48 protein-coding genes, 9 tRNA genes and 1 pseudogene (1 of these 58 running past the window's edge) are annotated in these 57,671 nt (G+C 40.1%); 45 read left to right on the plus strand and 13 right to left on the minus strand.

All coding sequences use genetic code 11. The features are described 5' to 3' along the window. Positions 1-296, plus strand: a 296-nt coding sequence (locus L1266_RS00005; RefSeq protein WP_328259381.1) for a transposase, incomplete at its 5' end; no start/stop codon positions are given. 1 nt (position 297) lies between these two features. Here the strand turns inward: L1266_RS00005 and drt3b are convergent. From drt3b to L1266_RS00025, 4 genes are all read right to left on the minus strand, one after another. After that, positions 298-2,067 (minus strand): antiviral reverse transcriptase Drt3b, encoded by a 1,770-nt coding sequence (drt3b, locus tag L1266_RS00010; protein WP_235376517.1) that lies wholly within the window; start codon positions 2,065-2,067, stop codon positions 298-300. Next, complete coding sequence (gene drt3a, locus L1266_RS00015; protein WP_235376518.1) at positions 2,055-3,344, minus strand: antiviral reverse transcriptase Drt3a; 1,290 nt, start codon at positions 3,342-3,344, stop codon at positions 2,055-2,057. The genes drt3b and drt3a overlap by 13 nt, the downstream gene beginning before the upstream one ends. Positions 3,345-3,703: 359 nt before the next feature. Then, positions 3,704-3,780: transfer RNA gene (locus L1266_RS00020), tRNA-Pro, on the minus strand. Between the two features lie 105 nt (positions 3,781-3,885). Continuing rightward, entirely contained in the window at positions 3,886-4,503 is a 618-nt protein-coding gene (locus tag L1266_RS00025; RefSeq protein ID WP_235376519.1) for an arylesterase, read from the minus strand. Between L1266_RS00025 and L1266_RS00030 the strand changes: the two genes are divergently transcribed. The 21 genes from L1266_RS00030 to L1266_RS00130 all read left to right on the plus strand — a co-directional run bounded on the left by L1266_RS00030 (position 4,504) and on the right by L1266_RS00130 (position 20,889). Beyond that, entirely contained in the window at positions 4,504-5,223 is a 720-nt protein-coding gene (locus L1266_RS00030; RefSeq protein WP_054553007.1) for an ABC transporter ATP-binding protein, read from the plus strand. Beyond that, the gene (locus L1266_RS00035; RefSeq protein ID WP_235376520.1) at positions 5,213-7,714 is read left to right on the plus strand and encodes an ABC transporter permease; all 2,502 of its coding nucleotides are present in this window, start codon (positions 5,213-5,215) and stop codon (positions 7,712-7,714) included. Before L1266_RS00030 ends, L1266_RS00035 begins: the two co-directional genes overlap by 11 nt. A gap of 138 nt (positions 7,715-7,852) precedes the next feature. Continuing rightward, entirely contained in the window at positions 7,853-8,377 is a 525-nt protein-coding gene (gene ruvC / locus L1266_RS00040; protein ID WP_054553009.1) for a crossover junction endodeoxyribonuclease RuvC, read from the plus strand. 1 nt (position 8,378) lies between these two features. Next, positions 8,379-8,999: a Holliday junction branch migration protein RuvA gene (ruvA, locus tag L1266_RS00045; protein ID WP_235376521.1), complete on the plus strand. Its 621-nt coding sequence runs from the start codon at positions 8,379-8,381 to the stop codon at positions 8,997-8,999. A 7-nt stretch (positions 9,000-9,006) separates the two neighbouring features. Then, entirely contained in the window at positions 9,007-10,011 is a 1,005-nt protein-coding gene (gene ruvB, locus L1266_RS00050) for a Holliday junction branch migration DNA helicase RuvB (protein WP_054553011.1), read from the plus strand. Positions 10,012-10,973: 962 nt separating this feature from the next. Beyond that, complete coding sequence (gene tolQ, locus L1266_RS00055) at positions 10,974-11,678, plus strand: protein TolQ (RefSeq protein WP_054553012.1); 705 nt, start codon at positions 10,974-10,976, stop codon at positions 11,676-11,678. Further along, complete coding sequence (gene tolR / locus L1266_RS00060) at positions 11,665-12,090, plus strand: protein TolR (protein ID WP_054553013.1); 426 nt, start codon at positions 11,665-11,667, stop codon at positions 12,088-12,090. The genes tolQ and tolR overlap by 14 nt, the downstream gene beginning before the upstream one ends. 1 nt (position 12,091) lies before the next feature. Next, positions 12,092-13,030 (plus strand): cell envelope integrity protein TolA, encoded by a 939-nt coding sequence (gene tolA, locus L1266_RS00065; protein ID WP_235376522.1) that lies wholly within the window; start codon positions 12,092-12,094, stop codon positions 13,028-13,030. 9 nt (positions 13,031-13,039) lie between these two features. Next, complete coding sequence (tolB, locus tag L1266_RS00070) at positions 13,040-14,398, plus strand: Tol-Pal system beta propeller repeat protein TolB (RefSeq protein WP_054553015.1); 1,359 nt, start codon at positions 13,040-13,042, stop codon at positions 14,396-14,398. 34 nt (positions 14,399-14,432) lie between these two features. After that, entirely contained in the window at positions 14,433-14,975 is a 543-nt protein-coding gene (gene pal, locus L1266_RS00075; protein WP_235376523.1) for a peptidoglycan-associated lipoprotein Pal, read from the plus strand. Between the two features lie 12 nt (positions 14,976-14,987). Next, positions 14,988-15,749, plus strand: a complete 762-nt coding sequence (gene ybgF / locus L1266_RS00080; protein WP_054553017.1) for a tol-pal system protein YbgF — start codon at positions 14,988-14,990, stop codon at positions 15,747-15,749. Positions 15,750-15,917: 168 nt separating this feature from the next. After that, a tRNA-Lys gene (locus tag L1266_RS00085) sits at positions 15,918-15,993 on the plus strand. A gap of 63 nt (positions 15,994-16,056) precedes the next feature. Next, positions 16,057-16,132 (plus strand) — tRNA-Lys (locus L1266_RS00090). A gap of 55 nt (positions 16,133-16,187) precedes the next feature. Then, positions 16,188-16,263, plus strand: a tRNA-Lys gene (locus tag L1266_RS00095). A gap of 55 nt (positions 16,264-16,318) precedes the next feature. Beyond that, positions 16,319-16,394 (plus strand) — tRNA-Lys (locus L1266_RS00100). Between the two features lie 57 nt (positions 16,395-16,451). Beyond that, positions 16,452-16,527, plus strand: a tRNA-Lys gene (locus L1266_RS00105). A gap of 51 nt (positions 16,528-16,578) precedes the next feature. Then, positions 16,579-16,654: transfer RNA gene (locus L1266_RS00110), tRNA-Lys, on the plus strand. 51 nt (positions 16,655-16,705) lie between these two features. After that, a tRNA-Lys gene (locus L1266_RS00115) sits at positions 16,706-16,781 on the plus strand. 129 nt (positions 16,782-16,910) lie between these two features. Further along, positions 16,911-17,951: a quinolinate synthase NadA gene (gene nadA, locus L1266_RS00120; protein ID WP_054553018.1), complete on the plus strand. Its 1,041-nt coding sequence runs from the start codon at positions 16,911-16,913 to the stop codon at positions 17,949-17,951. A gap of 152 nt (positions 17,952-18,103) precedes the next feature. Then, positions 18,104-18,191: transfer RNA gene (locus L1266_RS00125), tRNA-Ser, on the plus strand. A 988-nt stretch (positions 18,192-19,179) separates the two neighbouring features. After that, complete coding sequence (locus L1266_RS00130; protein ID WP_054553019.1) at positions 19,180-20,889, plus strand: hypothetical protein; 1,710 nt, start codon at positions 19,180-19,182, stop codon at positions 20,887-20,889. Positions 20,890-21,004: 115 nt separating this feature from the next. On the opposite strand, the gene L1266_RS00135 is transcribed toward L1266_RS00130, so the two are convergent. Beyond that, entirely contained in the window at positions 21,005-21,529 is a 525-nt protein-coding gene (locus L1266_RS00135) for a carboxymuconolactone decarboxylase family protein (RefSeq protein WP_235376524.1), read from the minus strand. A gap of 229 nt (positions 21,530-21,758) precedes the next feature. Here L1266_RS00135 and L1266_RS00140 point away from each other — a divergent pair, with 229 nt between their 5' ends. After that, positions 21,759-22,643 (plus strand): AraC family transcriptional regulator, encoded by an 885-nt coding sequence (locus L1266_RS00140; protein ID WP_235376525.1) that lies wholly within the window; start codon positions 21,759-21,761, stop codon positions 22,641-22,643. A gap of 27 nt (positions 22,644-22,670) precedes the next feature. Here L1266_RS00140 and L1266_RS00145 read toward each other — a convergent pair whose 3' ends face one another. Together L1266_RS00145 and L1266_RS00150 are read right to left on the minus strand one after the other, a co-directional pair. After that, on the minus strand, positions 22,671-23,069 hold the full coding sequence (locus L1266_RS00145) for a DUF2750 domain-containing protein (RefSeq protein WP_138618128.1): 399 nt from the start codon (positions 23,067-23,069) through the stop codon (positions 22,671-22,673). A gap of 85 nt (positions 23,070-23,154) precedes the next feature. Then, positions 23,155-23,736: a TetR/AcrR family transcriptional regulator gene (locus tag L1266_RS00150; protein WP_235376526.1), complete on the minus strand. Its 582-nt coding sequence runs from the start codon at positions 23,734-23,736 to the stop codon at positions 23,155-23,157. 121 nt (positions 23,737-23,857) lie between these two features. Between L1266_RS00150 and L1266_RS00155 the strand changes: the two genes are divergently transcribed. From L1266_RS00155 to L1266_RS00190, 8 genes are all read left to right on the plus strand, one after another. Further along, positions 23,858-24,901 carry an alkene reductase gene (locus tag L1266_RS00155; protein ID WP_235376527.1) on the plus strand — a complete coding sequence of 348 codons (1,044 nt, stop codon included), beginning with the start codon at positions 23,858-23,860 and terminating at the stop codon, positions 24,899-24,901. A 212-nt stretch (positions 24,902-25,113) separates the two neighbouring features. Then, complete coding sequence (locus L1266_RS00160; protein WP_235376528.1) at positions 25,114-27,471, plus strand: TonB-dependent receptor domain-containing protein; 2,358 nt, start codon at positions 25,114-25,116, stop codon at positions 27,469-27,471. A gap of 57 nt (positions 27,472-27,528) precedes the next feature. Further along, on the plus strand, positions 27,529-28,656 hold the full coding sequence (locus L1266_RS00165; protein ID WP_235376529.1) for a sulfatase-like hydrolase/transferase: 1,128 nt from the start codon (positions 27,529-27,531) through the stop codon (positions 28,654-28,656). Continuing rightward, on the plus strand, positions 28,653-29,714 hold the full coding sequence (locus L1266_RS00170; protein ID WP_442960586.1) for an alkaline phosphatase D family protein: 1,062 nt from the start codon (positions 28,653-28,655) through the stop codon (positions 29,712-29,714). The genes L1266_RS00165 and L1266_RS00170 overlap by 4 nt, the downstream gene beginning before the upstream one ends. A gap of 153 nt (positions 29,715-29,867) precedes the next feature. Then, positions 29,868-33,212 carry an exodeoxyribonuclease V subunit gamma gene (gene recC / locus L1266_RS00175; protein ID WP_235376530.1) on the plus strand — a complete coding sequence of 1,115 codons (3,345 nt, stop codon included), beginning with the start codon at positions 29,868-29,870 and terminating at the stop codon, positions 33,210-33,212. Then, a complete protein-coding gene (gene recB, locus L1266_RS00180; RefSeq protein ID WP_235376531.1) occupies positions 33,199-36,774 on the plus strand; it encodes an exodeoxyribonuclease V subunit beta in 3,576 nt (1,191 codons plus the stop codon). Before recC ends, recB begins: the two co-directional genes overlap by 14 nt. Before the next feature lie 44 nt (positions 36,775-36,818). Next, the gene (gene recD, locus L1266_RS00185; RefSeq protein ID WP_442960590.1) at positions 36,819-38,846 is read left to right on the plus strand and encodes an exodeoxyribonuclease V subunit alpha; all 2,028 of its coding nucleotides are present in this window, start codon (positions 36,819-36,821) and stop codon (positions 38,844-38,846) included. Beyond that, positions 38,833-39,288 (plus strand): GNAT family N-acetyltransferase, encoded by a 456-nt coding sequence (locus L1266_RS00190; RefSeq protein ID WP_235376533.1) that lies wholly within the window; start codon positions 38,833-38,835, stop codon positions 39,286-39,288. Before recD ends, L1266_RS00190 begins: the two co-directional genes overlap by 14 nt. Here the strand turns inward: L1266_RS00190 and L1266_RS00195 are convergent. Both L1266_RS00195 and L1266_RS00200 read right to left on the minus strand, forming a co-directional pair. Continuing rightward, positions 39,285-39,914 (minus strand): trimeric intracellular cation channel family protein, encoded by a 630-nt coding sequence (locus tag L1266_RS00195; protein WP_054553032.1) that lies wholly within the window; start codon positions 39,912-39,914, stop codon positions 39,285-39,287. The genes L1266_RS00190 and L1266_RS00195 overlap by 4 nt on opposite strands. 116 nt (positions 39,915-40,030) lie before the next feature. Continuing rightward, complete coding sequence (locus tag L1266_RS00200; protein WP_235376534.1) at positions 40,031-41,320, minus strand: amidohydrolase; 1,290 nt, start codon at positions 41,318-41,320, stop codon at positions 40,031-40,033. Positions 41,321-41,429: 109 nt separating this feature from the next. On the opposite strand from L1266_RS00200, the gene L1266_RS00205 reads away from it, so the two are divergent. From L1266_RS00205 to L1266_RS00230, 6 genes and pseudogenes are all read left to right on the plus strand, one after another. Continuing rightward, the gene (locus tag L1266_RS00205; RefSeq protein ID WP_235376535.1) at positions 41,430-42,092 is read left to right on the plus strand and encodes a Crp/Fnr family transcriptional regulator; all 663 of its coding nucleotides are present in this window, start codon (positions 41,430-41,432) and stop codon (positions 42,090-42,092) included. 54 nt (positions 42,093-42,146) lie between these two features. Further along, on the plus strand, positions 42,147-42,551 hold the full coding sequence (locus L1266_RS00210; protein WP_054553035.1) for a hypothetical protein: 405 nt from the start codon (positions 42,147-42,149) through the stop codon (positions 42,549-42,551). Positions 42,552-42,655: 104 nt separating this feature from the next. Continuing rightward, positions 42,656-43,159 (plus strand): Mpo1 family 2-hydroxy fatty acid dioxygenase, encoded by a 504-nt coding sequence (locus L1266_RS00215; protein WP_187490432.1) that lies wholly within the window; start codon positions 42,656-42,658, stop codon positions 43,157-43,159. Between the two features lie 21 nt (positions 43,160-43,180). Next, positions 43,181-43,969: an SDR family oxidoreductase gene (locus L1266_RS00220; RefSeq protein ID WP_187490433.1), complete on the plus strand. Its 789-nt coding sequence runs from the start codon at positions 43,181-43,183 to the stop codon at positions 43,967-43,969. Between the two features lie 178 nt (positions 43,970-44,147). Continuing rightward, positions 44,148-45,149, plus strand: a pseudogene (locus L1266_RS00225) (branched-chain amino acid aminotransferase); the annotation flags it as partial. 161 nt (positions 45,150-45,310) lie between these two features. Then, complete coding sequence (locus L1266_RS00230) at positions 45,311-47,464, plus strand: prolyl oligopeptidase family serine peptidase (RefSeq protein ID WP_235376536.1); 2,154 nt, start codon at positions 45,311-45,313, stop codon at positions 47,462-47,464. A gap of 80 nt (positions 47,465-47,544) precedes the next feature. Here L1266_RS00230 and L1266_RS00235 read toward each other — a convergent pair whose 3' ends face one another. Then, positions 47,545-48,636: a DUF481 domain-containing protein gene (locus tag L1266_RS00235; RefSeq protein WP_054553040.1), complete on the minus strand. Its 1,092-nt coding sequence runs from the start codon at positions 48,634-48,636 to the stop codon at positions 47,545-47,547. A 101-nt stretch (positions 48,637-48,737) separates the two neighbouring features. After that, entirely contained in the window at positions 48,738-50,033 is a 1,296-nt protein-coding gene (locus L1266_RS00240) for an anti-phage deoxyguanosine triphosphatase (RefSeq protein WP_235376537.1), read from the minus strand. Positions 50,034-50,247: 214 nt separating this feature from the next. On the opposite strand from L1266_RS00240, the gene L1266_RS00245 reads away from it, so the two are divergent. From L1266_RS00245 to ttcA, 8 genes are all read left to right on the plus strand, one after another. Then, entirely contained in the window at positions 50,248-51,066 is an 819-nt protein-coding gene (locus L1266_RS00245) for a glucosaminidase domain-containing protein (RefSeq protein ID WP_054553042.1), read from the plus strand. Continuing rightward, positions 51,059-51,727 carry a DUF2987 domain-containing protein gene (locus L1266_RS00250; protein WP_235376538.1) on the plus strand — a complete coding sequence of 223 codons (669 nt, stop codon included), beginning with the start codon at positions 51,059-51,061 and terminating at the stop codon, positions 51,725-51,727. Before L1266_RS00245 ends, L1266_RS00250 begins: the two co-directional genes overlap by 8 nt. Positions 51,728-52,224: 497 nt before the next feature. Continuing rightward, a complete protein-coding gene (gene ppk2 / locus L1266_RS00255; protein ID WP_235376539.1) occupies positions 52,225-53,118 on the plus strand; it encodes a polyphosphate kinase 2 in 894 nt (297 codons plus the stop codon). An 11-nt stretch (positions 53,119-53,129) separates the two neighbouring features. After that, the gene (locus L1266_RS00260; RefSeq protein ID WP_054553044.1) at positions 53,130-53,444 is read left to right on the plus strand and encodes a hypothetical protein; all 315 of its coding nucleotides are present in this window, start codon (positions 53,130-53,132) and stop codon (positions 53,442-53,444) included. 117 nt (positions 53,445-53,561) lie between these two features. After that, positions 53,562-53,984, plus strand: coding sequence for a hypothetical protein (locus L1266_RS00265; protein WP_138618174.1), 423 nt, complete (start codon positions 53,562-53,564; stop codon positions 53,982-53,984). Between the two features lies 1 nt (position 53,985). Further along, on the plus strand, positions 53,986-54,501 hold the full coding sequence (locus tag L1266_RS00270) for a demethoxyubiquinone hydroxylase family protein (protein ID WP_054553046.1): 516 nt from the start codon (positions 53,986-53,988) through the stop codon (positions 54,499-54,501). A 131-nt stretch (positions 54,502-54,632) separates the two neighbouring features. Beyond that, a complete protein-coding gene (locus L1266_RS00275; RefSeq protein WP_235376540.1) occupies positions 54,633-54,938 on the plus strand; it encodes a hypothetical protein in 306 nt (101 codons plus the stop codon). A 242-nt stretch (positions 54,939-55,180) separates the two neighbouring features. After that, a complete protein-coding gene (gene ttcA / locus L1266_RS00280; protein WP_235376541.1) occupies positions 55,181-56,074 on the plus strand; it encodes a tRNA 2-thiocytidine(32) synthetase TtcA in 894 nt (297 codons plus the stop codon). Between the two features lie 64 nt (positions 56,075-56,138). On the opposite strand, the gene uspE is transcribed toward ttcA, so the two are convergent. Further along, positions 56,139-57,062 (minus strand): universal stress protein UspE, encoded by a 924-nt coding sequence (gene uspE, locus L1266_RS00285; RefSeq protein ID WP_235376542.1) that lies wholly within the window; start codon positions 57,060-57,062, stop codon positions 56,139-56,141. A 102-nt stretch (positions 57,063-57,164) separates the two neighbouring features. Beyond that, positions 57,165-57,671, minus strand: partial view of an FNR family transcription factor gene (locus L1266_RS00290; RefSeq protein ID WP_054553050.1) — the 3' portion only. 228 nt of this gene lie beyond the right edge of the window; only the last 507 of its 735 coding nucleotides appear in the window; its start codon lies off the right edge, out of view — the gene reads right to left on this strand; its stop codon occupies positions 57,165-57,167.

The following is a 57,671-nucleotide window of genomic DNA, read 5'->3' on the forward strand; positions in this document are numbered from 1 at the left end:
TTACTGAAAAAGGCGCGATACCTGTTATCCCGCCGAGAGAGAATGCACGCCTGTGGACTGATAAGCATCCACGCAATGAGGCTGTCATGTTGTGCAATAAGTTAGGAATCGCACAATGGAAAAAGCTAAGTGGATATCATGTGCGCTCATTAGCAGAAACAGCGATGTACCGTTTTAAACAGTTGATGGGGGCTAAGCTAAATGCGCGTGATTACAATCGCCAACTGGTTGAAGCGATGATCAAAGTGAAGGCGCTAAATAAGATCAACACCCTTGGTCTGCCTAAATATCAGTAAGTTAAGTGAGTTTATTAGAGAGCTGCATTTGATCAACAAGGCCCTTCACGATATCCGATTTTATTTGACCGTAAATCGAATGTTCTCCTATGTAGTATAATGCACATATAATTCGAAAATAATCACTACAAGTCTCTTTATCTTCATACTTATTTGACGAATTTAATATTGCATCAATATCAAATACAGTTTTAACTTCTTTTGGTGGCAGCAAGAAGCTATCTCCCATATTACAAGCTGAGATCAAAAGATTTGCAAGCTCTATTGGAAAGTAATTGTTGCTTTCTACTAACTCAACATAACTACCAGATTCAAAAAAAGTTTTTATAGACTTAGATATTTCTAGTTTTACTGATTTTACATCATCAGGGATATTTTTTTCAGAAAAGTTGACAAGGATAAAACACAGCTTAGATAACTTTGAGCTGTTTAATGTATTTGGGGAGATGCCAAAAAAATGAAAACCAATTTGAATTAGTAGAATTATAATTTCTCTTGCTTTGAAGTGGTCATCCTCTTTTATCTCTACATTAGAGTCTGACAACTCAGTTGCAACTCTTAAAAGATAGCCTACTATGTAACCCGCGGTATGTTCGTATGTCTTACTACTTTTCCCACAAGCAGCTTTTACTTTATTAATCCATGAAGTTAATAGTTTTTCAGAGTCTTTTATTCTCGTTAAAGTATTTACTGTTAGTTCTTTAGGTGATGGTTTGGTGAATAAAGTAGCGGAAAGTTCATTCAGTAATGCAGATATGGTTATTTTACTATTCGACATTTCAGTTAAAAAAGGCCTTCCTTGCTTAGAAGTCTTGCTGGAATTTAAATGTAATTTATACCTGTGTAGCTTGTTCATTAAATTTTCAAAAATTCTTTCATTAACATATTCTGTTTTGCCAAATACAAAATAATCATCAATATATCGACGAATTTCATAATCTCTTTTATTTATTAACCCTTCTTCTTTTAAAGAGCTCTCAAGCTCTAAGTCAATTTTTTGCAAGATAATCTCAGCAAATATTCGACTAATTTCGTTACCAACGAGAATGCCATTTGTTTCATTATAGTTTGATGATTGCATTAATTTATCAAAAATTGCACCAAATGTATCTTTATGAGATGTAGTATCTTTTGCATGCTTTTTATCTTTTATTGCCCAAGATATTGAGTGTGTATATATACTGTCAAAGCATTTTGATACGTCAAATGACCATAAGTGAGAGTACTTTGTTTCAAGGATTCTATAGTCAGAGGAATCATAAAACTCGTGAAGTCTTTGATGACCGCCATATGAAAAGTATGAAGCAGAATGTTTAAACTTTGATTCATCTTGGCTATTTCGGTTATCTTTCAGGTTGGGATAAGATGTCTTAACTCTAAATTTTGACGCTACATTCGAAGGGTATCTAATAGAGAATGGACTTAGGTTGGTATAGTGAATAATTGTTTTAGTAAACTCTTTATAAAAATCTATGTATTTAAACTGTTCGGCAGGGTGCATGATACCGATGTACCTAAATTCGCGGTCATTTTTCCTGATTCTAAATTTCATGGGCACAGAATATTGATGTAGCTTTTTGTTTTTAAAAATTTTATCAACAATAATTGCTTTTTTAGTATCTCGATTATTATCATCATTTAAATGGTTATAAAACCAAATGTTTGAGAAAATAAGAGGCACATCAAATGCAGGTGTTTCAGAGAGTACAATTCTATTAAAGTCTTTAGATGAAATTTCTTTTTGAAAACTATTCTTTTTTATTTTCGCCATGCTTCTTTAATCTTATCTAATTCTTCGGTAGTAAACTTACAATGTTTTTTTAGATTGTAGCCTGATGAAAAGCTGAAATGTGCTAAATCTCTTACATTATCAATCCCCAAAACATTTCTTAACTTGCGAGAAGTCTTGCTATTTTTACTAAACAATAACATGGAAAGGTAACGGTCTAGCTCTTTTAAAGATTTATCAGAAGTTATGAAACGATAGTTATATCGAATACCAGATTTAATCGTTTTCCCTTTGTTTGGTATTGGTAAATCATAGTTACTTGTCAAAAACTTAAGCCTTAGAATCATTTTTTGATATTCGCTACCCATTGGAAAGTGACTCTTCAGAAAGTGGATTAGAGTTAACCGAGTTCTTTCTTTGATCTTATCTATTTTGTTCTCAGATATATCTATATCAATTTTTCGCCTAGGAAGGCTAAAACAATTTTTATCTATTTCCGTTGTATCTGAGATAGTGAATTCATAACCCAAAAAGCTGAACTTAAGAACAATGTTTTTGTTATTACTGTCTTCCGAACTTTTTGGAATATTAAGCGCTGCTTGTTTATTGCTAGTGTTATGGAACTTTAGAGGCTTGGGTATTAAATTTTTAATTTCATTTTGAAATTCTTTAGCTTTCTTACCCGACTTGGCTATAATAATAATGTCGTCAACATACCTAGCATAATAAAAAACGTCTTTGTTTTCTAATATTTTTTTATCGAAGTCTTGAAACATTATTTCTGAAAGAGTAGCACTGATATTCAAGCCCCTTGGCAGTCCTTTAAACTCTATTTTTGGGTCACCTTTTTGCTTCTTTTGAAACTCTAAAAACAATAGCTCTAAAACTTTTATAGTTTCATTTGAAAGTAAGCCATCATCTTTAATTTTCTTTAAAACACTTGGCCTTTCGAATGATTCATAAAAAGATATGATATCAAATCGAAAAATAGAGTATGGAGCCGTCTCTTTTAAGTAATTGATCACTACTGGTAAAATGCTTTCCCGACTCTTAGGTTTGATGGAGTAAGCTCTCTGGAGATTTTCATTCAATAAATTTATAACAGGTAAAGAAACGACATCCTTTACCAAATGAATTGGTTTTTTGTTCGAGTACTCGATACCAATAGAGTTGATGAAAATTTCACGGGATTTGAGCTGTTCCAGAGAGTTTTGAATAATTTCTTCACGTTTACTTTCAGAGTCAAGTTCAGCATAATTACTAATATTCTTGTAAGATATGCTCCTTCTAAGATTCCTTTTTTCGAAACTTAATTCCATTTCAATCCATTAAGCTATTGTTATATTTTGATTTGTCTAGAAACTTAAAGAAAGTAAATATTATCTTTTTCCATAGTCCAGTGCAAATAAATAGATTCTACTTACCTGTGTAAGAGCTCTTTGGCTAAAGCTACTTATAGTTAGAAGCTGATAAGTGTTTTTTCGTGTTGAGAATTTAAATGCTTCATACGAATTCACAATATGGGATCAAATAAGGCATTTTGTATTGCTTGTAGGATGTTATATATTATTTTTCTTATGAAGCTAAGAATAATATTTTACTTGAGATAAATATGGGATGGCTGTTTTTAAGCCTAAAAGAATGAAGCTTTTAAGTCGTTGAATAGGGTGAGAAAAAATGGTCGGCATAGCAGGATTTGAACCTGCGACCCCTGACACCCCATGACAGTGCGCTACCAAGCTGCGCTATATGCCGACGTTGCAAGCCATAGTACGGCTTTTTTTATAAAAATCAATATCCCCGCAGTTTGATTGCTTGTTTATTGTTCAGGTAATCCACATTAAATCAATGGGCTAGAGGTTAATCTAGCCAATCGTTGATCGTATTGTACATAAAGTCGCGTATTAATGGTTGAGCATCGGCATTAGGGTGCAAGTTATCGTTTTGCATAAGCTCTGGACGGCCTGCAATGCTAAGCATGAAAAAGGGCATGAGCTCAGAATCTGTTTCATCGGCAATGGTTTTAAAGCTATCGGTGAAAATTTTTGTGTAACGCGGGCCATAGTTTGGTGGAATTTGTACTTCCATTACGGCGGTTTTCGCCCCAATTTTTTGGCTTTTTGCAATTAAATCACGTAAGTTAGCTTGCAGGCGTTTAATAGGGAAACCTCGTAAACCATCGTTTCCGCCAAGCTCAATGAGTACGTGAGTGGGTTCAAATTCGCTCAGTAACGCGTCGAGTCGCCTTAGAGCACCGCCTGTGGTTTCACCGCTAATACTGGCGTTTACTAGGTATACAGATTGGTCTTTTTCATCGTACTTATCTTGTAACAATTTAACCCAGCCTTGCTCTTGTTTAAGTCCGTAAGCGGCGCTTAAACTGTCACCTAGAATTAAAATTGTGTTGTCAGCTGCTGCCGTAAGTGGTTTGATTACTAACAGTAAAACGAATATAAAACGTAGGATTGGATGCATCATATGTCAGCGCTTTCTCAATTAAACATCATTCAAGTTAAAGGACTTTCTAAAACGGTCACCACGGTTGAGGGCGACCTGACCATCCTCAGTGACATCAGCTTTAATGTCAAGTCGGGTGACTCAGTTGCCGTGGTGGGCACCTCTGGTTCGGGTAAGTCTACTTTATTAAGTTTATTGGCGGGCCTTGACCAATCAACTGGCGGCAGTATTCATTTAGACGGAGCCGCATTACACGAATTAGATGAAGAAGCACGCGCAGCACTTCGCGCTGAAAAAGTAGGTTTTGTATTTCAGTCTTTCATGCTTGTACAAAGCTTAACAGCCCTTGAAAACGTAATGCTTCCCGCTGAACTTGCAGGAAGCAAAGACGCTAAACAACAAGCCCTAGAGCTACTTGAAAAAGTAGGCTTAAGCCATCGTGTGGGTCATTACCCATCGCAATTATCTGGTGGTGAGCAGCAACGTGTAGCAATTGCGCGTGCATTTATAGGCACACCGAAAATCTTATTTGCCGATGAACCATCAGCAAACCTTGATAGCAAAAACGGTAAATTAATTGAGTCTCTATTATTTGAACTAAATAAAGAGCACGGCACGACACTCATTTTAGTAACCCATGATGAGCAGCTTGCACAAAAGTGCCAGCAAATTTTACATATTGAAGCAGGGCAGCTAGTAACTGTTAAAGAAAACGAAGGAGTGCAAGCGAATGTGGGCTAAATTAGCACTAAAACTGTTTTCACGTGAGTTTAAGCGTGGCGAATTAACAGTGATCAGTGCAGCAATAGCCTTAGCTGTTCTCACTGTTTTAACACTGTCTATGGTTACCGACCGCATTGGTCAAAGTATTGAAGAAAAAAGCAGTGCTTTTATTGCGGCTGATCGCGTTTTAGCGAGTAACCATGCTTTGCCTGCTGAGTTTTTAGATAAAGCCAACCAAGAAAACTTACGCACCGCTAAAATAACCTACTTCGATACCATGTTATTTGCCGGTGACGAAATGCAACTTGGCTCGGTTAAAGCGGTATCAAACACCTATCCGTTAAAAGGCGAGTTAAAAGTAAAAACTAGCCTGACTGGTCAACCACAAGTAACTTCTGATATCCCAAGTCGTGGTGAAGTGTGGTTAAGTGAATCTGTGTTTTATGCGCTAAACATTAAAGTGGGCGATAAAGTAGAACTTGGTGCTGCTACGTTTACGGCTAGTCATGTTGTAGCCGAAGAGCCTGATGCACCCTTTAATGTGTTCTCGAGCAGCCAGCGAATCTTAATCAATGAAGCAGACATTGCTGTGACTGAGGTAATTCAGCCCGGCAGCCGAGTGTTTTACCGCCAACTTTATGCTGGCGACAAAGACAACTTAGATACCTTTTATGCGTGGTTAAAACCACAGATGAAAGAAAACCAGCGTTGGTATGGAGTTAAAGACCGCCAGTCACCTATTTCTAATAGTTTAAATCGTGCCGAAAGCTATTTATTGCTAGCTGGTTTACTTGGCATTATTTTAGCTGCCGTTGCTATTGCGGTATCGGCAAAACGTTATTGTGAGCGTCAGTACGACCCAGTTGCAATGATGAAAACGCTTGGCGGTAGCCGCGCTATGATCCGTAAAATCTATTTATTACATTTGAGTCTTGTATGTTCAATGTCGGTGATTGTCGGTTTACTGATTGGTTATGGTTTACAAGCGATTGCCACTGATTATTTAGCACAAACCATGGGTTCTGCACTGCCAAGTGCATCGGCAAAACCTTGGATCATTGCGATTAGCACGGGTGTGATTTGTGCGGTTATGTTTTCAATTAAACCGCTACTCGATTTATTTGATATTCCGCCGCTGCGTGTGCTTCGCCGTAACTTAGGCGACCGTTTATTAGTAAGTAAAGTGCACCTTACTATGTCGGCGCTTACTGTGTTTTTATTGATGTGGTTATTTAGTAACAACATCAAAATTAGTGCAATTTTGTTCCTTTCGACGGCATTTTTAATTGCGGTGTTATTTGGCTTATCAAAGGTTATTTTTGGTGGTGGCCGCAAACTTGGCTTGAGTCCTGGCAACAGTTGGTCATTGGCGATTGCGTCAATTCAAAAGCGTGCCAATGTGAATGCTGTGCAATTAATTAGCTTTGCTTTGGCAATCAAGTTATTACTGTTTTTAATTGTACTTAAGAACGACATGATTTCGGACTGGCAGTCGCAGCTTCCTGAAAATGCCCCTAATTCATTTTTAGTGAACATTACTGAGCAAGAGTTAGAGCCTATTACTAGCTTCTTAGCGCAAAACGATATGCCAACGTCTGATTTCTATCCGGTTGTTCGTGGCCGTGTAAATGCCGTAAATGGTGAGTTGGTTGCCCGCGAAGTATCGCAAGAAGACAACGAAAAGAAAGACGAAGAAGCCCGCTCTGGTATTGGCCGTGAGTTAAACCTAACTTGGCGTAAAGACTTGCCTAATCAAAACGAGCTTATCGACGGTACATGGTTTAGTGAAGACTCAGTAGCCGAGGCATCGGTCGAAGAGTCGATGCTTGAGCGCCTTGATGTAAAAATAGGCGATACGCTTACTTTCTTAATTGGCGCGCAGTCGTTTGACGCAAAAATTACCAGTGTACGTAAGGTTAATTGGACCACGCTTAAACCTAACTTCTTTATTATTTTAAGCCCAGATGTGCTAGCGAGTTTCCCGGCTACTTATATTTCATCAGTGAATGTAAAAGCAGAGAAAAAACGTGAGTTTAATGAGCTAATGCGTCAATACCCCACGGTTAACGTGATAGATGTTGAGAGCTTTATTAAACAAATTCGCTCAACCATAGAGCAAGTATCGTTAGCGATTGGCTTTGTACTAGCGATTGTGGTTGCCTGTGGCGCTTTAGTACTTATTTCACAAGTACAAGCAAGTTTGGGTGAGCGAATGCAAGAGATTGTTATTTTGCGAACCTTAGGTGCGAAAGGGCGCTTAATTAAAAATGCCACCTTATATGAGTTTTTATTATTAGGCGTTACCGCAGGCTTAGTTGCTGCCATTGTCAGTGACATCGCCCTGTTAATAGTACAAAAACAAATGTTCGATTTAGCAGGTAAGTTCCACCCTCATATTTGGGTGATTGGCCCAGCAGTCGGTGGCTTATTTGTGGCATGTTTGGGTTATTTGATGATAGCGCGAACAATGCGAAAAAATACCCAAGGCTTATTACGCTCGCTCGCGTAAATGTCTTAATTAAAGGTTGACTATAAAATGCTCGCAATTGCGGGCATTTTTTATGAATTGCAATTGGTTACTGGTAATTTATACAGTGCTCTGGCATTATTAACCGCAGATAATAATGATAATAGACGAGTCAGTTAGTTGGCGATTATTTTAGGGATTGATCCTGGTTCACGATTAACAGGGTACGGCGTGATTGCTCACCAAGGTGCTAAGTTCACTTATTTAGGCAGTGGCTGCATTAAATTGGCCGATCACGATTTTCCGATACGCTTAAAAATGATTTACCAAGGGATCAGTCAATTGGTAGAGCAATTCTCCCCAGACAGTTTTGCTATCGAAAAAGTGTTTATGGCACACAACCCAGACTCAGCGCTTAAACTCGGTCAAGCACGTGGCGCTGCTATCGTTGGTGCTTCAATGGCAGAGCTGCCAGTTTATGAATATTCAGCTAGGCAAATTAAGCAGGCCGTTGTAGGTAATGGCGGAGCCGATAAGTCTCAAGTACAGCATATGGTTAAAAACATTTTAAAGCTGCCAGGTACCCCTCAAGCCGATGCCGCAGATGCTTTAGCAATTGCTATTTGTCATGCACACTCAGAACAAAATTTAATAAAACTTGCGGGCAGTGCGAGCAAAACCGTAAGAGGACGATTAAGGAAGTAATATGATTGGTCGATTAAATGGCTTACTAGTAGAAAAGCAGCCACCAGAAATTCTTATTGAAGTAAGTGGTGTAGGCTACGAAGTACAAATGCCTATGACTTGCTTTTATGATTTACCAGCAGTGGGTGAGCAAGCGATTGTTTATACCCACTTTGTGGTACGTGAAGATGCCCAGCTATTATTTGGCTTTAACAACAAAACCGAACGCGCTTTATTTAGAGAGCTTTTAAAAGCCAATGGTGTAGGGCCAAAGCTTGGTCTAGCTATTTTATCGGGTATGTCGGCGCAGCAATTTGTAAGTTGTGTTAATAATGAAGATGCGACCACACTGGTTAAACTACCGGGCGTTGGTAAAAAAACGGCTGAGCGTTTAGTGCTCGAAATGAAAGACCGGCTTAAAAATTGGGGTAATGACTTATTTACACCATTTAGCGATAATGCCGTCATTGAGCCATCAAGTGATGATACCCTAGTGGCAAATAATGCTGCTGATGATGCTGTATCAGCACTTGTGGCATTAGGCTATAAGCTACCGCAAGCACAAAAAGCGGTTAAAACAGTGAACAAACCAGATATGACGACTGAGGTTCTAATTAAAGAAGCTCTAAAATCAATGTTGTGAGTAAACCATGATTGAAGCAGATCGCTTAATAGATGCGAGTGAACAAAGTAACGAAGACAGTGTTGATCGTGCCATACGACCAAAACTGTTAACCGATTACACAGGCCAGCCGCATGTTAAGCAGCAAATGGAAATTTTTATTGAGGCTGCTCGCCATCGTGGCGAAGCGCTGGATCACTTATTAATATTTGGTCCACCGGGTCTTGGTAAAACCACACTTGCAAACATTGTTGCCAACGAGCTTAACGTTAATATTAAAACAACGTCGGGGCCAGTGCTTGAAAAAGCAGGGGATTTAGCTGCACTTTTAACGAACCTTGAAGAAGGTGACGTACTGTTTATTGACGAAATTCACCGTTTGAGCCCGCAAGTCGAAGAGATTTTGTATCCAGCAATGGAAGATTATCAGCTGGATATCATGATAGGTGAAGGCCCTGCAGCACGTTCAATAAAGCTTGATTTACCGCCATTTACTTTAATTGGCGCAACAACGCGTGCAGGCTCACTTACCTCACCACTTAGAGACCGTTTTGGCATCGTACAGCGATTAGAGTTTTATTCAGTTGAAGACTTATCAAAAATTGTTGCCCGTTCAGCAAGCTTTTTAGACTTAACCATGTGTGATGAAGGCGCTACAGAAATCGCCAAGCGCTCACGTGGTACACCTCGCATAGCGAATCGTTTATTACGCCGCGTTCGTGATTACACCCAAGTGAAATCAGACGGTAAAGTGAATGCTACAGTTGCAGAGCAAGCCCTCGATATGATTGATGTCGATAAAAGCGGTTTTGACTACATGGATAGAAAATACTTGCTAGCTATTATCGAAAAATTTATGGGCGGCCCCGTTGGCCTTGATAACCTAGCGGCTGCAATTGGCGAAGAAAAAGAAACCATTGAAGATGTGATAGAGCCGTTTTTAATTCAACAAGGCTTTATACAACGCACCCCACGCGGACGACTTGTTTCAGACATTGCCTACCTGCACTTTGGATTAACGCCAGAAAAATAACTAAAAACCCCGCGGTTAGTTACAAGCTTTAAGCTATAAGTATCAAGCAGCTCGAAAGGGCTGCTTTTTATCGAGATAAATTGCTTGTATCCAACGGGTAAGTAGATTTTTACCGCTTACCGCTTACCGCTTACCGCTTACCGCTTACCGCTTACCGCTTACCGCTTACCACTGGGTTGTTGTCTCATTTTAACATCTGTAATTCACATGCTGTTAAGTTATCGATAGGTATTCTCATTGACGTTTGTGTAGGCAAAAAAAAGCCCGCATAAGGATGCGGGCAAACAACAAGTTGAAGGAAGTAATCCAGGGAACTACGGTCTACTTAAAAAAGGTTTTATCCAGATTTAAGCAAACCTAGTGCAATACGAATTTTCATATTGCTAAAAACGGAGCTTAATGAAAGAAACTTTCATGAGGTTGCTAGCTCGGTATAGGTAAATAATACGCAATGATGGATTTTTCTTCAAACTAGAAAAATTTTATTTTCAGATAAAAAAAACTAATGTGAGTATATTTTTTAATTGTTTTCTTTTTGTTCACATTGTGAATATATAAATTTTAAGTTCATGAATGGGAAGGTTTTTATAAATTTTACGAACTTTATTCAGGATTAGTTTAAGTATTCTGTAGTAGATTCGTAAAAGTGCTTTTGGGTGTTTATGCGTTATTTATGAATAAACGCCGAGTTTTTGGCTGTTTTGGTTGCTTTTTAGTGTCACTGTAGTGACTTATTATTAAGGTGAAAATATGCATAATTGTATTGATAAAACCTAATATGGCTAAAAAATAACTAAGCAAATTGCTTTTTACCGTTATTTGCCGCTAATTCACAGCAAGAGCGTTGTCAGTTCATAGCTGACTAGATACACTAGATGTAACTTTTGGCCGCCTTTGTGGTCAATAAATACAAGTGTAAAAAATATAACAAATTACATAGAAATCTATTTTAGGAGTTTAACGTGGGATCAGGGCTTAACTTTTTAGATCTTATTCTAGAAGCCAGTGTACTTGTCCAGCTAGTAATGTTGGCATTAGTCGGTATGTCGGTAATGTCATGGGCAATTATCTTTCAGCGTAAAAAAGCGATTTCTGATGCACTTAATGGCGCAAAGCGCTTTGAGCAGAAGTTTTGGTCGGGTATTGACCTAAGTAAATTATACAACGAAGTATCAGCGCGTCCTGGTGGCGCATCAGGTGTTGAAGCATTATTCGTTGCAGGTTTTAAAGAGTTTGCACGTCATAAGAAAAATTCACCACAAAGTGCAAGTATTGTTATGGAAGGCACACACCGTTCAATGCGTGTTGCTTTATCGCGTGAAGTTGAAAAGCTTGAGTCAAGTTTATCGTTTTTAGCAACAGTGGGCTCTATTAGTCCTTACATCGGCCTATTTGGTACGGTATGGGGTATTATGAACGCATTTATCGCATTAGGTGAAGTTAAGCAAGCAACGCTACAAATGGTAGCGCCAGGTATTGCTGAAGCACTAATCGCAACAGCAATGGGTTTATTTGCTGCAATTCCAGCTGTTATTGCTTACAACCGTTTTGCAAACAAAGTAGAAAAGCTTGAAGGTAATTATATTAACTTCATGGAAGAGTTCGCCAATATTTTACACCGCCAAGCTGCTGCGCAAATAGAGGCTAAAGCGAATGTACCAGCGTAAGAAACGTCGCCCAGTAGGTGAGATAAACGTAGTTCCTTACATTGACGTAATGTTGGTACTACTAATCATATTTATGGCAACTGCGCCACTTATTACTCATGGTGTAAAAGTAGATTTGCCAAAGATGGAAGAATCGGATCTTGTTGATACTAAAGATACGCCTCCAATTATTGCGTCAATTGATGCTGAAGGTAAGTACTATGTAAGTATCGGTACAGATCCTGAAGCACCAATGGAAGCGTTGGATGTTGCTGCAGTGATTAAACTTCAGCTGCAAAAGAATCCAGATACGCCAGTGATGATCAAAGGTTCGGGCCGTGTTTCTTATCAAGAAGTACTGCTACTCATGGACTTTTTGAAAAATGCCGGTGTGCCTTCAGTGGGTTTAATGACCGAATCATTTGAGGGTTAGTATGCGTGAGTCATTAATCAAATCGATTCTATTACATCTGGGTATTATTGGTTTTTTAATTGGATCAGCTAGTTTTCATTTACCTACTCCTAAGGTAATGGAAGTAACTTTGAATCCAGCTATGCCTGAGCCAGAAAAGGCTGTTTCAGCAGTTACGGTAGACCAACAAAAGGTTGAACAAAAAATTGCTGAGCTAAAAAAGCAAGAAGAAGCGAAAAAACAAGCTGAAGCAAAGCGTCTTCGTGATCTTGAACGACGTGCCAATGACGCGCGCAAGCAACGTGAAGCGGAAGACCGTCGTCTTAAAAAGCTAGAACAACAGCGCCGCGCGAAAGAGAAAGAAAAAGCAGAAGCCGAAGCACAAGCGAAAAAAGCACGTGAAATTCAGCAAAAAGAACGTGCTAAAGCGCAACAAGCTGAAAAGCAAAAGCAAGAAGCTGAAGCAGCAGCAAAAGCTGCAGCAGAAAAGCGCAAAGCTGAAGAAGAGGCGTTAAAGAAAGCGGAAGAAGAGCGTAAGCGTAAAGCTGCCGAAGCAGAAGCTGAACGTAAACGCAAAGAAGCCGAAGCCGAGCGTAAACGCCTGCAAGCATTGCAAGAGCAAATGCTGCAAGAGCAGTTAGCTGCTGAGCAAGCTGCACGAAATAAAGTTCGTCAACAGCAAATTGTAAGTGAAGTCGACAAATACAAAGCCTTAATAATGGCACGTATTCAGCAAACTTTACTTATCGATGAAAAGATGAAGAATAAACAATGTCGTGTAAATATTCGTCTTGGCTTTAATGGCTTAGTAACACAAGTTAAGTCATTAGGTGGTGATAAATTAGTGTGTGAAGCTGCGCTTCGAGCTGTTCGTATGGCAGATACACTCCCGGTATCACCTGATAAAGACGTATTTGAGCAACTTAAAAATATTAATTTAACAATCAAGCCAGAATTCTAAAGGAATGATATGTTCAACCAGATAAAAACAGCATGTTTTATTGTATTACTGGGCTTTCATGGCATCGCCAGTGCTGCACTAGAAATTGTTATTACCGAAGGTGTTGATGGTGCACGTCCGATTGCGGTTGTGCCATTTCAATACAATGGGGTTGGCCCCATCCCTGAAAAGTTAAGTACTGTTATTGCAGCAGACTTAATGCGTAGTGGTAAATTTAAACCTATTGATGTAGCAACAATGCCTCAATTACCAGCAACTGATACTGACGTTGACTATGCTGCATGGGTTAATAAAGGTGTTGAAGCCGTTCTTGTTGGTCAAGTTGAACAACAGCCAGGTGGACGTTACTTAGTTAAGTATGAGCTTATTGATGTTATTCGTGGTCAGATCACGGGTGGTCAAACACAGATGATGAGTAACGGTAAGTTAGTTAAAAGCCAAGACCATATTCTTGATGCAAGAGAAAGTGTAATAGCTGAAACGGGTTTCCGCCGCTACGCTCACCGCATCAGTGATGTTGTATATGAAGCTTTAACTGGCGAAAAAGGTGCATTCTTAACGAAGATTGCCTACGTTATTGTGAGAGAAAATCAGGCAATGCCTTATCAGTTAGTCGTTGCTGATTATGATGGTTTTAATGAGCAAGTATTACTTCGTTCTAAAGAGCCATTAATGTCACCGGCATGGTCACCAGATGGTACTAAGCTTGCGTATGTAACATTTGAAAATCGTCAAAGCCAAATTTACATTCAAGATTTATACACGGGTAAACGTGAGCTGATCACAAGTCACCCTGGTATTAATGGTGCGCCACAGTTCTCACCTGATGGCAAAAAGCTACTATTAGTGCTCTCTAAAGACCGCAATGGTGCAACAGAAGTATATGTTTTAGACCTTGCAACTCGCAAAGAAAGACGCCTTACAAATCACCGTAGTATAGATACTGAACCATCTTGGTTCCCTAATGGGCAAGATATTGTGTTTACGTCTGAAAGGGGTGGTAATGCCCAGATTTATAAGTTAAATTTGCAAACTGGTAGGTCAAAACGCATGACGTTTGACGGAGATATGAACCTAGCAGGTTCGGTTTCTCCAGATGGAAAAGAATTAGTGATGGTGAACCGTACCAACGGTCAATACCATCTTGCTAAGAAAGAGCTAGCTACAGGTGCGTTCCAAGTATTAACTAGAACACGCCTTGATGAATCGCCGAGTATCGCACCAAACGGCTCGATGATTATCTACAGCACGCTTCATAATAATAAACAGGTGTTGGCGTTAGTTTCTATGGATGGTCGCTTTAAAGCACGCTTACCTGTGCTAGACGGACAAGTTAAGGCACCGGCTTGGTCGCCTTATTTACAGTAATTATACTGGTTTACTCAATATAGGAATCAATTAAATGCAACTTAATAAAACTTTAAAAGGCCTGCTAATTGCTGTGCCAGTGATGACATTAGCGGCGTGTAGCTCTTCTTCAGGTGTTGATGAAGGTGCTGCAAACCAATCTAACCAAGGTATGGTTGAGCAATCAAACAACACTGATACTGTTGAAGTTGCAACGCTTACTCCAGAGCAACAAGCTGAAGAAGCACTTCGTGAAAAATACGAAGCGTTACGTCAAGAGCAAATCATTTACTTTGGTTTTGATAACGCAAAAATCCAAAGCAAGTATGCTGAACTATTACAAGCACACGCTGAATTCTTAGTACAAAACCCTTCAGTTAAAGTACTAATCGAAGGTCACGCTGATGAGCGCGGTACGCCTGAGTACAACATCGCACTAGGCGAGCACCGTGGTCAAGCAGTAGAAAAATACTTACAAAGTTTAGGTGTTTCTGCTAGCCAAATGTCAGTAGTGAGCTATGGTGAAGAGAAGCCAATGATTAAGTCTCGCACTGAAGAAGCGTTCGCGAAGAACCGTCGCGCAGTATTAGTTTACTAATAAAGAGTCATTATGAAGCCGAAAATTATTTTGGCAGCAATGATCTTAAGCGGGAGCACCCAGTTATGGGCTGCTCCCGCTCCTGTTTCAGAAGCTGCAAGCTCGCAATCGAGCATTGAGAAGCGTTTAGTCGCTTTAGAAAACATGATGAAGTCACGTAATTTATTGCAAGCTGAGCTTCAGCAGCAGCTTAATATTTTACAAGACGAAGTGAGCCAAGTACGTGGTATTACAGAAGAGCAAAGCTATAAGCTTGAAAAAGTACTGCAACGTCAGCGTGAGCTATATCAAGAAATTGAGAACCGAGTTAGCCAAGCTTATAGCCAGCCTGCTGCAACACAAACTCAACCTACAAATACTTATACAGATGTAGGTGCATCACAGGCAATCAGTTCAGACTTATCTGAAAACGAAGCTTATGAGCGTGCAGTGGCGTTAATCATGAAAGATAAACGTTATGAGCAAGCAATTCCTGAGTTTCAAGCATTCTTAACGACATACCCAAATTCAGTGTATGCATCTAATGCGCATTATTGGTTAGGTCAGCTGTTAACTATTCAAAACGATCAAGCAGGTGCGACTGAGCACTTTAAAGTTGTTGTGAATGAATACCCTAATTCTAATAAGCGCCCAGATGCAATGTTAAAGTTAGGAAACTTATTAGCGGATCAAGGTTTAGGCGAGCAAGCCCTTAAAACCTTTAATGATTTAATTAATCAGTACCCAAGTACTACCGCTGCTAAATTAGCCACAGAACGTCTGTCGCAAATGTAGATTTGACCTGATTAGACTGCTTTTTGACATAAGCGGTCTAAAATTAGGCAACTAGACATAAAAACTTAAAAAAAGAGATATTTTCTGTTGCACTCAGCATTTAAATAAGTATTATAAGCGCCCGCAGCAGGCGATTGGTAACAACAGCCAAAATGCGGAAAAAAGAGCGGGTCATTAGCTCAGTTGGTAGAGCAGTGGACTTTTAATCCATTGGTCGATGGTTCAAGTCCATCATGACCCACCATTCTCTTTGAATGGTAATCTTTAATCGACGGATTTACGTATAGCTTTTATAAGCAATTAGAGCGGGTCATTAGCTCAGTTGGTAGAGCAGTGGACTTTTAATCCATTGGTCGATGGTTCAAGTCCATCATGACCCACCATTCTTTGAATGGTTCTATATAGGCGGATTTACGCAGCTTTTATTAGCATCAGAGCGGGTCATTAGCTCAGTTGGTAGAGCAGTGGACTTTTAATCCATTGGTCGATGGTTCAAGTCCATCATGACCCACCATTCTTTGAATGGTTTTATATCGGCGGATTTACGCAGCTTTTATTAGCATCAGAGCGGGTCATTAGCTCAGTTGGTAGAGCAGTGGACTTTTAATCCATTGGTCGATGGTTCAAGTCCATCATGACCCACCATTCTTTTGAATGGTCTTAAATCGGCGGATTTACGCAGCTTTTTATAAGCAACAGAGCGGGTCATTAGCTCAGTTGGTAGAGCAGTGGACTTTTAATCCATTGGTCGATGGTTCAAGTCCATCATGACCCACCATTCTTCGAATGGTCTTATATCGGCGGATTTACGCATCTAAATATCCAGAGCGGGTCATTAGCTCAGTTGGTAGAGCAGTGGACTTTTAATCCATTGGTCGATGGTTCGAGTCCATCATGACCCACCATTTTTCGAATGGTCTCATATCGGCGGATTTACGCATCTAAATATCCAGAGCGGGTCATTAGCTCAGTTGGTAGAGCAGTGGACTTTTAATCCATTGGTCGATGGTTCAAGTCCATCATGACCCACCATTCCTGATTTATCTTTTCTTTCTAAGTTATCCTTTATTTATCTTAACAGCTCACAGCAATACTGTTCTTTAGCTTAAGATTCTCGTATAATTCGCGCCATGAATGCACTGTGGACTAAGTGGTCGAGAAATGAGTCTAGCTGAACAAATTATGCCTGAAGATTATATCTTCCCTCCAAAGCCAGCTCCGTTATCAAAAGACGAGCAAGTTGAGTACAAGGCACGTATCAAACAATTATTAAAAGACAAGAACGCGGTTCTTGTTGCCCATTATTACACTGATCCTGAAATTCAAGCACTAGCTGAAGAAACAGGCGGTTGTGTTGCTGACTCGCTAGAAATGGCGCGTTTTGGCGCTAAGCACGACGCAGATGTAATTGTGGTAGCCGGTGTTCGCTTTATGGGCGAAACAGCAAAAATCCTAACGCCAAATAAAACAGTTGTTATGCCAACGCTTGCTGCAACCTGTTCATTAGACGTAGGTTGCCCAATTGAAGAATTCTCAGCGTTTTGTGATCAGCACCCTGATCGCAAGGTAGTAGTGTATGCAAATACATCAACCGCTGTTAAAGCGCGTGCAGATTGGATTGTTACTTCTTCATGTGCCCTAGAAATCGTTGAGCATCTTGATGAGCAAGGCGAAAAAATCATTTGGGGTCCAGATAAGCACTTAGGTTCTTACATTCAAAAGAACACAGGTGCAGACATGATCATGTGGAATGGCGCCTGTATCGTTCATGACGAGTTTAAAACCAAAGCACTTAAGGATATGAAAGCCTTACACCCAGATGCGGCTGTATTGGTTCACCCAGAGTCTCCTGCGGAGATTGTAGCCTTAGCTGATGCGGTTGGTTCAACAAGCCAACTTATCAAAGCAGCGCAAACTATGGACAACAAAAAGTTCATCGTAGCGACTGACCGAGGTATTTTCTACAAAATGCAGCAGTTATGCCCAGAGAAAGAATTCTTTGAAGCACCAACAGCAGGTGAAGGCGCAACCTGTAAAAGCTGTGCGCATTGCCCGTGGATGGCAATGAATGGCTTAAAAGCAATTGAAGAAGCACTGACAGACCCTGAAGGTAAAGAAGTGTTTGTTGATATGGACTTACGCGAAGGTGCATTAAAGTCGCTTAACCGTATGTTAGATTTTTCAGCAACGCTTCAACGTTAAGAACGAGATATCTATATACAAAAGGCAAGGTGTTTACCTTGCCTTTTTTGTTTGATTACTAATCACTTAGCAGCACAATTTTAAAAAGCCCTTGCGTCTGTAGGGTTGTTTTCATACTATAACGCCGCTGCTAAACTCTAAGCAGCGCCTTAGGTGACGTGTCCGAGTGGCTGAAGGAGCACGCCTGGAAAGTGTGTATACGGCAACGTATCGAGAGTTCGAATCTCTCCGTCACCGCCATCCTACCTCAAAGTCTTTTATCCTGTGATGTCCCAAGCTTGTTTGCTGGCAGGGAGAATTACTCCATCTGAAGTCTGGTACAAAAGCTTGATTTAGATAGGCTTACTGTGCTATTTGCTCAATTATAGGCAAAAACGAGTTTAAAGAATCTTTAGATCATATTTGTCTAACTTAAGGCAAAAAATATGTATATAAAGTATGGCTAGTTTAACCAACCTGCTAGTTTAGAAATTCTTATATAATCATCTCAAAGCCAAAATTCAGATTTCTTCAATCTAAACTCGTTTAAATATTTGTCGTAAATCAAAATTATGGTTTTAAATGCTGTCACCTCAGTTGAAGAGTTAACTATGTCATGAAATGACTTCCCTGTGCCCCAGCCACTACTGAGATTAAGAACAAAGCCGTCATGCTCAACTGTAATATTACTAGCTAAGAATCCCCCATGTTCACTACTGTTTAGCTTACAATTTTCAAATTTGTAATTGCGCTTTTTAAGCTCATATCAATTCCTTGTATTAAAGCTATTTTAATTGCTTGAATAATAGCATGATTTTTAATAACTACATCTAAGCGGTGCTGAGTATTATACCTAGAGCTTTATAATTTTGGTGCATAACATCGCCACAAAAGACAGAATATTCTCATGATTAATGTAGAGTTTCTGTATGAATAAAAACTCGTAGTTACCCATTGATGTTAGTCTCGCATCTTTAAATTTGTACATAAAGGGGGAACCAAAAATTTTTTGAGTTACAGTTAAAACTAACAATAAATAAAGTTATTGATAAATTAAAAATTATTGATGCGAACCTAAAGCTAATACTTAAAGGGGGATTCTTTAGCAGTGTTTCACTTTATTAGAAAGTCTCATAGTTGACTTACTAAAACCATGTTAAGAAACAGGCTTCAAGTTTAATTGAAAATAACTGATAATACTTTGATATATTTTTTTCTAAAATTTTGAACTGTAAGAAAGGGGTTAATTTTGAAAGGGAATTTGGTAAGTACTATTTTCACTATCATTGGTACTGTCTTGTCGGGCTATCTATTATATTATTTAACTCAAGACAAAATTGAACTTGAATACTATCTAAGTGAGCCTATCCCATTAATAATTGATAAGGGCGAGGTAAAAGAAAGCGTTCAGCAATTAACAGTAATAAATAGCGGTGATGTTGCTATTGATTCTATAGGAATTAAAATTACCGGAAAAATTAAAGAAGCCAATGTAATTAAGAACTTTGTAGATGATAAAGTTGTACAAAATGTTGCAGATACTTTTTTTCAGGCACAATATCCTAAACTCCCCCCCAATTCAAAATTCAGTTACACCATTAAATCAACAGTTGGTGGGATCACAAGTAAGCTTATTGATATTTCATACCCAAAAGGTAAAGCAATAAATGCTTTGGAGCCTGCCAATAGTTCAAATGCTACTATTTTGATATATGTATTGTGTAGTGTTGGCTATTTAATTTATATAATTATTTCGACCTTCAAAGGACATGTATTTAGAAAATTACAACTTAGTAGTTATGATGGTATTTTGACCGTATTGAATGAACCCAAGCCTTTTTATGTGAATCAAAAAGATTGGGATGAAGCGAGAAGGTCCTTTATAAAAAGCAAAAGAGATATCAAAAATTTTCATTGTAGTAACCTACAAGAACATGAAAGTTTTAAAATTTTAAATTCTTGTAAGCCAGAACATGTATCCGATTTTGAATGGAGTTTAATCATTGATACGATGGCAAGCCACTACGAAGATTTATTTTTGTATAAGGTAAAAGTTAGTACTGATTCAGATAGCTTAGGTAAAATTCTTAATATAACAAAGCCGATAAATTTTATAGAATCAAAGTGGATTGAATTGAACCATACAGCTTGTAAAGAGCTTTTTGCCGTCAATAATCTAGAGAAGTATTATGTAAATGAAAATCCAGCATCTGTTGCTAAAATTTTAAGAAAGCCCCCACCTAAAAATGTTGAAAGTGAAGTTTGGCAAGATTACATACAAGCATTGAAGCTTAAGTACTTTACTCTTATTTTATTAAATATATCTGAAAAGCTATATCCTCACACCACAGAACTGAGTGATTTTGATTTAGATTTGAATTTGCTGGAAAAACGCGAAAAGGAGAAAATCGAGCATTTTGTTTATAAATTGAAATTGATGAATATAAGACAAATTATTTCCATCTACGATGCAAAATCATTTATTGATAAAAATACGGACTCTGATGCAATTCGCATGATGACGGGCACAAATTATGACTTTTTGAATGATCAAGATCGCTCTAAAATGGAGGAAATAGCAAATGCTTATATCGAACTTGATAAAAACACAACTCTCTATGAAAAACTACTTTCTAATATTGAATCTATTTTAGGAGGCTCTAATTTAGGAGAAAAGCCAGAAGAGTTAGACGATGATAGTTGGTCAAAACTTAAAGAAATTGAGGAGAAAATTATTACAAAATCTTATGATAATATTTTGGATAGAAAACAAATTGATATTGATAAATCTGAAATATCTAAGATGCAAGCAAGAGTTGTTAAGCAACTATCAATAATTAGCAATGTATTTAGTAAACCAAACTCTGTTTTGGAAATAGAGGATTATGACAACCCATTTGCTGAAGGTAACTACCGTAACTTGAAGAAAGTTGCTGAAATAATCGAACAAAGCCGTTGATAAGTTAGTCACACAGCTTTGTTCGATGATTTTCAAGAAGTTTTGAATGATAAATACTTCAAAAGCTTATGTGATTTGTGGCGGAGGATCTCCTCGTCACCGCCATTTCTTAAATTTACCCCACCATTGCAAAGTGCTTTTCAAGATTACATTTAGCACGCATTGCTATGTGGCTACTGACCTTTCTGGCAAGTTCTATCACTAATAATTCAAGTTGTTCACGGCTATAACCAAGCAGTACACAGCGTTTAAGTTGCTCGCTAACTAAGTTGCTGGCATCGTCTAATGCAAATAAAGCGCCTAAAGAGGCAAGCTCAAAAACTCGGTTGTTTTGCTGTTCTATGCCAAAAGGTAGTTGGCCAAATGTGAGTGCGGTTTTTAGCTGCTGCTCTGTGCGTTTGATAAGCAACGCATTTGAACCTTGAATATCATCAAGTGACTTTAAAATCTCCAGTGCTAACAATGCTTTTGGCACCCCAGAATATACACTGATATGCGGTAAAATATCACACAACTCTTGCATTGAAACGCCATCATTCAATGCGTGCTGACATGCTCGTTTTAACAAAGGCTTGTCATGAACGGTGACCAAAGCAGCGATCGCGACAAACACAAATAAATCCGTGTTGTTATGGTTCATAATATCTCTTTTGATTTTAGGTATTGAATATATTGAAGTTTTGTAGCAGTTGCTGATTACATAGAGCATGCAATCGAAAAATTGAAAATACATTATGGTCGATGATGGCTATTTCTGCTTGCCATAAATGATTTAATTTTTGCCTAAAATAACGAACTGTTACCTAAAATGGTCCTAACCTCAAATTACGGTGATACACTTAATTGAGTATTTATGTGAGGTAATCTAAATGCGTCAGGCATTAATAGAAGCAGTGAAAGCAATAGCGATTGCAGATGGTAATTTTGAAACAGGGATTCCAGAATTATTGGTGTTCAGACGAAGCGAAGTTTCATTACCGATGGCCTGCGTGTATGAGTTAGGGCTGGGTATTAGCTTGCAAGGTGCAAAGCGAGTTGTGCTGGGTGAACATAGTTATGATTACACTGACGGGCAATCGCTGGTGACCTCAGTCGACGTGCCTGTTGCCTCGCATATAACTCAAGCCAGTAAAGAGCAGCCATTTTACGGTCTTTACTTACGCTTAGATGCTCATGAAATCAGCCACATTGTTGCAGAAATAGAGTTCGCAGGGCAAGACAAGTTTCCTAAGCACCAAGCTATGTCGGTGGTTGATACTGATAATGGTTTGCTTGACGCTTTACTAAGGCTTATTCAACTCGACAAAGAGCCTCAATTAAAAGCTAATCTTGCGCCACTTATTAAAAAAGAAATTATATTGCGTTTGTTAAATAGCCCGCATAGCCCTTATTTAAGGCAAATTGTGATGTCTGGCTCAGCCCATCAAAAAATCGCTAAGACCTTGTGTTGGTTAAAAGAAAACTTTACCAGTCAATTTTCAATTGATGATTTAGCCCGTGATGCACACATGAGCCCGTCGACATTCAGACTGCATTTTCGTGATGTAGTAAAGATGAGTCCGTTGCAATACGTAAAAAACTTACGGTTGCAGGCGGCAAGGCAATTAATGCTGAATGAGCGAATTGATGTGGGCTCTGCAGCTTTAAAAGTGGGTTACGAGAGCCCATCGCAGTTTAGCCGCGAGTACACACGCTTTTTTGGCAAGCCACCGATTAAAGATATTTCAGCACTGCGGTTGCAACAAATCGCATAAAAAAGGGAGCGCTTGGCTCCCTTGTATTTAAAATCGTCTTTTTGGCATTCTCAGTTGTGAGTCAAACTCATCGGGGAATAAAATGGTGCCGTCGTCTTGGTCTGTTGGAAATACAGCAATAAGTAAGTCATCTTGTTCAAGGCCTGGTGTCCAGCGGCTTAACCAATCTTTTACAGGGATGGCTTTTGGTGTGCAATCTTGCCATTCACCGGTTGCCCAGCTTTGGGCAAATTCGCGGCTAGGCCATACAGGCACGCAGTCGTCATCTTCGTTTGAGAGCATGACGCAGCCATGTTCATCATTGAGGATCCACACTTGTTTAAACTCTTGTACCGTTTCAAACATATAAGCGAGTCGTTTCTTTGCGCCTAAGGCGAGTACAGTATCAAATTCAGTTTCAACACGTTTAGCAGTTGCATTATTCATGACAGGCTCACTCTTTTAGTTATACACAGCTACACCTTAATCATAAGGTGATAAATTAATATGACAAGTAAAGTTATTAGCTAAATTAATTTACTAATGCAGCAAATAGATCGTCAGCAAGTTGTTGCAGAGATTTAGGGTCTTGATTTGTCAGCGCATAGGTACGAATACCGTATATGCCCATGACTAAAAAGCGTGCAAGTTGTTGCGCTGACTTGCTACTTACAAATTCGTTGTTATTTAGGGCTTTTTGAAGTTGCTCGGCGAGGGCATGCTCGTATGCATTAAGGTTGCTACGCAGCACAGTGCAAATTTGTGGGTCATTGCCTTCAACCTCAGAAATACTCTTCGTAAGTAAGCATACTTTAGCTACTTCACCTTCAATACACTCATCAACAATCACAGTTAAGTAATGTTTAAGAGTTGATAAAATTGATTGTTGGTAATTAAAAAGGGCAGTAAATTGTTGGTTTCTGTCTTTTTGATATTGCTCGGTGGCGGCTAAAAACAAGCCTTTTTTGTTGCCATAAGCCGCGTAAATAGAACCCGGGTGAAGGTGAGTCACTTCTTTTAATTTTTGCATACTGGTCTTCGCATAGCCATATTGCATAAAAGCATGCATGGCTTGGCGTAGTACAAATTCAGTATCAAATTCAGCAGTTCTCATTAAGGCTCCTCACGGTTTATAAACGAAGTTTACGTAATCTTGAACGATTATTCAAAATAAACCTTGAAGTATGTTTGTTTCGCCCTTATCTTGAATGTATGTTCAAGATAAGGATAAAACCATGACAACCGATTTACTTTCTCCGTTTAAACTAAATGACAGCATTGAGTTGCAAAACCGTGTACTAATGGCACCCCTTACACGCTGTATGAGCGACGATAATCTCGTACCTACCCAAGCAATGGTTGACTATTATGCGCGCCGTGCTGATGCGGGCTTAATTATTAGCGAAGCAACGATTATTCGCCCAGATTCACAAGGTTATCCAAATACACCGGGTCTATTTACTAGCGAACAAATTCAAGGCTGGAAGAAAGTCACCGATGCTGTGCACGCAAAAGGCGGCAAAATGTTTGCTCAGCTTTGGCACGTAGGTCGTGTTGCTCACCCTCACTTTTTTGGTGGTGATGTACTGGCACCATCAGCAATTGGTGTTGAAGGTTCGGTACCGAGAATGCGTGAATTAACTTATGTTACTCCAAAAGCGGCAACCATTGAAGACATCCAAGGTTTAATAGCTGATTACGCAAAAGCCGCCGAAAACGCTATTGAAGCGGGTTTTGACGGGGTTGAAATTCATGGTGCGAATGGTTACTTAATTGATCAATTCTTACACTTTGCTGCCAACCAACGTGAAGATCAATACGGGCAAACACCAGAAAACATGTCGCGTTTTGCTCTTGAAGTCGTTGATGCTGTCGTGGCAGCTATTGGTGCAAACAAAACTGCATTACGTTTATCGCCAGGGGCGTATTTTAATATGACCGAAAGCGACGGTGATAAAGCAGTATTCGATTATCTGTTACCAGCCCTTGAAACACGTAATCTTGCCTACTTACATGTTGGTATTTTTGATGACAGCATGCGCTTTGCAAGCTTAGGTGATAAGTCAGCGTCTGAATATATGCGCGGTGCGTATAAAGGTACGTTAGTAGGGGTAGGTAGCTATAGCTTTGAGTCAGCTAATCAAGCAATCGATAACAACCAATTTGATTTAATTGCGATTGGTCGTCCATTCATTGCGAACCCAGATTACATCAGCAAAGTTAAAAATGGTGAAACCTTAACACCATACAGCGACGAAATGCTGGCTGAACTGATTTAAGCAAACCTAATAATATTGTCCAACCAATAAGCGCTCAGTTAATTTAACTGGGCGTTTTTTCTAATACTTTCTTATTTATTAAACAGTTAAGTCTTAAATTTGCCATGAAAATGCATTAATTGTTTAACTGTTGTGTCAAAAATTTTGCCCCTAAATGTAATACACGCTCTGCATACTGTGCCCGCTTTTAAATACGTAACCTTGGGAAAACAATGAGCACAGTAGCAAAAAAAACCAAGCTAAGCCTTGTGATCGCAACGCTTTTAGCAACATCGGCACATGCAAACATGAATAACGAAATTGAAGAAATTACCGTTGTTGCAAAGCCAACCAGTTATGCAAATAACGTTATTGAACCTGCGATGCTTGAGCAACAAAGTTCAGTATCAAGTGTGTTAGCCGTGATTGATAACCTACCGGGTATTAGCATCAACGAAGGTGATGCATTTGGCGGTGACGATTGGTCAACCACCATTACTATGCGTGGCTTTAGTATTGATGGTAATCAACAGCAATTAGGTATGACGATTGATGGTATTCCTAATGGTGGTTCTAACTATGGTGGTGGTGCAAAAGCAAACCGTTACTTAGACAGCGAAAACTTAGCAACGGTTGAAGTAGGGCAAGGTACGTCTGATATTGCCTCAGCCTCACTCGAAGCATTAGGCGGTACTTTCAATTTTGTGAGTGCACAACCGAACACTGAGCAAAGCACTACGTTTGCTTATACAACGGGTGATCACAATGCTAGTCGTTACTTTGTTAAGCACGAAACCGGCACTGTGTTTGATAACACGCAAGCCTATATCAGCTATTCACAAACTGATACCAGCCGCTGGATTGGTGATGGCAGCAATGGTGGTAAAGACAACCAGCACATCGAAGCGAAGTTTGTATCCGACTTTAGTGACTTAACCGTAACGGGTCGTGTTTCGTATGATGATGTTCATGAAATTAACTATAACAGCATCAGCATTAGCGAGTTTGAACAAAACCCTGATTGGGATCGTTTAACTTGGAATTGGACTGGCGTGCCGCATTTTGATCAAATGTTTGCTGAGGGCTGGGGTACACTGCGTGAAAATACTCTTGCGTATGTAAAGTTTGATTACGCGCTAAGTGCCACTTCAAACTTAAGCTTGTCGCCTTACTATCATAAAAACTCAGGTCGTGGCGATTGGATCCCGCCTTATTTAACGTCACCGGTTGATGATGATGGTAATCCAACAACGATTGGCGGCGAAAATGCTGGCAATTATGGCTTTACAGATAGTGAGGGTAACCCACTGGCACCTGCTGCAGGTTGTACGGCAAGTTTAGAGTGGCCATGGTCTTCAGGCCCTGGCTTAAACCCAGCCTGTTACCCAGATGATGCGATTCCGGTTATGTCGTATCGTCATACTCACTACAAAAAAGACCGCTTAGGTATGACCGGTGAATACCAAGTAACCCTTGGCAACCATGACATTGAAGCCGGTTTTTGGTTTGAACAAACAGACCGTGATGAGTCACGTGACTGGCATAAAGTTATTGATGCCCGTATTTATCATCACTTTGACCATACGCCGTATTGGACACAGTATAAAAACACCTTCGAAACAGATACATTCAAGTGGTACGTACAAGACTCAATCAGTTTAGGCAACTTCACACTTAATTTAGGTGCTAAACAGTACCTTGTTGAGCTGCAGCGTTATAACCATTTTGAAGATGAGTACTCAGATAAAATCGACAGTGATTCAGACGTACTATTCAGCGGTGGTATGCTGTATCAGTTATCTGCAAGCACAGAGCTATTCACCAGCTACAGCGAAAACTTTGCGGCAATTAAAGATGGTGTACTTGAACGTGATTCATCAACACTGACCGAAATTGAACCTGAAACAGCTGAAAACATCGACCTAGGTGTGCGTTACAGCGATGACCGCTTAAGCTTAACAGCAACCGCTTACAGCATTGAATTTGATAACCGCATTACCTTTATTGCTCCGGGCAGTGATACCGATGGTATTGACTACACCATTGGCACGAACGGTTCTTACATCAACGTAGGTGGTATTGAGTCAACAGGTGTTGAGCTTTCAGCAAGCTATATGCTGACTGACAAATGGAATATTTACACATCGTATACCTACAATAACTCTGAGTATCAATCGAACGATCCAAGTGCTTACAACAGCGATGGTGAGTTACTTGAAGATGCAACAGCCAGCTTTAAAGCAGGTGATGAAGTGATTGACTCAGCACAAGATTTATTTGTGGTATCGGCAGACTACTACAGTGGTGATTTCCGCTTTGGTTTATCGGCTAAATACACAGGTGAGCGTTTAGGTGCATGGACTGATGAGCAAACCCGTTCGCGTAACGAGGTTGATGGTTACACCTTGGTTGATTTAAACATTGGTTATAATACCAGTCTTGATTCAGGTGTGTTTAAATCAATCGACCTTGCATTTGTGGTGAATAACCTGTTTGATAAATCATATCTCGCAGGTGGCACAGGTAATGGCTCTACCTACTTTATTGGTGCACCACGTACCGCAGCTTTAACACTTACAGCGCAGTTTTAAGTAATAAGCTAACGTTTTAAATAGCCCATCGTTGATGGGCTTTTTTGCAGGTGAAATATGAAAAAATTAATTTTAGCCACGGCGGTTGTAGCAGCATCACTATTAAGCATAAGCTGTAAAGCTGCAGACAATGTTGTACTCGTGACTCTTGATGGCCTTCGCTGGCAAGAAGTGTTCTCTGGTGCAGATAAAAACCTAATCGATAACACTGATTTTGTTGCAAATACAGATGAACTAAAGGCGCTTTTTTGGCGAGATGATCAAGCACAGCGTACTCAAGCGTTAATGCCATTTTTTAGCGAAACATTGGTAAAGCAAGGCGTTTTGATTGGCGATAGAACGCAAGGTTCATTGATGTCGGTAAGCAACCCGTGGTATTTCTCATACCCAGGTTACAGTGAAATTTTAACCGGCATAGTAGATGAAAATATCGATAGTAACGATAAAGTGCCTAACCCCAATAAAACCATTTTAGAGAGTTTAAATTCTCAGCCAGAGTTTAAAGGTAAAACCGCGCTTTTTGGTAGCTGGGATGTGTTTCCCTATATTGTAAATCGTGAGCGTAGTGGGGTTTATGTTAATGCCGGCTTTGAAGCTTTTGATGCTGTGAAGTCAGCCGAAGTGACTCTGCTAAACCAAATGCAAAGCGAGATCCCAAGCCCTTGGCATAATGTGCGCCTCGACAGCTTTACCTACCGATTTGCCAAACAATATTTATTAAATAAACAGCCGCGTTTACTTGTTATTAGCTTGGGTGAAACCGATGACTTCGCCCATAACGGTAAATACGATGCTTATTTAAAATCGGCTAAACAAAGTGATGCGTTTATTCGTGACCTTTGGCAAACAATTCAACAAACACCGGGCTATAAAGACAACACCACAATGATTATTACCACCGATCATGGCCGTGGCAGCCATGCTGATGATTGGCAACATCATAGTTCGAAGCGTGCTTTAGCTCGTTCAGAACAAGGTAAGCAACGTTTTCCAAACGGTATTGTTGGCTCTGAGCATATTTGGTTAGCGGCGATTGGCCCAGATATAAAAGCAACAGGCTTAATTAAGCCAAGCAATGAGCTCAAACAAGCGCAAGTAGCGGCAACTGTGCTGAATATTTTAGGCATTAACAGTCAGCAAGTTAACCCGAAAATGGCCGCGCCAATTAAGGAGATTTTAAAATGAGTTTAACTTTTAGTTTGTTCAAAAGCGCCTTATCTGGGTTAATGCTGGTTAGTAGTGTGAGTGCGATTGCCGCGCCAAGTAAAATTTTGTTTGGCTCATGTGGTCATCAAGACAAAGCTATTCCAATTTTTGATGCCATCAACAAAGAGCAAGCCGATTTATTTATGTTCCTTGGCGATAACATTTATGGTGATACCGAAGATATGACGGTACTTGCCGATAAATATCAACGTTTAGGGCAAAAGCCAGGCTTTAAAACATTACGTGCGAATACGCCGATAATAGCCATGTGGGATGACCATGATTATGGCGAAAATGACGCTGGCAGCGAATACCCCAAAAAACAGCAATCACGAAAAATCATGCTCGACTTTTGGCAAGAGCCAGCAGGTTCTGCTCGCAGAACTCGTGAAGATGGTATTTACACTTCGTACACGTACGGTGAAGGTGAGCAAACAGTAAAGGTGATCATGCCTGATCTGCGTTTTAATCGTGCGCCGTTAAATCATGTATCAGCGATGACCTATCAACTTGAGCGTAAACCTGCAAAACAAGGGCCTTATAGTCCAACAACCGATAAAAACGCCTCTATGCTTGGCGAAAACCAATGGCAATGGCTCGAACAAGAGCTTAAGTCAGATGAAAAGATAAAAATCATTGCCTCAAGCTTACAGTTATTGGCTGATTTTACAGGTTGGGAGTCATGGGCTAATTATCCGGCTGATCGTGAGCGCTTATTTGCGCTTATTAAAAAACATAAAGTAAACGGTGTGATTATAGTCAGTGGCGATACCCACTGGGGTGAGCTGTCTAAATATGAACAAAACCTAGATTACCCGCTATTTGAGATGACTAGCTCTGGGCTTACAGAAAAGTGGAAAGATGTTAGCCCTAATAAACACCGTGTGGGTGATTACACTCATGAGGTTAACTACGGCGATTTAACAATCGATTGGCAAAAAGCAGACCCTACCATTCGTATTGCGCTTAAAGGCATCAAGGGTGATGAGATAATGCACACCGAGTTTGCGTTATCGACGATAAGCCCATACCAGTAAATATTGCCAGCTGCGCATATCTTTAACACATGCCCGTAGCTCATGCCTGCAAACATGGAATAAGCCTTGTTTGCGGGTATTTCTCTCTATCCCATCTAATTAAAATATCTTACACTGTGTCAATTAGTTAGTTTCAAGCAAGGACAGTGTAGAGTGCTGAATATAATTCAATCAAATCGCATGGAAGCACTGCAAGAGCTTTTTCATAAAGTTATTAAAGTTAATCCATTAACGAGCCCTTTTAAAAAAGAAATTGTGCTTGTGCAGTCACCAGGTATGTCGCAGTGGCTAAAAATAGGTTTAAGTGAACACTTAGGGATTGCCGCTCAAGTTGATTTTCCGCTGCCTTCGAGTTTTATATGGCAGCTTTACCAACAATTATTGCCTGATGTACCCAGTGAATCACCGTATAACAAAACTAACCTTGCTTGGAAGCTGTTTGCGATTTTACCAAACTGCATTGATGAGCCGCTGTACTTACCACTTAAAACCTATTTGGATGGTGACAGTGAAGGGCAAAAAACCTTTGCCTTGTGCGAGAAAATTGCCGACGTTTATGACCAATATTTAATGTATCGCCCCAATTGGATTGCCACTTGGGAGCAGGGCATTGATGAACTTGATGATGTTGATGTGGGCATTGCGCCATGGCAGCCAGATCTTTGGCGCAAGCTGGTGGCGCACAGTAAAGAACTTGGGCAAAGCCAATATCACCGCGCCAACATGCAAGACAAACTCCTTGCAGCCCTTGATAAAATGGACGCAAGCCAATTACCTGAGCGTATTAGCTTATTTGGTATTTCTGCAATTGCGAGTAGCCAGCTTGAAGTGTTTCAGGCCATTGCAAAAAAAACGCAGGTGTTTTTGTTTTTCTTCAACCCCAGTGAGCATTACTGGGGTGACACACTCGATGAAAAAACAGCAGCTAAGATTGCCGCTAAATATGCTAGACGCCCGCAGTTACAAGCGCTTGAAGACAGCGCGAAAAACCCTGATCACGAGTACTTTTTTATTGGTAACCCGTTACTCTCGTCGTGGGGTAAATTAGGCCGAGATTATTTTGAGCAGTTACTACAACTAGACGCGCAGTGGCTTGACGGATTCGATAACGAGTTTGATCAAAGCTTGTTATCGCAAATACAGTCTGAAATTTACCAATTAGCTTTTAAGGGGGAATCACTAACGCCTGATAAAGAATGGTTTATTAATGATGAAGGCAAGTTGCCAATTCAGGCAGACGATACCAGCATTGTGCTGAGCGATTGTCACACGCCACTTCGTGAAGTAGAACGACTACATGATTACTTACTCAATTTATTCAATGAAAATAAAGCGCTAACACCAAAAGATATTATTGTAATGATGCCAGATGTTGGCACATACAGCCCGTATATTGAGGCGGTGTTTGGTGGTGCCGAAGGGCGACGTTTTATTCCTTATGCGTTAGCCGATTTAGCGATAGAGCAAGAAAAACCCGTACTTAGCTCGTTTGCTAGTTTAGCCGATTTACCTTACTCACGCTTTGGTGTGTCTGACATTCTTGATTTACTGCAAGTCACACAAATTGCCGAGAAGTTTAACCTCGAATCCCATGAATATGAGCAAATTGGTTTTTGGCTTGAGCGTGTTGGCGTTAAATGGGGCTTAGATGCCGCCCACAAAGACAGTTTTGGCTTACCCGCAATAGATTTAAATACTTGGCAACATGGTCTAAACCGCTTGTTATTAGGTGTTGCGCAACGTGATGAGCAATTGCCGTTTTCGGGGATTTACAGTGCCGATGAAGTTGAAGGTATGGCACTGAATACCTTAAATAAACTTATTGAATTTATTGATGTACTGGCCCGTTATAAAACTAAGTTGCAAGCTGATGCACCGCTTAACGAAAAGGCAGATATTCTAAAAGAGTTATTAAACGATATATACAGCGATGAAGGCGAACAAAGCTGGGATTTATTAGTACTGCAAAAAGTGCTCGATACACTGATTAAGCATTATGATAATGGCGATTACCAACAAGCTGTTTCGCAGCGTATTGTTAGTTACTTGGTTAAACAAGGTATTCAAGAAAAAGGCGTAGGGCAGCGCTTTTTAGTGGGCCAAGTTAACTTTTGTACGTTGATGCCAATGCGTGCGGTGCCATTTAAAGTGGTGTGCATGCTAGGTTTAAATGATGCAGATTACCCACGTACCGTTCAGCCAATTGGTTTTGACTTAGTGCCTTTCTCAAAACGCCAAAAAGGCGACCGCTCTCGCAAACTTGATGACCGTTACCTGTTTTTAGAAGCGATTTTAAGTGCCCGTGAGAATCTATACATCAGTTATATTGGTCGTTCTTGTTTTGATAACCAACCAAGAATGCCCTCAACTTTAGTGAGCGAGCTTTTGGAATACATAGCCCGTAGTTTTGAATTTGCTGATCAAGACACTCACTTAAAGCTACCAGAGGCGCTGATTAATTATCAGCACTTACAGCCATTTAACCCGGCTTATTATCTGACCACTAACAAAGAAGGTAATAAAAGCCAAACTGATGGCGAGCAAAAAGCAAACAAACCGCTAGCCACACAATTACACAGCTATAACCCCGTGTGGATGCCAACTCAAGCTGTTAACCCTGAACCTCAGCAAGCGCTTAGTGTTCAGCCAGAAAGCAGTGTTGAGTTAACTCAGTTTATTCGCAGTATTTGCCAGCCGCACGAGAGCTTTTATCAGCAAAGTTTGGGTTTACGCTTGCCGCAATTTAACGATATCGATAAAGATGAAGAGCCATTTAGTTTAGATGCATTACGCCGCTACTTTTACCTAGACGAAATTCTCGAAGCCAGCATTCAAGAGCTACCGCTTAATCAAGCGCAAATTATGCAGCGCGGTGAATTACCCCAAGCCCATGTTGGCGACCTTGTGTTTGAAAGTATGCAGCACCGAGTTGATGCGCTTGCAGGGCAAGTGAAAGCGCATATTCAAGGTGATGAAGCATTACCCGTTGAAGTAAATATTAAAATAGCCAATACCACTTTAGAAGGTTGGTTAAATCATATTTATGGTCAAAAACAGGTGTTTTATCGCACCGCCAGTATTAAAGCAAAAGATGTAATTCGTGGCTTTGTGCATCATTTAGCGGCGCAAATAATGGGTCAGCCAGTCGAAACCCTTATTCTTGGTTTAGACAAGCAAATTAGTTTTTCACCCTTGTCAGAAGACGATGCCCGCAAGTATTTAAACGATTGGTTCTCGCTTTATGAAACGCTTTTAACTCGCCCAGTGGCGTTCTTTCCGGTCAGTGGTTACGAGTACATAAAAACAGATAAAGACATGGTTAAAGCAAACAATAAATTCGCGCCGCAATACATAGGCATGGGTGAGGGTGAAAATCCGTATATTCGTTTAACCATAAAGAGCCTTAAAGACTGTGAAGAAGAGTTTATAAAATGGAGTGAGCTGCTGTTATCGCCACTCGTTGAGTTAGCACAGGAGGCAGATCATGCAAACGCTTAATCCAATGAGTATGGCGCTGTGTGGGCAAAGCCTGATTGAAGCCAGTGCCGGTACAGGTAAAACCTACACCATCACAGGTTTGTATTTACGGTATTTGTTGGGTTTACAAAAAGCGAACGGTGAAGATGAACAATTAAATACGCCTCTAAGTGTTGAGCAAATACTGGTGGTGACCTTCACTGAAGCCGCAACTCAAGAAATTAAAGACCGTGTGCGGGCGCGTATAATCAATGCCAGAGATGCACTGCTTGGTAAAAAGCCAGATGATGAGTTGATTGAGCAAGTAATTAACGAGGTGACTGACAAACACGCCGCATTTGATTTGTTAGACGCTGCAGCAAAGTCTATGGATGAAGCCGCTATATTCACCATTCATGGCTTTTGTCAGCGAATGCTGAAACAACATGCTTTTGAATCCGGCGTGGCGTTTAACTTAGAGTTTATTTTAGATGAGCGTGAGCTTATTCAAGAAACCCTTAATGACTTTTGGCGTGCCTTTGTTTACCCACAATCAAAAGAGCGCACCCAAGCCATTACCGATATTTTCCCAGTGCCGGCGTCACTGTATTCACAGGTAGTGAGTTTACTCAATAAACAAGGGGCAACAATTACCCCTGAGTACGACCTCGACGATATATGGCAAGCGCGCGACAACTTTGTGGCAAAAGTACCAGCATTTAAAACGGCATGCCGTGAGAGTGAATTTATTAATGCTGTAAAAGCATCTGATTTAAGTGGTTCAAAAACTCCAGGTCGAAAAAACAGCCTTGCAGCGCTTGAAGAATACTTAAGCAATGATGAGTTGTTTTTTGTATTTGGTACCAGTAAATACTCGTTTGAAGTGTGGAGCACAGAGAATTTAAGCGACCCTGCAAATTATAAGAAAAACGGCAGCTTTCTCAGTCACGAAATGCTGGCTCAGTTTGATGAAATGGCCACACTCAGTAGCCTTATCAATAACGGATTGAATATTGCGATAGTGCAATATGCTGCTAAATGGGTGGCAAGTGCATTAGCTAAACGCAAGCAAGAGCAAGGCGTTATTACTCCAGATGACTTACTGAGTAATTTGCATCAAGCGCTTTTAAGTGAGCAAGGCCAAGCATTAAGTGAAAAAATTGCCGCTTTGTTTCCGGTTGCCATGATTGACGAATTCCAAGATACCGACCCAATTCAATATGGCATTTTTAGCCGTATTTATGGCATTAAAAACACCACGCTTGCCATGATAGGTGACCCTAAACAGGCTATTTATGGCTTCCGTGGTGCAGATATTTTTACTTATATTGGTGCAAAACAAGCTGTTTCAGAGGGCAAGCAATACACCCTAGATACCAACTACCGCTCAAGTGAAGGGGTTGTTGATAGTGTAAACCGCTTATTTGCTAAAAATGCTAATAGCTTTATTTATAACGATGCAATCCCATTTCAAAAGGTTAATGCGAAGGGAAAACAGCAAGACAAAGCGTTTTTAATAAACGGTGAAATGCCAAGTGCGTTTGAATTTTCGGTGTTTGTTGATGAATACGCCGAAGCCAACAACAAGCCAACCAGCAAAGGGGTGGCTCAACAAGCATTGGCTTTGCAATATACGAAAAAAATTACTGAGCTACTCAAGCAAGCCGATGCAGGCGCTGCAACCATTGCAGGAGTAGCACTTACTGCCGCCGATATCTGTGTGTTAGTGCGTGACCGAAACGAAGCACAGTTGATGAAAACTGCACTGGCAGAAGCCGCCATTGCCAGTGTGTATTTATCGCGAGATAGTGTTTTTAACCAAGAGCTTAGTCATCATTTACTGAACTTTTTAACGGCATTACATGGACAGTATGATGAATCATTACTGCGTGGTGTGCTTGCTGGGCCATTGTTTTGCTTAAGCTACAACCGCATTTATGAGCTTCACGAAAATGAAAGTGCATGGCAAGAGCATTTAAACTTTTTTGCTCAGCTTGCTCACATTTGGCATAAACAAGGCGCTATGGCGATGCTCGAGCGTTTATTAAGCCATAATCAGCTCGCAGCGCGTTGGCAAGGTTTAGGTTACAACGTTGAACGCTGGCTCACCGATTTCCGCCATTTAGGGGAAATATTACAGCAAAAGCAAATTGAGCTTGAGGGAACCCATCGATTGCTGCGTTGGTTTGCGCAAAAAGTTAGTCAACAAGATGGTGAAGCGGTGCAAGTACGCCTAGAAAGCGATGCTAATTTGGTGAAAATTGTCACCATGCACGCCTCAAAAGGCTTAGAGTACCCGATTGTATTCATGCCGTTTGCCTGTGGCTATCGTGAAAGCAAAGAAGCCCTTTACCATAAAGACGGTAAGTTGATTTATGATCTTGCTAAAAGTGACGACGCAATGCAAAAAGCAGAGCAAGAGCGCTTGGCTGAAGATTTACGCTTGCTCTATGTGGCATTGACTCGTGCCGTGCATTTTTGTTCTGTGGGTATGTATAACATTGCGCAAGGTCGTAGTGCTCGCCCTGGAATTCAAAGTACCAGCATTGGCCACGTATTATTTGCAGGGTTAGAGATTAAATCGGGCGATGAATGGCGCGCATTGTTACAACAATTTTGTGAAGGCTCTGCGCACATGCACTATGAGGCGTTTAGCGAAGCAGGTGAGCTTGAAAAGTTAACATTTGCTGGTGCTGACAGTGAGCAGGCCTATCAAGTTAATACTGTTAAAGCTGACATTCAGCGTGATTGGCGCTCAACCAGCTTTAGTAGCTTAACGCTGAAAAAGCATACTGATCATATTGAGCTTGGGCGCAGTGATGAAGACCACGAAAAAGATGAGTTTTTAGCCCAAAATGCCAATGCTTTAACTCCTTACAGCTTCCCTAAAGGGGCAAAGCCGGGTAGTTGTTTGCATGAAATATTTGAGCAATTAGACTTTACTGACCCTTATGCGTTAAAGCGCCCAGCCAGCGAGCAAGATGACCACGCACTTGATAAAGTGATCGAAACGTTATTCGAAAAATACCATATTGATGATAGCTGGCAGGAAATGACCGAGCAGTGGATCCTTGCTGCACTGAATTGCCCATTAAACGATAAAGGGCTTAGTTTATCAGTACTTGAGCCCGATACCTGTTTGGTCGAAATGGAATTTAACTTACCGCTGTTATCGCTCTCAAGCGATAAGCTTAACCAAGTGTTAGTAAAACACTTTAACTTACCCGGGCAGCTTGATTTTAGTGAGGTACAAGGCTTACTAAAAGGCTTTATCGATTTAATATTTTGCTGGCAGGGTAAGTATTATATTCTTGATTATAAATCGAACTTTTTAGGCAATAGTGCGGCTGACTACCAACATGAGCAACTAGAGCAAGCCATGACCAGTCATCAGTATCATTTGCAGTATTTAATTTATACCGTGGCATTGCACCGCTTATTAAAACAACGTATTCAAGATTACGATAGCGACACGCATTTAGGGGGTGTTTACTACACCTTCTTACGTGGTATGAGCGAAGGGCAAGGGGTGTATTTTAATCAGTTAACAAAACAGCAATTAACTGAGCTGGATAGCTTATTCGCACAAGGAGCCATGCTATGAGTCAACTGACATTCGGCTTTGATGACCATGAGCCAAACGAGCCAATGAATAAGCAGCCAGAACAACCAGAGCAACCAGCACAATATGCCGAAAGCGATTCAGTGTTGCCTGCTACAGAACTTAAAACACAGCCTTTACTAAGTTATTTACTTGAGGCAAAACGTATTCGCTTAGTTGATGTTAAACTCGCAGAGCTATTGACTGGCACAGAAACACTGGTAGAGAATAACGAAGCAGCGCACAGTGGGGTTTTTTACCTGATTTTATTACTTGCGGCCGCGCAGCAAAGTCAGCACAGCTGCTTAGAGCTCGTGAATATAAACTGGCAAAATCCGTTTGAAATTAGAGAGCAAAGCTTTGCTGATGCCAGCATCGCAGCCCCTGAGGTTTTAACCCCGTTTGCGACAGAATTTGGCCTTTCTGATGCCGTTAATAAACTAATGAATGCTGAGTGTGTCGGGGACGAAAAACCACTGCTTTTGTTTGCGAATAAACTTTATTTTGCTCGATTGGCAGAGTACGAAACCACATTGGCTTCGCGTTTACATCATTTAGCAACGAAAGAACTCACCTTAGATGAAGCCGAATTAACAGCACTACTTGAGGTGTATTTTCCTAGCAGTGAACATACACCCAACCCAAGCGATCCTATTAAAACATTAAACTGGCAAAAAGTAGCCTGTGCAATTGCTGCAACAAAAGGCTTTAGTGTGATCACTGGCGGCCCGGGTACAGGTAAAACCACCACGGTAACTAAACTACTAGCCATATTACAATCTTTGTATGCCAGTGCACCGCTAACAATAAAACTGGTTGCACCGACAGGCAAAGCAGCAGCGCGTTTAACCGAGTCGATTTTAGGGGCAAAGCAAAAGCTCAGTATGATCCCTGATAATATCGCGCCACTTATTCCAGACAGTGCGCAAACGATTCACCGTTTACTAGGCGTTGTTCCGCATACCAATAAGTTTCGCCATAATAAGCGTAATCCGCTGCATTTAGATGTACTGATCATTGATGAGGCATCGATGGTTGATTTGTCGCTTATGGCAAAACTAATCGAGGCACTACCGAGCCATGCAAGACTTATTTTACTGGGTGATAAAGACCAATTAGCCTCGGTTGATACGGGCAGTATTCTTAGCGACCTATGCCAAGGGTTAGAGCTTGGCAAAATGCCTGATTACAGCAGTGAAAGAGCAGCGCAGCTTAATCGCGTTTGTTTTAATAATCAGAGCGAAATACCCGCGGCAAGCAGTCATTTTGTACTTAACGATTGTATTGCGTTTTTACAGCAAAGTTATCGTTTTGATGGCAGCAGCGGCATTGGTCAATTAGCTCAAACTGTAAATACCAATAACAGTGGTTTACTGGGCTATGTTGAGCAAACGATTAATCAAGGTGGCTTTAAAGACCTTAAACTTAATTACAGTGTAATTAGTAAACCGATAGAGCAGTTTGTGCAACAAGCGGCGTTGCAATATCACGATTATTTGCAGCTTATCCAGCAAGGGGCAAGTGTTGCCAGTGTGCATAAAGCCTTTGCGCATTATCAGTTGTTAGCTGCAGTCAGAGAGGGTGATTACGGTGTAAATAGCCTTAATCAGCGTATTGAAAAAGCACTGGCTCAACAAGGTTTAATCTCGCCATATCAAAGGCATTACGTGGGTATGCCAATTATGATCAGCCAAAACGACTACCAGTTAAAACTGTTTAATGGCGACATAGGTATTTTAATGCACGATGAGCAAGGTCAGTTAAAAGCCATGTTTGTTGATGAACAAGAAAATATTCGTGCCTTTTCGCCCGCACGTTTACCTGCTCACGATAAAGTGTATGCCATGACAATTCATAAGTCGCAAGGCTCTGAATTTGCTTATACCGCAATGATTTTACCACCAATAAAACAGGCTAATCAGGGCATTAACAGGCAATTGGTTTACACGGGGATCACCCGCGCGAAAACCACATTTGAGCTGGTGGCCGATAAAAATGTATTGCTCATGGCAATGAATAAATCTGTTACTCGTGCATCGGGTTTATACGATAGGTTAAAACATGAAGCTAGTTAAAGTAACGAGTGACCAACTCAACGAGTTAATGGGTTGGTTTAACTCAGAGGCTGAACTGCGTATTTGGTCTGGGCCATTTTTTAATTACCCATTTGATACGCAAAGCTTTAAAAATGATTTAAACCTAGATGCGCTGAATTCCTTCGCGTTGATTAATGACGAGGGCCAGATGTTAGGGTTTGGTCAATACTATTTACGTGAAGGTCGTTGCCATTTAGGGCGGCTAGTTATCGCGCCAAGTGAACGTGGTAAAGGTCTTGCAAAAGTGTTGATAAATTTACTAGGAGAGCAGGGCAAACAGCAATTGCAGTGTGATAGCTTGTCGTTGTTTGTGTATACCCATAATACCCTTGCTAAAACAGCTTATGAAAAAATGGGGTTTATTCAAACCCAGTACCCCGCGGACATGCCACTCGATGGCTGTATTTATATGACCTGCTAAGAGCGTTTAAAGCTGCTTTTACGAAACAGATTAGGTTGCCAGCCAAAGTGTATGGCGCCTAATCTTAAACATACCGTCACAGCAAATGCGCCAAGAATGCACCAAATATAACTCACCTCAAGGGTGAATAAAGCCGCGTAAGTTAACCCGCCAGATAAGCAAGCGGTGGAATAGAGTTCTTCGCCCATTACTAAAGGCACTTCTCGACAGATCACATCACGCATCAGGCCGCCAAAAATACCCGTGGTCATACCCATGGTGATGGCAACAATCATATCTGCGCCGCCAATTAGTGCCTTTTCGATACCAATAATGTTGAAAATAGCCATCCCTACAGCATCCATTAATAGCATGGTGGTGTTACTTAAATCGGGTAAGTGACGAATTGATAGAATAGATGCGAATATGGCTATGTAAGTTGCGTACAAATAATCGGGCTGAGCTATCCAAAATACTGGTTTGTTAAGCAATATGTCTCGAAGTGTGCCACCACCTAGAGCTGTGACTGTGGCAACAACCACCACACCAAAACCACCAACACTTTTTTCATGGCCCAGCAAGGTGCCGGAAATAGCAAAAAACGCTACACCGATAATGCTTAAAAAATGAAAGTATTCTGATGTCATGGGGTTTCCTTACCTGTTTATAGTAACTAAACCCTAGCAAAATGAACTTTATTGATGCTGAACAGCTAAGAAAATAGGGCGGGTAGTGATGTCACCCGCCGGTAAGAAAATTTTTATTATTTTAGATAATCAACCACTAATTGCGTCATTGCATTTACGCCAAGCTGTAAAGCTTTTTCGTCTGCAAAAAAGTGTGGTGAATGGTTACTAGGTGCTGTAACTGCATCTTGACCTTTTGGTGTGACACCTAAGAAAAAGAACATGCCTGGTGTTTCTAAGGCGTAGTAACTAAAGTCTTCGGCACCTGTGATAAGTGGCGTTGTGATCAGGTTTTCTTTGCCAACCACACCAGCAAGAGTTGGTGTCATTTTCTTGGTTAATTCAACATCGTTTACTGTTACTGGGTAACCATGATCAATGTGAACATGGGCTTCTGCGCCACCTGATTCAGCTACCATCTCAGCGGTTTTAGCTAAACGTTTTTTAATGTCAGCACGCATTTCTTGGTCAAAGGTACGGATTGTGCCAACCATTTCAACTTCATCAGGGATGATGTTGTTACGCACACCGCCATTAATGGCACCAAATGAAACCACAGAAGGCGCTTTGGTCACATCAACTTGGCGAGAAGCGATGGTTTGTGTTGCCATAATAATTTGTGATGACGCCACAATTGGGTCAACACCATTCCAAGGGCGAGAACCGTGAGTTTGGCGACCTTTTACTGTGATAGTAAATTTGTCGGCGCTGGCCATTAGCGGCCCTTCACGAAAACCAATTTGTCCGGTATTAAGTGAGCTGGTTACGTGTAAACCAAATACGGCTTCTGGCTTTTCTTTAAATAAGCCTTCTTTAAGCATAAGCTCAGCACCACCTTCTTCGCCATCAGGAGCACCTTCTTCAGCAGGTTGGAAGACAAACAGAATATCACCCGCGAGCTCTTCTTTAATTTTTACTAAAGACTCAGCGGCTGCCATTAAAATAGCCACATGGTTATCATGACCACAGGCATGCATTACGCCAACGGTATTGCCTTTGTACTCTGTTGTTTGAGTTGACGCGAAAGGTAAGTCTACTTGCTCTTTTACAGGGAGTGCATCCATATCAGCACGCAGCGCAATAAGCGGACCTTTTTTGCCCCCTTTAAGTTTGGCAACCACACCGGTATGAGCCACACCTGTTTGAACCTCAAGGCCTAACGAACGTAAATGCTTAGCCACGTATTTGGCTGTTTCAAACTCACGGTTACTAAGCTCTGGGTATTGGTGTAAATGACGGCGCCATTTAATGACTTTTTCGCTGACGCTTTTATTGGCAGATTTAAGTTCAGAATTAATATCACTCGCAAATGCAGGGGTAGAAATAGCACTGAGAAGTAGGCTGGTCGAAAGTAGTTTGTTTAACATCCCGTATCCTTTTATTATTTAGATATCCAAACAACCTGTGAAACGCTGAATTCTGCATTTTGAGGTGGCTTGGATATATGCACACTACACCAATGTAAAGGATAAACACTTGAATGAACAATACCTTTCGGTAATTAACCAAGACAAATGGTTTAAAAATCGCACACAATTATTTAGGGACAAGCTAGTAAAAAATGCTAAATTAATCACCTTAAATGCGGGTGATGCATTGTTTTTGCGTGGTGATGAAAATACCGGTCTGTATTGTGTTATTAATGGCGTGCTTAGAGTTTCTGGGGTTAATAGCCAAGGCAAAGAAGCGGTGCTTAGTTTTGTAACCAGTGCAATGTGGTTTGGTGAAGTGGCTCTGTTTGATGGTGGTAAGCGCACCCACGATGTGTATGCTCAAACTGCGGTACGGCTTTTACACGTTCCTGAGCGGGCATTAAGCCAGTTATTACAAGAACATCCTGCTTATTGGCATGACTTTGGGCTGCTGCTTACTAATAAAGTGCGAAACCTGTTTGACTCATTAGAAGATCACGCACTCCTTACAGCAAAGCAAAAGGTGAGTAAGCGGTTATGCATGCTTTATCAATCGTCACACCAAAGCTGTTTGCCGCTTACCCAGCAACAACTTGCCGATATGACCTATTTAACACGGCAAACCATTAACCAAATATTACAATCCCTGCAAGCTGATTCAATTATTAACCTTAAATATCAAACGATTGAAATTATTGATATCGATAAATTGCAATCTCAATGCTAGCTTGGAACTAAAATTGCTACAAAGTCGTAATCAAGCTTAAATGGAAGACAACTTGTGGCAATTACATTTCATAATCAATATAACCCTTATCACGCTTCGGCTGCTGCTAAGCTGTCGCAAACGGCTCGCACTGAGGGTGTGAAAGCCATGCATACGCCAGCATCTTCAGCACAACAACTTTTACAAAAGCAGCCTGAGCCCAGCTCTTTTTTAGCACAAGCTCAAGAAGCTTTGGTTTATCAGCGGCTCGGGGTTGATAAAGAGAAAATTGATGAAATAAAAGCGCAAATAGAGAAGCTTGCTGAACAAATGCAACAACAAGGTGCCGATACTAAAGCACTGCAAGAAAAAATGAATGAGCTGCAAGCGATGCTCGATGAAGAGTATCAAAAAGGTCGCGAACGCATGGATATGCGACCAGAAGCTGAAAAAGGCAAAGTTATTGATGCGCTGGTTTAATGTGTGATTTTAAGCTAGCAACTTTAAATGTCGGCTAGTTGACATTCTTGTTGGTGAATTTTCTGCTAATCTGAATTTTGAACACAGTTTTGGCAGGAAAAACAATGAAAACATTAAAACAACAACTGACAAATTACGCCCTTTATCACCGTTCTAAACGCAATATTGTCACTCACTTTATCGGCATCCCATTAATTGTGTTTGCAATTATTTGTTTATTACATCGCGTCACACTTATCTCAGAGCCTGCTGTTATCTCCTTGGCAACCGTGGTAATTGCGCTCACCTGTCTTTATTACTTAATGCTTAGCTTATCTATGGGGTTAATTATGGCTGTATGCTTAAGTTTGTTAAGCATTGCTGCTGAGCCTGTGGTGTCGCTTTCAACAGAGTTATGGCTAACTTTGAGCATTGGCAGTTTCGTGGTTGGTTGGGTGTTTCAGTTTATTGGTCACTATTTTGAAGGTAAAAAGCCAGCCTTTGTTGATGATTTAATTGGTTTGGTCATAGGGCCGTTATTTGTATTAGCAGAGTTCTTGATTATGCTTGGTTTTTATAAAGATATTGCTGATCATATCGAACAACATGCAGGGCCTAATAAAGCATAACAACAATAATAAGGAACACACATGCAATTAAATGGTAAAACAGTTTGGGTTACTGGGGCATCTTCTGGAATTGGTGAGGCACTTTGTGAGCAATTGGCGGCAAAAGGGACAACGCTAGTACTGTCTGCCCGTAATGAGGAAAAACTCAACGCTCTTAATACAAGACTCGGCGGTAATCATCATGTGGTCGCCCTTGATTTGGCAAAGCCCGAAGCCTTACTTGAAGATATGCCAGCAGTGATCGAGCGAATTGGCCGTATTGATGTGCTTATCAATAACGGTGGGGTGTCGCAGCGTAGTCTATTTTTAGAAAACGAATTTACGGTCTATCGCCAACTGATGGAAGTAAACTATTTTGGTTTAATTGCTTTAACTAAGGCGGTCGTACCCCAGATGGTTAACCAAGGTATGGGCATGGTGGTATCAATTAGCAGTGTAGCGGGTAAAGTCGGTTCAAAATTCAGAACTGGGTATTCGGGTTCTAAGTATGCGGTCGTGGGCTTTATGGATTGCTTAAGAGCAGAACTAGCCGACAAAAATGTGAATTGCCTGACTATTTGCCCGGGTTCAATTAAAACAGCCATTGCGCATAATTCGTTAGATGGCCAAGGTAAACCGCAAAATAAGCCAGAGGAATCAATCGAAAACGGCATGGATGTGGCAAAAGCGGCTGCAAAAATGATTAAAGCCATTGAAGCCGAGAAAGATGAAGTTGTTATTGGTGAAGGAATAAGTGGTTTAGCACCGACTATTAAGCGATTTTTCCCTGGCTTTTTTAATCGCCTCACAGCAAAAATGAACTACAGATAATTTATAGTCATTTGTTAGCGAATGATTCTCAGTAAACAATGCGCAACTTGGGTTGCGCATTTTTTGTACCAAATGGTCGAATTATTATTACTTTAATCGATAAAAGGCACTAGTTTGCTATGGTTAAACGGGGATGGATTAGCATACAATGGGGTAAAAGTAGTCCAAACAAGAGAGAACAACAATGGCCGCATTTGGTACTGTATTTATGCCACAAATGATCCAAGCACGTTTTGCTGATAACTCATGGAGTGAAAGCGCGCTGGTCCCATCTGATAAAATCGAATTACATGCGGGTGCTCACGTATTACATTACTCAAGCACCTGTTTTGAAGGATTAAAAGCATTTCGTCACGAAGATGGCTCGGTCTATATCTTTCGTATGGATGCTAACATTGCTCGTATGAAACAAAGCTCTAAGTTACTAAACTTACCTGACTTTGACGAAGGCATGCTTGAGCAAATGATCAAAGACATTGTAAAAGAATACGCAGACGAAACACCAACACCGCCGGGTTCAATGTATATTCGCCCAACTCACATTGGTACAGAAGCGGCAATCGGTAAAGCGGCTGCACCGTCAATGAGTTCCTTACTTTATGTATTACTTTCGCCAGTAGGTGATTATTTCTCAGGCGGTGCTACAGCATTACGTGTATTACTTGAAGAAGACGGCATGCGCTGCGCACCACACATGGGTATGGTTAAAAGTGGTGGTAACTACGCAAGTGCATTAGGTCCAATCTTAGAAGCTCGCTCAGAGCATCAAGCAGACCAAATTTTATTCTGCCCTGGTGGTGATGTACAAGAAACTGGTGCTGCAAACTTCATTCTAATTGATGGTGATGAGATCATCACAAAAGCACTTGATAGCACATTCTTACACGGTGTGACGCGTAATAGTATTTTAACGATTGCTAAAGATTTAGGTATGACAGTATCTGAGCGTAACTTTACTGTGTCTGAGTTACTAGAAAGAGCCGCTAAACCAGGTACTGAAGCTGCGTTATCAGGTACCGCTGCGGTACTTACCTCGGTTGGCACGCTTATTCATAACGACCAAGAGTTTAAAGTGGGGTCGGGTAAACCAGGTGAGAAAGTTGCTAAATTACGCCAAGCATTGAATGATATTCAATGGGGTAAATCAGCAGATACTCATGGCTGGTTAACAAAAGTATAATCGCTGAGCAAATATATGCTTTGAAGAGCCACGTTACTACGTGGCTTTATTGTTTTTACATTGGTTTACAGCACTTCCTGTGTTTAACCGCAAATTACTAGACATTCTAATGCTTTAATTTTACTTTCATTTTATTAACAATAACTAAAAGTAAATTTATTATGATCAAGAAAACACTAGCATGTGCAATTGTTGTTGCATTGGCGGGCTGCGGTGAGTCTACCCCTACAAAAACAGAACAAACAGTGAAAACTGCAGAGGTTAAAGCTGCTGTGAATTATCCAGAAACTAAAAAAGGCAATGTTGTTGACGAGTACTTCGGTGAGAAAGTAGCCGATCCATACCGTTGGTTAGAAGACGATATGAGCGACGAAACAGCCCAGTGGGTTAAAGCCGAAAATGACGTTACCTTTTCTTATCTAAAAAATATTCCGTATCGCGATGAGCTAAAAACTACCCTTGAAAAGCTGATGAACTACGAAAAAGTCACAGCGCCATTTAAAGAGGGTGAGTACACCTACTTTTATAAAAACGATGGTCTGCAAAATCAGTACGTAGTTTATCGTAAAAAAGGCGACTCTGAAGCTGAGGTATTCTTAGATCCAAATACTTTTAGCGCTGATGGCACAACTTCAATGTCGGGCTTAACATTCACAGAGGACGGCACGCTAGCGGCCTATCAAATCTCTGAAGGCGGCAGTGACTGGCGTAAAATTATCATTATTGATACAGCGACTAAACAACCAATTGAAGAAGCATTAGTCGATGTAAAATTCAGCGGTATCTCTTGGCTTGGCAACGAAGGTTTCTATTATTCGAGCTACGATAAGCCAAAAGGTAGTGAGCTGTCTGCAAAAACAGATCAACATAAAGTTTACTACCATAAGTTAGGCACGGCACAAGCAGATGATCAATTAGTTTATGGTGGCACAGAGGCTCAGAAACATCGTTATATTGGTGCTGATGTAACCCGTGATAATCGTTATTTAATTATTGCTGCAAGTACTTCAACTTCAGGTAATAAATTGTTTATCAAAGATTTAACTAAGCCTGACAGCAAGCTAGTGACTATTTTAGATAACACTGACTCAGATACCTCAATTATTGATAATGACGGCTCGAAACTATATTTAGTGACTAACTTAAACGCGCCAAATAAACGTGTAGTGACTGTTGATGCTGCTGATCCAAGCCCTGAAAATTGGCAAGATTTAATCCCAGAAACTGATAATGTGCTTAGCCTTTCAAAAGGCGGTGACTACTTCTTTGCTAAGTATATGGTTGATGCGATTTCGCAAGTAAAACAATACGATAAATCAGGTAAATTAGTACGCGACATCAGCCTGCCAGGTGTAGGTACTGCATATGGCTTTAGTGGCAAGCACGATGCACAAACACTGTATTACTCATTTACGAATTACACTACACCAGGCAATACCTACTCGTTTGATGTTGAGTCAGGAAAGTCTGATGTGTATCGCAAGTCGGGCGCTAAATTTAATAGTGAAGAATATATCTCTGAGCAAGTCTTCTATACATCAAAAGATGGCACCAAAGTTCCGATGATTATTTCGTACAAAAAAGGCACTGAGCTTAACGGTAAAAATCCGACTATTTTATATGGCTATGGTGGCTTTAACGTAAGTCTAACACCAAGTTATAGCCCTACAGTAGCGGCGTGGCTTGAGCACGGTGGCATCTATGCTGTTGCTAATATTCGTGGTGGTGGCGAATACGGTAAAGAATGGCATGTAAATGGTACACAGCTTAAGAAACAAAATGTATTTGATGACTTTATTGCTGCGGCTGAGTACTTAAACAAAAAACAATACAGCTCACCTGATTACTTAGCGGTACGTGGTGGCTCAAATGGTGGCTTATTAGTTGGTGCGGTTATGACACAGCGCCCTGAGCTATTTAAAGTTGCGCTTCCTGCTGTAGGTGTTTTAGATATGCTGCGTTACCACACCTTTACAGCCGGTGCTGGTTGGGCGTATGACTACGGTACGAGTGAACAAAGTAAAGAAATGTTTGATTACTTAAAAGGCTACTCACCAGTTCACAATGTAAAAGAAGGTGTTAGCTACCCTGCAACCTTAGTGACAACAGGGGATCATGATGACCGTGTTGTGCCTGCGCATTCATTTAAGTTTGCAGCAGAGCTACAAGAAAAAGGTGCGAAACAAAATCCGTATCTTATTCGCATTGAAACAAATGCAGGTCATGGTGCAGGAACACCAACAAGTAAGATCATCGATCAATACGCTGATATTTATGGTTTTACCCTATACAACATGGGTGTTAAATCGCTATAAGGTAATGTATATATTACTTAACTAAAATTAAAAACGCCGAGCTTAGCTCGGCGTTTTTGTATCGATCAAGCGAATTGATATTATAAATCGATACCCAATGCGAAAATCATTTTGTAATCTTCTTTTTCTGGTACTACACCGTTTTCATCGGCAATCGGGTCGGCAAGGTAATCCCAAACTAATGACACATCAAAATCGATATCATCTGTGATTTCAAATTCAAACGCAGCCAAAGCATATTGTGAGTCACCGCCAGCATCACTGCTTGCAGTTAGGTAGCGATAATTTAATGAAAAATCGATTTTCTTAGTGATTTCTAACTCATAATTTGTAGAAATAAACCAAGACATTGATGAGTTACTCTTATCTTCTCCAGCAGCTACAGTGTCAAATTGGGTTTTTTGATAAGCAGGCCCCGCTGTAAAATCCCATTCTGTTTTGTCGGTATCTATCACATAATAACCAACACCGGCGCCGACAGTGTATTTATTGGCGATATTTTGGAACGGGTCACGATAGTATTCAAAGAAAATAGGGCGGTAGTACATTTTTTGTGTGTAAAACCAGTCAAATGTACCGTTAGCACGAATATTGTTTTTAGTAATTTGATCATCACTGGTAGTGCGATAGCCTAAAATCTCAGATAAAAATCGACTTGAAGCAGTACGGCGCTTTATGTCAGCTTTAATAGAATATTCAGTTTGGTCAGTATTTCCACGGGCCAAATCTGCACCCATGGATAACTTTACAGTCCATGCACTGAGTTCGCTTTCAACTGAGGGAGCAATTGAGACTAAATCGCGATAACGGTATTTAGCGTCTTGTTCGCCAACTTTTACATAACCGCCCGATATATTAAGTGTACCACTGAGCTCATTGCCATCGTTAAAGCGAACCGTATGATGGCGATCTGAAATAATCATATAGATATCTTCGCGATCAATCATTAATGTATCAAGAATGTCGCTGTCAAACTCAACTTCTTTGTCGTACAAAGAGACAAGCTCGCCTTTGAGCCATTCGCCAGAATTAAGCCGTATCCAATCAAAGTGGGTTGCATCTTTAATTATTATGCCGCGCTCTTCGAGAAGCGGATCTGGAAGTGTTTCTGCGCTATAGCAAGCAAATGAACTTGCAACAGCTGCACTGATGAGCAGGTATTTTTTGAGCATTATTTCAATCCATGTTAAATAGAATGCATCTAAAGAAGTGCGATTATTTATTAATAACCTGCTTAATTTTAGAACACTATCAAATAGTGTTCAAAAATTACTTAAGCAGAGGGCAAAAACAAACGTTGATAGGTCTTGTAGGCGTATTCGTCACTCATTCCTGACAAATAATCACAGATTATACGCATCGCATTATCGCCTTGTTGGTGCGCATTTAGCCACATTTCTTGCGTTGTTTCTGGTAATAAGCGCATTGGGTCGCTGGCAAAAGCACTAAATAATTCAATCAGCAGGTTTTGCCCTTTAAACTCCACTTGCTGCATCTTCGGCTCACGAATTAAGCGTTTAAAAACAAAATGTTTTAGCACGTTAAGAATTTCGGCAAATTCATCTGGAAGACTCACCGTGTACTGTAATATTTCAGATTCGAAATCTGCGTTTTGTACAACTAACTGAGCGTTAATAATAAAGGTGTTTACCAACTCACCAATGGCTTCTTTACGCTCATACTCGTGATGAGAAAAGAGTCTGGCGGTTATCGAGCTCAAATGAGTGGTTAGCCATGTAGAGTCAAGCTCTTGTAATTGTACAAGGGCATGATTTTGCCAATCAGCCAGCGTTAAAACCTCTGTAGCTATAGCGTCTTCTAAATCATGTACGGCATACGCAATATCGTCGGCTAATTCCATAATTGCTGAGTCTATCGATTTGTAATGGGTTTTAGCTCTAAACTCATCAACCTTATAATGACTACTCAGCAGCGCTTTATCGTTATTCGACAGTGGCTCAATGATCCAATCGAAAACATCTTTATCGTCTTTATATAAGCCTTTGGCTGGTCGCCAATGGTCAGCTTTAATAAAACTACGTTGCTCACTCAAAGGTGGAATGCTGTGCCACAAATCATCAATAAAGGCTGGATATTTAATAAAACCTAACAAGGTGCGCCTGGTTAAGTTCATGCCATAGCCATTTGAATAGGGCTCAAGCTTAGAGACAATTCTAAGTGTTTGCGCGTTACCTTCAAAGCCACCATGATCGCGCATCATGTAATTTAATGCTATTTCACCACCATGACCAAAAGGAGGGTGGCCAATATCATGAGCAAGGCATAAGGTTTCGAGTAAACTACCGCTAGGAAAATTCGTAAATTCAGGGTGCTGCTTTTTCAAATGGCGTAATAAACCACTGCCAATTTGGGCAACTTCTAAAGAATGAGTAAGACGAGTTCTATAAAAATCATTTAAGCCAATACCCATAATCTGAGTTTTGGCCTGCAAACGCCTAAATGCTGCGGCGTGTATGATTCGAGAGCGGTCAACCTGCCAAGCTGAGCGGTTATCGTTTGGACGATATTTTTGTTGATTAATAATGCGAGCTTGCCAAGATTGGCACATAAAAATAACCTTCCTATTCCTTGTTTGCTTACTTTTCAGTATACGCAAGCGCTTGAAAATTGCGAGCAAACTACACTGTTACGTCAATAGTTTGTCCCTTTTATGGGTAGTTTTATAGTGCTGAATTCGCTAAAAATCATCTGCTTTGGTATACTTCGCCTTTGTGTGTGCGTGAGTTAACCGCACATGAGTAGTAGTTTATTTGAGAGAATACATGCTTAAGTACGTTTTTCGAGCTTTATTAACCGCTTTTTTTGCATGGGCGTTATTTTCGCCATTTATCGAAAAAGAAGTGACAGTTGAAGAATCTGAACAAACTCAGAGCACGCCTACCGGAACCCAGCGCGTAATCAAAAAAGAAAAACCATTACATAATGTAAAACTGCCTGACTTTGCAGCATTTACTGATGTAAAAGAGAAGAAACATGCTTTTTTTGATTTTATTCGCCCACATGTTGAGGCCGAAAATAAAAAAATTTTACAGCAGCGAGCTAAACTAGAAATTGCGCGCATGATGCTTGAGTACAATGAGCCGCTTACGAGCAAGCAAAAGTCAGATATTAAAAAAATTCTTACCAGCTACAAGTTGCCTAACACTATTGACACTTTATCGCTTACCCAAGCACTACGTCGAGTTGATATCATTCCTAAAGAGCTTGCGTTAATGCAAGCAGCAAATGAATCAGCATGGGGCACGTCACGCTTTGCACGGATTGGTTTAAACTTTTTCGGTCAATGGTGTTACAAAAAGGGTTGTGGCATGGTTCCTCGTCGCCGTGCTAACGAAGCGGCCCATGAAGTGACAGCATTTAAATCGGTACGTGCTGCTGTAAGCTCATATTTTAAAAATATTAATACCCATGCTGCGTATAAAGATTTACGATTAATTCGTGCCGATTTACGTCGCCAGCAAAAACCTATAGAAGCAACCAAGTTAACACAAGGTTTGTTATCATACTCTGAGCGCCGTGAAGCATATATTGATGAATTAAACACTATGATAAATCAAAATAGAGCTTACTTTGATGAATAAACTCCTTCCATGGTTAAAAGTCGCAACTATCGCGGTTGCGCTAAGCGCGGTTTCCTCTAAAGCCGCAGCAACTGAATTTGTTATTGCTTATGATGGCTTTTATGATCGTTTAAAAGTCGTGAATAAAGGTGAGTTTCAATACGCTCAAGTTAACTTTTATTTGTCTGATATTGCTAGCAACGAAGTATGCACTATTAAATCAGGTAAAATAATTACAGAAAAACAAGAGTTTGACCTAACTTATACAGATAAAGCTCAGTTACTTTTACCTTTTGATAAGCAATTAGATACAGATAAAGCTGTTATTGTTGTGCAACCAGAAAACCCTAAACATGAATGCCAATTAAAGTTACAGATTGAAGCGACTGATTTGGCAGATTTTGAACTCAGTAAAGCGAACTTATATACGTTAAATGAAGAATTTGACGAGCTGTTATCTGATTTGTCGGGCTTTTTTGTCAGCAAATTAATGTGGTTTTTGCTGCCTGAACAACAAGGTGTTGTACTTAAATTTAATGGCCAAGACGCTATCTCGGCAAATGGCGTTAGCTGTAAAGAGCTGCGTTGTTCAATAAAAGTAACAGACGACTGGCAAGACGATAACACAGTACTAAGCAGTCATGCTGAGCTTATCAGCGCCACACCTTGGATTGTTAAATAGCGACTATATTTTGGCTAAAAGCGTTTAAACTTCGACAAAAGGGACCTTAATTAGGTCCTTTTTTCGTTGTGAAGCAGATAGTTCTTATGTTTCTTTTTTCAAAAGTTTATCTCAGCATTTAGACGTATGAGCAAAATTGAAAATTCATCGTAGTTAGTACAATTACTATGACTGTTTCTTTGCTCTAAATTATTCCCTTGATTCATATTTTTCCTAACTATTTGTATTGCTGTGTATTTAAGGTTCAGTGTGTTTTGAAACATAGAAATAGTCGGAATGTATTAGTTTTCTCTGATTGTTTTTTATTATAGAAAAAAGACTTGATTGTATATTGCTAGCCTGATCTTTACTTAATTATTAAGTGCTAACTTTCTATTTTTAAATGAATTTTTAAGGAATGAAAATATAGATTTAGATCAAGTTACTTCGCTATAACTGGCTTAAAGTAAAACTATAAAGTTCTCAATATAGGTAGTTATAGTTTAATAGGAGTCGTTATGCAGACAGTCAATGTCGAACCTGTATCAGTAAAACAGCAGAATTTATCCGAACACAATGCTAAACAGGATGTGGTTTTTGATCTAGATGTTAAAAACCAAAGCTTAAAGTGGAATGCTGACGGTAAATACCCATATAAACGCAAAATGGACGTAGTTGAATACGAGCGCCATAAACACGAATTGCAAATCGAGCTTTTAAAAATGCAAGGCTGGGTAAAAGAGACCGAACAACAAATTGTGATTTTATTTGAAGGTCGAGATGCGGCAGGTAAAGGTGGCACTATAAAGCGTTTTATGGAGCATTTAAATCCTCGCGGGGCACACGTGGTAGCCTTAGAAAAGCCAACTACTAGAGAGCGTGATCAGTGGTACTTCCAGCGTTACATTAACCACTTACCTACTAAGGGTGAAATCATACTTTTCGATCGTTCTTGGTATAACCGAGCCGGTGTTGAGAAGGTAATGGGGTTTTGCGATGATCACGAATATTTGGAGTTTATGCGTCAAACACCTCAACTTGAGCGTATGTTGGTGAATAGCGGTATTAAGCTATTTAAATATTGGTTTTCGGTCAGTAGAGAAGAGCAATTTAGACGTTTTAAATCGCGCCAAAACGACCCACTCAAACAATGGAAGCTAAGCCCAGTTGATATGGCATCACTGGCTAAATGGCATGATTATAGTGATGCCAAAGATGCCATGATGTTTCATACCCATACTAAGGATGCACCTTGGACACAAATTCGATCTGACGATAAAAAGCGCGGGAGAATCAACTGTATGCGCCACTTCTTAAGTTGTTTAGATTACCCGGAGAAAGATCACGATGTAGTAAATTGTGTCGACTCGCTTATTGTTACCGAACCTACCCGCATGTCTATACGCAAGTGAAGGAGAATACTATGCAAAATTCACAGTCAGTATTTGAGAAACGTCTTGCTAAGCTCGAAAAAATTCTTGAAAAGAGTAAAAAAGAAGTGGCAAGAACCACTGAACTTGCAAAAGATGCAGCACTAAAAGCACAAGCAGCTGTAGAGTGTGCCAGCGAAGCTGAGAACCTAGCTGAAAATGCTAAAAAGCGCTTTAAAGCAGCAAAAAAGCAATTAAAAGAGGCTAAAGTGTTAAAAATTGCGCAGAAAAATGCGTCGAAAAAATCGGCTATAAAACGTGCCAAACGATTGGCAAAGAATAAAAAAGCTAAAACTAAAAGCGCTTAAAGTTAACAAAGGGCACATGGCTATTGTGCCCTTTGTTTTTATTAAGCGTATCGCTGGACATTTTTACGATTATCGATATGCTAAATGTCAATTTTTCAGGGACTTAAAAGCATCTTAATGAAACCTTTAGCGTCTATTTTTGTTATTTTACTGCTATGTTCAGCGTGTAGTAGTCATTCACTTATCAACCAAGAAATGCAAACTAAGTTGCAAGGCTCATGGCAGTCTACAAATAGCCCAGTTTGTGAAGCTAATTTTCATACCGTAGCTTTCAAAAACAACACATTAGAAATCTCATATGACGAACAGGGCTATATTTCTGAGTCTGAAGCGAGAAAAACCTTCGTTTATAATATTCTCTCAGCAGAGAAAAATTTAGTCCGTGTGCAGCTTGAAAATGAAACTCGTTTAGATAATAAGGGCAAGCCAGTAGTTTGGCATCTAAAACCACTTAGAAATGATAAGTATTGCTGGGGTAGAGATGACTGGCCTGATCTTGCTTGTACAGCTTCCCGTTATAAATGCACAGTAAGCAATTAAGATGATCTCAAAAGAAGTCGCTAGAATTGTGCGTGTTGATCATGCAGGTGAATTTGGGGCGATAAGCATTTATAAGGCTCAGTTATTTGTCGCTAAGTTTTTATATCAAGATATCTCTGTACAGCTTAAAGAAATGCTAAATCATGAAATCGAGCATTTCAAAACTTTTGATTGTTGGTTAAAGGAACATAAAGTACGGCATTGCCACGCAATCTGGTTTTGGTCTTTGGGTGGTTATTGTTTAGGTTTGATTACTGCTTTATTTGGCCGTAAAGCAATTTGGGTGTGTACAGAAGCCGTTGAATCAACGGTTCTTCATCATCTAGAATGGCAATTAAGCTATTTAGAGAAAAATAATAAAAGCGCATATCAAACGGTACTAAGCATTCAACAAGATGAAATTGAACACCAGAACCTAGGCAAAGTGAATGGTTCAAGTTCACTTTATTATTCACCAATCAGATTAGTCGTTAAGCACTCCACTAAATTTGCTATTTGGCTTTCGACTAAGTTGTAAAACTAAAAAATAAGGATAATTAAATGAGAGTTTGTTTGCTGATTTTGTTTTCGTAGCCATTTATCGTGTGTTCGGCTCAGTCTGAGCCAAATGCAGAATTAGAATTTGAACGGTTCTATAATGCATTGAAAATGGATGAAATCTTCAATGGCCTTGGTGGTATTGTAGAGGTCGATACAAAGCAAATATTAGCAGATACACTAAAAGATTTACCTGAAAGTCAAAAGCAATTGTTGATAAATGCGATGGGGACATCGGTATTGGCAGAGCCAACAGACATGAGTGCCGCTAAGATGGCTTTTAAGCTTAAAATTCTTAGTTTATTATCACCACAAGAGCTTAAAATAGCAGCAGATTTTTATTCAACAAATATTGGTTTAAAAGCGCATAGAGCCATAATCGAGGCGGAAGTAGCTGCTTCGAACTTTTTAGATTAATTGTTGTTTCATATAAATTATTTAGTAAATCCAGAAAACACCACTTAACCTGTTTTAAATATAAATAACCTGAATCCTTAACCTTCATTCCCAAAGCGCTGTGCTGTACGTGGTATCTCTACAAGAGAAGCGTTTTAATTATCCCACGCTAATCATTTCAACTCGCTCAAAAAGTCCGTATAATCCACGCCGAACTTTTTACTATGAAACATGGCTTACTAAAGCCTGTATGAGCAGAGCAAATGAATCAAACTGATACTAGAAAAGAAACTCTTGAATTTAATAAACTTCAAAAGCGTCTAAGAAGGCATGTTGGTACCGCGATTACTGATTATAACATGATCGAAGACGGTGATGTTGTTATGGCATGTATCAGTGGTGGTAAAGATTCTTTTGCAATGCTAGATATTTTGCTTAATTTACAAAAAGCAGCGCCGATTAAATTTGAAGTTATTGCGGTAAACCTTGATCAGAAGCAGCCTGGTTTTCCTGAGCACATTTTGCCTGATTACTTTGAGACGCTAAATATTCCGTATTACATCGTTGATAAAGATACTTACTCAGTAGTAAAAGAAAAAGTACCAGAGGGCAAAACAACCTGTGGTCTGTGTTCACGACTTCGTCGCGGCACACTTTATTCATTTGCAGAAAAAATTGGTGCAACCAAACTAGCACTTGGTCATCACATGGATGATATCGTTGAGACAATGTTCTTAAATATGTTCCATGGTTCACGACTAAAAGCGATGCCACCAAAATTACGCTCTGATGATGAACGTAACGTGGTAATCCGTCCGTTGTCATATTGCCGTGAAAAAGATTTAATTAAATACGCTGAGCACAAAGACTTCCCGATCATTCCTTGTAATCTATGTGGCTCACAAGAAAACTTGCAGCGTCAATCAATCAAAGCCATGCTGACAGAGTGGGATAAGAAAACTCCAGGTCGTGTTGAGAGTATCTTTAAGTCTTTACAAAATGTTAGCCCAAGCCAGCTTGCAGACAGAAACTTATTTGATTTTGAAAATTTACCACTTGATAGAGAAGGCAATCGTGAAAGCTATGACTTTAGCGAGGCGGTGGTCTCATCAACAAACATTGATGAATCATTATTTATTGATGTAACAAATGTATAAAACTCTTAAACTGTATATATAAAAAAGCCCCAAATTGGGGCTTTTTTAATATCTATTCAATAGGTTATTTAGCAAGTGGGCTTACATAGCCGTCTGGTTTTAGTGCTAATACATCGCAGTCAAGGCTATCAATAACATGCTCTGCTGTGTTACCGATAAGCGCTGCACTTAAGCCAGTACGTCCAACTGTACCAATCACTACTAATTCGCTGTTGAGGCGTGCAGCCACATCAGGAATAACATCTTCAGGTAAGCCTTCTTCAATGTGGCAATGAGCTTGGTCAATATCAAAGCCTTCAGCTAATGAAAGCGTTGATTCAAAGTGATGTTTTTTAACTGATTCGTTGTAAACACCAGGGTTAAACTCAGGAATTTCAATCGCGATATTAACCGGCGTTGCTGGGTAGGCATTTACTAAGTTAAGGGTGGCGTTGGCCAAGTCACAAATGAAGCGAGCGTCATTAATAATACGCTTGTTAAGTTCAAGGTGTTGTTCATTCTCACTCACTGCGTTTACAGCAGCTAAAATATTGCCTTTTGCTGGCCACTCTTTCTCTTTAACAAGTAAAACTGGAGCAGGGCACTTACGAATGAGGTGCCAGTCAGTTGGGGTGAAAATAACCGATTTAAGTGTATCGTGTTGATGGGTGCTTTTTACAACAAGATCAAAACCATCGTTAATTACCGTATTGATAATGGCTTCGTAAGGGCGATTGTGCCAAACAACACAGCTATCAATGGTTAGTTCAGGATAAAGGGCAATTTGCTCGTTTAACCATTCTTGGCGGTCTTTTATTACGGCCTCTCGCATTGCTTCACGCTCATCAGCAGAAAGCATAGTGGTCATTTCGTAAGAGAAGTCGTAGATACTGAGGAAAGCGGTGATGGTCGCGCCAGATTTTTTGGCTAGATCAATTGAGCGGCTTAAACTATGTTGCTGCTCTTTGGTTGGGTCTATAACTGCTAAAATTCGTTTAATTGCGTCCATGTGCTGCTCCTTAACTGTTCCGCAAAAAGTAGTACTTTGAGTGTAACCTAAATTTAGAACAGTTAAAGGGGCAAACAATATAAAGTTGCGTTAAATCAAACTCTATTTACATTTAATCGCTGCGGTTGCTGCAAGCGCTTGCTGGTCCAAAATGGTGATAAATTTGCCTTCAACTTTAATAAAGCCCGCTTTTTGGAAGCGGCTTAAAAGGCGGCTAATTGTTTCAACAGTAAGGCCTAAATAATTACCGATTTCACCACGTGTCATGGTTAAACGGAATTCTTTACGTGAGAAACCACGTTCACCAAAACGCTCTGCAAGATTATAAATAAAACTTGCTAGACGCTCTTCAGCTGACTTTTTATTGAGTAACAATAACATTTCTTGGTCGTAGTTAATCTCATTACTCATTAAACGCATAATTTGTTGGCGTAGCTTAGGTAATTTACCTGCTAATTCGTCTAGAGTATCGAATGGAATTTCACATACCATTGAAGTTTCAAGGGCTTGCGAAAAGCTTTGATGAGCCATTTTGTTGATTGCATCGAAACCGACTAAATCACCAGCCAAGTGAAAGCCAGTAATTTGCTCATCACCTTGCTCAGACAA

This window comes from Pseudoalteromonas sp. Cn5-37, from assembly GCF_021532495.1.
In the GTDB taxonomy this organism is placed as follows: Bacteria; Pseudomonadota; Gammaproteobacteria; order Enterobacterales; family Alteromonadaceae; genus Pseudoalteromonas; species Pseudoalteromonas simplex.

What these genes read in the sequence shown, in the direction of transcription:
- L1266_RS00250 (WP_235376538.1), top strand. Translation starts at nt 51,059, where the DNA reads ATGAATAAACTCCTTCCATGGTTAAAAGTCGCAACTATCGCGGTTGCG.
- L1266_RS00155 (WP_235376527.1), top strand. Translation starts at nt 23,858, where the DNA reads ATGACAACCGATTTACTTTCTCCGTTTAAACTAAATGACAGCATTGAG.
- ruvA (WP_235376521.1), top strand. Translation starts at nt 8,379, where the DNA reads ATGATTGGTCGATTAAATGGCTTACTAGTAGAAAAGCAGCCACCAGAA.
- L1266_RS00275 (WP_235376540.1), top strand. Translation starts at nt 54,633, where the DNA reads ATGGATGAAATCTTCAATGGCCTTGGTGGTATTGTAGAGGTCGATACA.
- L1266_RS00190 (WP_235376533.1), top strand. Translation starts at nt 38,833, where the DNA reads ATGAAGCTAGTTAAAGTAACGAGTGACCAACTCAACGAGTTAATGGGT.
- L1266_RS00025 (WP_235376519.1), bottom strand. Translation starts at nt 4,503, where the DNA reads ATGATGCATCCAATCCTACGTTTTATATTCGTTTTACTGTTAGTAATC.
- L1266_RS00145 (WP_138618128.1), bottom strand. Translation starts at nt 23,069, where the DNA reads ATGAATAATGCAACTGCTAAACGTGTTGAAACTGAATTTGATACTGTA.
- nadA (WP_054553018.1), top strand. Translation starts at nt 16,911, where the DNA reads ATGAGTCTAGCTGAACAAATTATGCCTGAAGATTATATCTTCCCTCCA.
- L1266_RS00230 (WP_235376536.1), top strand. Translation starts at nt 45,311, where the DNA reads ATGATCAAGAAAACACTAGCATGTGCAATTGTTGTTGCATTGGCGGGC.
- L1266_RS00165 (WP_235376529.1), top strand. Translation starts at nt 27,529, where the DNA reads ATGAAAAAATTAATTTTAGCCACGGCGGTTGTAGCAGCATCACTATTA.
- L1266_RS00215 (WP_187490432.1), top strand. Translation starts at nt 42,656, where the DNA reads ATGAAAACATTAAAACAACAACTGACAAATTACGCCCTTTATCACCGT.
- drt3a (WP_235376518.1), bottom strand. Translation starts at nt 3,344, where the DNA reads ATGGAATTAAGTTTCGAAAAAAGGAATCTTAGAAGGAGCATATCTTAC.
- ybgF (WP_054553017.1), top strand. Translation starts at nt 14,988, where the DNA reads ATGAAGCCGAAAATTATTTTGGCAGCAATGATCTTAAGCGGGAGCACC.
- L1266_RS00195 (WP_054553032.1), bottom strand. Translation starts at nt 39,914, where the DNA reads ATGACATCAGAATACTTTCATTTTTTAAGCATTATCGGTGTAGCGTTT.
- L1266_RS00260 (WP_054553044.1), top strand. Translation starts at nt 53,130, where the DNA reads ATGCAAAATTCACAGTCAGTATTTGAGAAACGTCTTGCTAAGCTCGAA.
- L1266_RS00200 (WP_235376534.1), bottom strand. Translation starts at nt 41,320, where the DNA reads ATGTTAAACAAACTACTTTCGACCAGCCTACTTCTCAGTGCTATTTCT.
- tolB (WP_054553015.1), top strand. Translation starts at nt 13,040, where the DNA reads ATGTTCAACCAGATAAAAACAGCATGTTTTATTGTATTACTGGGCTTT.
- tolA (WP_235376522.1), top strand. Translation starts at nt 12,092, where the DNA reads ATGCGTGAGTCATTAATCAAATCGATTCTATTACATCTGGGTATTATT.
- L1266_RS00265 (WP_138618174.1), top strand. Translation starts at nt 53,562, where the DNA reads ATGAAACCTTTAGCGTCTATTTTTGTTATTTTACTGCTATGTTCAGCG.
- L1266_RS00220 (WP_187490433.1), top strand. Translation starts at nt 43,181, where the DNA reads ATGCAATTAAATGGTAAAACAGTTTGGGTTACTGGGGCATCTTCTGGA.
- ppk2 (WP_235376539.1), top strand. Translation starts at nt 52,225, where the DNA reads ATGCAGACAGTCAATGTCGAACCTGTATCAGTAAAACAGCAGAATTTA.
- drt3b (WP_235376517.1), bottom strand. Translation starts at nt 2,067, where the DNA reads ATGGCGAAAATAAAAAAGAATAGTTTTCAAAAAGAAATTTCATCTAAA.
- ruvB (WP_054553011.1), top strand. Translation starts at nt 9,007, where the DNA reads ATGATTGAAGCAGATCGCTTAATAGATGCGAGTGAACAAAGTAACGAA.
- L1266_RS00270 (WP_054553046.1), top strand. Translation starts at nt 53,986, where the DNA reads ATGATCTCAAAAGAAGTCGCTAGAATTGTGCGTGTTGATCATGCAGGT.
- L1266_RS00170 (WP_442960586.1), top strand. Translation starts at nt 28,653, where the DNA reads ATGAGTTTAACTTTTAGTTTGTTCAAAAGCGCCTTATCTGGGTTAATG.
- uspE (WP_235376542.1), bottom strand. Translation starts at nt 57,062, where the DNA reads ATGGACGCAATTAAACGAATTTTAGCAGTTATAGACCCAACCAAAGAG.
- pal (WP_235376523.1), top strand. Translation starts at nt 14,433, where the DNA reads ATGCAACTTAATAAAACTTTAAAAGGCCTGCTAATTGCTGTGCCAGTG.
- L1266_RS00245 (WP_054553042.1), top strand. Translation starts at nt 50,248, where the DNA reads ATGCTTAAGTACGTTTTTCGAGCTTTATTAACCGCTTTTTTTGCATGG.
- L1266_RS00150 (WP_235376526.1), bottom strand. Translation starts at nt 23,736, where the DNA reads ATGAGAACTGCTGAATTTGATACTGAATTTGTACTACGCCAAGCCATG.
- L1266_RS00235 (WP_054553040.1), bottom strand. Translation starts at nt 48,636, where the DNA reads ATGCTCAAAAAATACCTGCTCATCAGTGCAGCTGTTGCAAGTTCATTT.
- recB (WP_235376531.1), top strand. Translation starts at nt 33,199, where the DNA reads ATGCAAACGCTTAATCCAATGAGTATGGCGCTGTGTGGGCAAAGCCTG.
- L1266_RS00160 (WP_235376528.1), top strand. Translation starts at nt 25,114, where the DNA reads ATGAGCACAGTAGCAAAAAAAACCAAGCTAAGCCTTGTGATCGCAACG.
- L1266_RS00240 (WP_235376537.1), bottom strand. Translation starts at nt 50,033, where the DNA reads ATGTGCCAATCTTGGCAAGCTCGCATTATTAATCAACAAAAATATCGT.
- tolR (WP_054553013.1), top strand. Translation starts at nt 11,665, where the DNA reads ATGTACCAGCGTAAGAAACGTCGCCCAGTAGGTGAGATAAACGTAGTT.
- L1266_RS00135 (WP_235376524.1), bottom strand. Translation starts at nt 21,529, where the DNA reads ATGAACCATAACAACACGGATTTATTTGTGTTTGTCGCGATCGCTGCT.
- recD (WP_442960590.1), top strand. Translation starts at nt 36,819, where the DNA reads ATGAATAAGCAGCCAGAACAACCAGAGCAACCAGCACAATATGCCGAA.
- L1266_RS00030 (WP_054553007.1), top strand. Translation starts at nt 4,504, where the DNA reads ATGTCAGCGCTTTCTCAATTAAACATCATTCAAGTTAAAGGACTTTCT.
- L1266_RS00140 (WP_235376525.1), top strand. Translation starts at nt 21,759, where the DNA reads ATGCGTCAGGCATTAATAGAAGCAGTGAAAGCAATAGCGATTGCAGAT.
- ttcA (WP_235376541.1), top strand. Translation starts at nt 55,181, where the DNA reads ATGAATCAAACTGATACTAGAAAAGAAACTCTTGAATTTAATAAACTT.
- L1266_RS00035 (WP_235376520.1), top strand. Translation starts at nt 5,213, where the DNA reads ATGTGGGCTAAATTAGCACTAAAACTGTTTTCACGTGAGTTTAAGCGT.